This is a genomic window from Streptomyces sp. NBC_01257 (genome assembly GCF_035917255.1).
GTDB lineage: Bacteria > Actinomycetota > Actinomycetes > Streptomycetales > Streptomycetaceae > Streptomyces.
On sequence record NZ_CP108472.1, the window covers coordinates 4,390,941 to 4,447,357 of the forward strand.

Below are 56,417 nucleotides of genomic sequence, written 5' to 3' on the forward strand. Positions count from 1 at the left end.
GATCTCCTTGGACTGGTAGGCCTCGGACTTCTTGTCCATGGCCGTGTCGTGGGAGACGGTGTGGTTGCACAGCCGGTGTCCGCCCGCCACGACGGCCTTGACCAGGTTCGGGTACGCCTGGGCCTGCGTGCCCACCATGCAGAACGTCGCCTTGACGCCGCTGTCCTTGAGCAGTTGCAGCACCTGCGGCGTCCAGGTGGGGTCGGGTCCGTCGTCGATGGTGATGTTGACGCCGCGGGCCCCCGCGTCCGAGGCGTGCACGATGTCCTCCGCGACCTTGGACACCTGGCCGGCGGGCTGGGAGTGCGGCGCCTGCACACGGGCCTCGGACTGCCGCGCTCCGGCGGTGCCGGCCTGCGCGGTCCACATCGAGGTGGCCGCGGCCAGCGCCGTCACCCCGAGCGCCGCCGCGAGAAGCCGGCTGTGCCATGCCCTTCCCTTGTGCTTCGCCATGTCCGCCCGCCCCTTTGCTGCCTGCGCCGATGCCCTGCCTGCCCTGCCCCCATCAAGACATACGAACGCCCGCACAGGATGCTCCTGTTACCGATTGCAGACGAACCCGAAGGAGACCGGCGACAAACCCCGGGGCGACGCGGCGGCTGCGGCGGCCCGACGCCCTCGGAAGGGCTCCCGACCAGCGCTTCTCACGGCTGGAAGTAGTCCGCCATCATCAGACTGACCCACTCCGGCTGTGTGACGTCCACCGCCCGGAACTCCCGCATCGCCGGCTTCAGGTCGATCACCGGGGTGCCCGACACCGCGTCCAGGCCCACCACCGTCAGTTCACGGCCCTCGACGGATTCGACGGCGCAGCACGTCACCCCGATGCGGTTCGGCCTGCGGGGGCCGCGGCCGGCGAAGACGCCCACCGGCGGGAGGTCGGAGCGGCCGCGGTAGGGACGGGGTTCGCGGTAGTCGTCGCTCTCGGCGAACCGGTCGAAGACGAAGAGGACCTCCACGTGAGAGAAGCCCTCGAGCCCCTGGAGGCACGCCTCGCCGAAGCGTTCGTCGACCGTGATCGTGCTGCGGACGGCCCCCCAGTTGTCCGTGTGCTGGACGTCCGTCCGGTCGTTCCGGACCGTACCGATGGGTGTGATCTCGAAGTTCGGCATGGCAGGACTCTCTCAGTGCTCCGTGCCGGAGCGGAAGGCCGGTTCTCTGCGCGGGAGTTCGTGCACGACGGCACCGTACGGGCGGAGGGTCTGGTGCTTTTCCCGCACGCCCGGACCGGGAGTCGCGCAGAGTGGTCCGTATGACGACGACACCCGCGGAGCTGCTCCGCTCCTTCGCCCGCACCCGCGCCTCGCTCGACGGTGACGAGGTCACGTACTGGTGGTCCGGAGACGTGTACTCCTGGTCCCCCGACGAGCCCTACCGGCGCGTCTTCGGCTTCGAGGGGCTCAACGTCGCCCGCCTGGTCCAGGACGCCGAGGCCGGCCCGGACGCGTACCGACTGCTCACCCGGGAGGCCGCCTTCTACCTGGACCCCGTCAGCCGCGAGATCCTGGAGACCTGGCAGGACCTGCCGGTGGTGCACGTCTGGAACGACCCGGCGAACCAGAGGTGGCGCCCCTTCCCGGTCCCGACGACCGAGCTCGGCGGACAGGTCTGCTTCAGCCTGGAGATCCCGCTGTCCTACCCCTCGCCGCTGCCGGTGGCCGAGTACCCCGTCCACTCCTCCGGCGACACCTACAAGGCCCTGGAGCTCTTCCAGTTCTTCGCCGACCGCGCCGATCTGTCCGGACCGGCGCCCAGCGTCCCGGCCACCATGTCGTGGACCCGGATGTCCCCGTGGCTCCCCTGGATGGCCCGCGCCCAGGCTCCCGGCGGGCTCACCTTCCACTGCCGGGGCCGCAAGCTCGGCTCGTACGCCGAGGTCCCCGAGCGCACCCGTGCGTACATCGCCGCCCACCACCCGGAGTTCGCCCGGGCCCCGGAGAAGTGGAGCGAGCCGAACGAGACCAGCTGGACGTACTTCCGGAAGCTCAACCCGCCCGCGTGAAAACCCGGAACAGCCCCCGCCGCGGCTGCGGGCGGGGGCTGGTGGCGATCGGCGCTGGGGGTTACTTGGGGTCGTCGTTGAAGCGTGCGGTGGACCAGCGGTAGCCGAGGACGGTGAGGGCGAGGCACCAGGCGAGGGTGAGCCAGCCGTTGTTGCCGATCTCGGTGCCGAGGAGGAGGCCGCGGAGGGTTTCGATGGCGGGGGTGAAGGGCTGGTACTCGGCGATGGGGCGGAACCAGCCGGGCATGGTGTCGACGGGGATGAAGGCGCTGGAGAGGAGGGGGAGCAGGATCATGGGGAGGGCGTTGTTGCTGGCGGCTTCGGCGTTGGGGCTGATGAGGCCCATGCCGACGGCGATCCAGGTGAACGCGGTGGCGAAGAGGACCAGGAGTCCGAAGGCGGCGAACCATTCCAGGACGGTGGCGTCGGTGGAGCGGAAGCCGATGGCGACGCCGACGGCGCCGACCAGGACGACGCTGGCGATGCATTGCAGGACGCTGCCCAGGACGTGGCCGATGAGGACGGATCCGCGGTGGATGGCCATGGTGCGGAAGCGGGCGATGATCCCTTCGGTCATGTCGTTGGAGACGGAGACGGCGGTGCCGATGGTGGTGGAGCCGATCGTCATGAGGAGGAGGCCGGGGACGATGTAGGCGATGTACTGGGCGCGGTCGGCGCCGCCGCCGCCGATGCCGGCGCTCATGACGTCGCCGAAGATGTAGACGAAGAGCAGGAGCAGCATGATCGGGGTGAGCAGGAGGTTGAGGGTGAGGGAGGGGTAGCGGCGGGCGTGCAGGAGGTTGCGGCGCAGCATGGTGTGGGAGTCGCGGACGGCCAGGGGCAGGGTGCTCATCGGGTGGTCTCCTGGGTCTGGTGCGGCAGCGCGCCGGTGGGGGTGGTGAGGGCGAAGAACACGTCGTCGAGGTCGGGGGTGTGGACGGTGAGTTCGTCGGCCTCGACGCCGGTCGAGTCGAGCCAGTCGAGAATGGCGCGCAGTTCGCGCTGACTTCCGCCGCTGGGGAGTTGCAGGGTGAGGGCTTCGTCGTCCCGGGCGGCCTCGTGCAGGGCGGTGGCGGCCGACCGGTACGCGGACGGGTCGGTGAACCTCAGCCGTACGTGTCCGCCCGGGACGAGCCGCTTGAGCTCGGCCGGGCTTCCCTCGGCGGCGATCTTGCCGTTGTCGAGTACGGCGATGCGGTCGGCGAGTTCGTCGGCTTCGTCGAGGTACTGGGTGGTGAGCAGGACGGTGACGCCGGTGGTGACGAGGCTGCGGATGATGCCCCACATGGTGTGGCGGGAGCGTGGGTCCAGGCCGGTGGTGGGTTCGTCGAGGAAGATGATGCGGGGGCTGCCGACCAGGGTCATCGCGATGTCCAGGCGGCGTTTCATGCCGCCGGAGTAGGTGGAGGCGGGCTTCTTCGCGGCGTCCACCAGGTCGAAGCGTTCCAGGAGTTCGGCGGTGACGCGCCGGCCCTCGGCCCTGGTGAGGTGGTGCAGGTCCGCCATCAGGAGCATGTTCTCCTCGCCGGTGATCAGACCGTCCACGGCGGAGAACTGGCCGGTGACCCCGATCGCGGCACGCACGGCCTGCGGCTCGGTGGCCAGGTCGTGGCCCCCGACCCGGATCTCCCCGGACCCGGCGTCCGCCGACACCAGAGACGACAGGATCTTCACCGCCGTCGTCTTGCCGGCCCCGTTCGGACCCAGCAACGCGAACACCGAGCCCGCCGGGATGCGCAGATCGATGCCGTCGAGGACGACCTTGTCACCGTAGGACTTGCGCAGACCGACGGCGGAGACGGCGTCGGCGGACGGCTCCTGGCCGTGACCGTTTTTGGATGTGGGCATGACAGATGAAGGCATGGGGCCCTCCCGGTAGAAGGCTGGAAGACGAAGGGGACGGGGAGTGAAGGGGAGCGAGGCGCAGGGGGCGTCGGCCCTCAGGCGCGGACCGCGGCGCGGCGGATGTCGATGTTTCCGTGGCGCGTGCGGGCCCGCACCTCGACGGTGTCCTCGGACTTCTCCGGACTCTCCGACGCGGTCAGCGAGTTGTGCACGCTTCCGTAGCCTGAGCTGACGTCGAGCCAGGCGGCGGTGCCCTCCCGCACGCCCACGTGGATGGCCCCGTGCGAGGTCTCCAGCTCGACGCTGCCGCGGGCGATCTCCGTGACCCGCAGGGTGCCGTTGGCGGTCTTGGCCGCGACGGAGGCCCTGGCCCGGTCGATGATGATGTCGCCGTTGGCGCCGCTGACCCGCAGGTCACCGGCGACGTCGCCGACGCTGGTGGTGCCGTGCGAGTTCTTCAGCACGGCGAGGCCCGTGATCGTGCCGACCCGGATGCTGCCGGAGCTGGTGGCGATCTCGGCGGGGCCCTCGACGCGGTCCACGGTGATGGACCCGTGGGAGGCGGTCAGGTTCAGCGGGCCGGTGGTGTCGAAGCGGGCGTCGCCGGACGAGATCTTCACCCGGACCTCACCGAGCCGCCCGTCGCCGCGGACCTCGGCCCACGCACCGGTCGCCTCCACCTGGGAGCCCTCGGGCAGTTGGACGGTGATGTCGGCGGTGCCGGTGCGTCCGAAGAGGTTGGGCTTGGGCGTCTTGATGCGCAGCGTGCCGCCCGAGTACGTGACCTCGGTCTGCTCGGCGGCCCGCACGTCCTGGTCCCTCTTCGCGTCGCGGGGCGCGACCTCCACGACGGTGTCGGCGCGGTCCGCCGCGACGAACTGGATGGATCCGGCGTCCACATGGGCGCTGACCGAGATCGGCTGGGGAGTGTCGAAAGAAGGCATGGCTGTCCCGTCCTCTTGGGTCCTCTTGGATGTTCGTGGCGTCCCCGCTGGTGGGACGTGGTGCGGGCGAATCGGTGTCCGGTGCCGGGCGGGGGCTAGCGCACCCAGCCCGTGAAGCTCTGGCCGCTGGTCCTGGTCTTCTCGGGGGTACGGGGGGCCGCGGCGGCGCCTCCCGTGTCGAGGGCCGCCGACACGACGCGGACGAGCCACGCGTTGACCGACAGTCCCTCGTGGCCCGCCGCCTCCTCGGCGCGGGTCTTGAGCTGGGCCGGCAGGCGCAGGTTGACGCGGGCGGTGCCGCCCTCGTCCGTGTCGGTGAAGGCGGGGGCCGGTGCCGGTGCGGGCGCCGGCGATCCGAGCGGTTCGGTGCGGTCCTCGTGCTGCGGCAGTACGACCACGAAGTCGGGGTCCAGGCCGCGCAGTCGTACGTCGACCGAGCCGGGGGCGAGTTCGCGGGTGATCTCGTCCATGGCCGCGGAGAGCACATTGAGCAGGGTCAGCCGGGTGGCCGACTCCAGCGGCGCGGTCAGCCGCTCGGCGAGCTCGCGGGCTTCGTCACCCCCGGCCTCGGCGGCCACGGCCAGTTCCCTGCGGAGTGTTTCGACGTACGGCGTGAGGTCCATGACGCAATAGTGGCACCACGATGGCGCCATGCGCAAGCTATTGGGTCCAGAAAGTGGCGCCACATGGCACCACGCAGCACCATCGGAGCAGATAAGCCCAGCTCAGAGGCAGGTGCAGGCATGGCGCCAATGTGTCGCGCGTGAGGACACCGGCGGCGGCACCGGCGCTCCGATGTCCGAATGTGACAGGGAATCGTCATTGCGGCCATCCGGCGCGGCGGTGAGGATGGATCCATGAGCGATTCGCACCGGGTCGTCATCGCGGTCTTCCCCGATGTCGACCTCCTCGACGTCACCGGCCCGGCCGAGGTGTTCGCGCTGGCCAACCGGGAGACCGGGGGCCGGGCCGGCTACCGGGTCCGGCTCGCCGGGCCGGCCGCCGGAGCGGTGCGGACGTCCGCGGGCGTGCGGGTGCTGGCGGACCTGGCCTTCGACGAGGTCGGCAGGCAGGTGGACACCCTGCTGGTCCCCGGCGCGGTCGACATGACCGAGGCCGGCCCGGTGGCCCGGATCGATGCCGAGGTCGTCGCCTGGGTGAAGGAGACCGCACCGCGCGCCCGGCGCGTGGCGTCGGTGTGCGTCGGTGCGCACGTCCTGGCGGCCGCCGGGCTGCTGGACGGGCGGACGGCGACCACGCACTGGTCGACCGCCGCCCAGCTCGCCGCCGGTCATCCGGACGTCACGGTCGATCCCGATCCGATCTTCGTCCGCGCCGACCGGGGCAGGCTGTGGACCGGGGCCGGGATCAGCGCCTGTCTGGACCTGTCCCTGGCCCTGGTGGCCGAGGATCTGGGCGAGGACGTCGCGCTGGCGGTGGCCCGGCAGTTGGTGATGTACCTCAAGCGGCAGGGCGGCCAGAGCCAGTTCTCCGTACCGCTCAGCCGGCCCGCCTCGGCCCGCCGTGACATCGACGAGCTGCGGCTCTGGATCGCCGACCACCTCGACGCGGACCTGTCCGCGGAGGTCCTGGCGGCCCGGATGTGCGTGAGCGAGCGGCACTTCGCCCGCGTCTTCAAGCAGGAGACGGGGGCCAGTCCGGCCGCCTACGTCGAGGCCGCCCGGGTCGAGACGGCCCGGCGGCTGCTGGAGACCACGGACGTCCCGCTCACCCTGGTCGCCGCCACCGCCGGGCTCGGCTCGGCGGAGACCCTCCACCGGGCGTTCAAACGGCAGCTCGCCACCACCCCGGCGGCCTACCGAAGGCGCTTCCGCACCCAGCCCCGCTGATCCGGCCCGACCGGTCCGGGTCCCTGCCCGGCCCTGCCCATGTGACCTGCCCATCCACCCTGCCCATGTGGCCGGCCTATTCGGCCTGCCCGTCCACCACCGACAACGAGAGGCTCCCCATGAGCACGAACACCCCGTCCACGCCCCTGCGCGACGTCATCGGACTCGACGGCCGGCCGCCCCGGCTGAGCGAGTCCGCGCTGGTCCTGATCGACTTCCAGAACACCTACCGCGAGGGCGTCATGGCCCTGGAGGGCGCCGAGGAGGCGCTCGCCGCGGGCGCCCGGCTGCTGGCACGGGCCCGTGCCGCGGGCATCCCCGTCGTCCACGTCATCAACGACGGCGGCGAGGGCACCCCGTACGACATCCGCGCCGACATCGGCGCCCTCAGCAAGGAGGTCGCGCCGGTGGACGGGGAGCCGGTCGTGGTCAAGCAGTTCCCCGACGCGTTCCACGCCACCACCCTGGAGGAGAGCCTGCGCGGCCTGGGGGTCGAGTCCGGCACCGGCCGGAACCTCGTGCTCGCCGGCTTCATGACGCACATGTGCGTCACCTTCACCGCACAGGGCGCCTTCAACCGCGGCTACCGGCCGACCGTCGTCGCCGAGGCCACCGCCACCCGGTCGCTCGCCGCCCCGGACGGCACCGTGCTGCCCGCGGCCACGCTCCGGACCGCCGCGCTGACCACCGTCACCGACCTGTTCGGCCTCGTCGTCCCGACCGCCGACGCCCTTCCCGCCTGAGCGGGCCGGCTCCCGTGCCGCAGTGGCGGTACGGGAGCCGCGGCGCGTGCGGACACGCCTACGGCCGCTTGTTCCTCCACAGCCAGCCGGAGCCGGCCACCGTCAGCAGGAAGACCAGGACGATGACCGTCCAGCGCGCCACCGGCTCCGCCGGACTGCCGTGGTGCGGGACCGGCGAGAAGTACCAGATGACGTGCGCGGCCACCGGAACGAGGACCGTCATGGTCAGACCGGTCCACTTCTGGGCCACCGTCCAGTAGCGGGCCCGGCACACGATCACGACGGCGGCGACCATGGCCGCGAAGCCGGTCCAGGTGAGGACGATGCCGCCCCCGAGGTACGGCAGCACGTCGCCGGCCACCAGCAGCACCGGCGGCAGCCAGGCCGGGGAGCGGCGGCGGGCCGGCCTGCGGGGCTGCGCGGCCGGGGTGCCGCCGAGCTCCTGGGGGGCCGTCGCGGCGATGGCGCGCGGGTCGCCGACCTCCTGGAGGATCTCGCGCACACTGCCGGGCCGTTCGGCGAGCGCGACCTCGATGTGCTCGTCGAGGTCCGCGATCAGCTCCTGGCGGGCCGCGGGCGGCAGGGCCGACGTCTCGCTGCCCACTACCCGGCACCATCCGCGCCGCCACGGCGGACCGTGAGTTTTCGGCAACCACCGCGCAACGAAATGCGGCGGAAACATACGGGACCCCATGACGAAACGCGCGCCGGTCACGCTCGCAGTCGCCCCCACCGCACGCCGCCCCGAGGAGGGACTCCCCCCGTGACCCCCGTGACCGTGGCCGCGACAGGCCTCGACACAGGCGACACCGCCTGGCTGCTCGCCGCCACCGCACTCGTTCTGCTGATGACTCCAGGGCTCGCGCTCTTCTACGGCGGCATGGTCCGCTCGAAGAACGTACTCAACATGCTCATGATGAGCTTCGTGTCGATCGCCCTCGTCACCGTCGCCTGGCTGCTCGCCGGGTACTCGCTGGCCTTCGGCGACGACGCGTTCGGCGGGGTCATCGGGGACCTCCGGCACGTCGGCATGGCCGGCATCGGGCCGGACACCCTCACCGGCAGCGTGCCGACCCTGCTGTTCACCACCTTCCAGCTGACGTTCGCGATCATCACGGCGGCGCTGATCAGCGGGGCGATCGCGGACCGTACGAAGTTCGCCGCCTGGCTCGTCCTCGTACCGGTGTGGACGCTGCTCGTCTACGCCCCCGTGGCGCACTGGGTCTGGGGTCCCGGCGGCTGGATCAAGGACTCGCTGGGCGCGCTTGACTTCGCCGGCGGGCTCGTCGTGGAGATCGCGTCCGGGGCGTCCGGGCTGGCGCTCGCCCTCGTGGTCGGGCCGCGCATCGGGTTCCGGAAGGACGCGATGCGCCCGCACAACCTGCCCATGGTGATGCTCGGCGCCGGACTGCTCTGGTTCGGCTGGCTCGGCTTCAACGGCGGTTCCGCGCTCGGCGCCAACGGGCTGGCGGCGGCCTCCGTCCTCAACACCCTGGTCGCGGGCTGCACCGGGCTGCTCGGCTGGCTCTTCGTCGAGCAGAAGCGCGACGGCCACCCCACCACCTTCGGCGCGGCCTCGGGCGCGGTCGCCGGGCTGGTCGCGATCACCCCCGCGTGCGGCACGGTGGGCATCCTCGGCGGCGCCGCGGTCGGCCTCACCGCGGGCGTCGTCTGCTCGTACGCGGTCGCCTGGAAGTTCCGCTTCGGCTACGACGACTCGCTGGACGTCGTCGGCGTGCACTTCGTCGGCGGCATCGTCGGCACCCTGCTCATCGGCCTGTTCGCGACCGCCGCCATGACCGGTGGTGCGGAAGGGCTCCTCTACGGGGGCGGGTTCGGCCAGCTCGCCCGGCAGGCCGTCGCCGTACCCGCCGTGGCGGCGTACACGTTCCTCATGACGTACGCGATCGGCAAGGCGGTCGACCGCCTCATGGGCCTGCGGGCCTCCGAGGACGACGAGCTCACGGGCCTGGACCAGACAGTGCACGCGGAGAGCGCCTACGATCACGGCGCCCTGGGGCACGGCGCTCCGCAGGCCGTGACCCGGCCGACGACGCTCACCAAGGACAGGAAGCCCGCCTCATGAAGCTGATCACCGCGATCGTCAGACCGCACCGCCTCGACGAGGTGAAGACCGCGCTGCAGGAACTCGGCGTGCACGGGCTCACCGTCACCGAAGCCAGCGGATACGGGCGGCAGCACGGCCACACCGAGGTGTACCGGGGCGCCGAGTACCGCGTCGACCTGGTCCCCAAGGTCCGGATCGAGGTCGTCGTCGCGGACCCGGACACCGAGCCGGTCATCGACGCGATGGTGCGCGCCGCCCGGACCGACCGGATCGGCGACGGCAAGGTGTGGGTGCAGCCGGTGGAGACGGTGGTGCGGGTCCGCACGGGCGAGCGCGGACCCGACGCGCTCTAGCTCCTGACCGGCCGGCTGCCTGCCCGGCGCCTAACGCCCCTGCAGCAGGCCCGTGTTCATCGCGACCACCACCGCGCGGGTGCGGTCGCTGACGTCGAGCTTGGCGAAGATCCGCAGCAGATGGGTCTTCACCGTGGCCTCGCCGATGAACAGCCGGCGGCCGATCTCCACGTTCGACAGGCCGTCCGCGACCGCCCGCAGCACCTCGGACTCGCGGGCGGTCAGCGTGACGGCCACCGGCCGGCGCATCTTCGCCACCAGGCGCTGGGCCACCCGCGGGGCGAGGACGGTCTCGCCGCGGGACGCCGAGTGGATCGCCTCCACCAGCTGCTCGCGGGTGGCGTCCTTGAGGAGATAGCCGGTGGCGCCCGCCTCGACGCCGCGCTCGATGTCCGCGTCGGTGTCGTACGTCGTCAGGATCAGCACCCGGGTCGGGGCCTCGCCCGCGACGATCTCCAGGGTGGCGCCCACCCCGTCCAGCACCGGCATCCGCAGGTCCAGCAACGCCACGTCGGGCCGCAGCCGTTCGACGAGGCGGACCGCCTCGCGGCCGTCGCCCGCCTCGCCCACGATCTCGACGGTGGGTTCCGAGGACAGCAGCGCGACGAGTCCGGCCCGCATCACCGTGTGGTCGTCGGCCAGGATGATCCGGAGGGGGGATGGGGTGGCCGGCTCTGCTGTCATGTCACACCTGACCGTCGGGGGCGAGCGGGATGGTGGCGAGGATCCGGGTGCCGTCGCCGAGCGAGCTGGTGACGGTGAGGCCGCCGCCGAACTCCGCGAGCCGTTTGCGCATGCCGTCCAGGCCGAAGCCGTGGGAGTCCTCGACGGCGAACCCGCGGCCGTCGTCGGTGATCTCCAGCTCGACGGTGTCCGGCCCGTGCGCCAGGACCACGCCGACCGTGGTCGCCGCCGCGTGCTTGCGGATGTTGGCCAGGGACTCCTGGGTGCAGCGCAGCAGCGCGATCCGGGTCGGCTGGTCGCAGTCGATGTCCGCGAGTTCAGCCGAGACGTCGAGTCCGGTGTCCTCGGTGAAGCGGTCCAGGGTGCGGCGGAGCGTCGCGGCCACCGATCCGGGGGCCACCCCGCTGCTGGGGGCGGCCCCGACCAGGACCCGGGCCTCGGCGAGGTTCTCCCGGGCCGTCTGCTCGATGGACTGGAGCTGCTGGGCGCTGCGGTCGACGTCCACGGCCAGCTGCGACCTCGCCGCCTCGGCGAGCACGATGATGGAGGCGAACCCCTGGGCGAGGGTGTCGTGGATCTCCCGGGCGAGGCGTTCGCGTTCCTCCGCCGCGCCCTGGCGCTGGTAGACCTCGGCCAGTTCGACCTGCGTGCTCTTCAACTCGGCCCGCAGGACCGCACGTTCGTCGCGCTGGGCGAGTGCGCGCGGGGTGAGCAGCACCATCACGACGGCCACCGCCCAGACGGCGACCGAGGAGAGGGTGTTGGTGAGGAACACATCGGCTCCGCCGCCCTCCCGCAGACTGCCGCCGACCGTGATGGCCAGGGCGCCGAGCCCGGTGAAGAGGATCGCGCCCCGGGGGCTGTCCGCGAAGACGATGAACTGCGTGATCATCACGGTGTAGAACACCCCGAGGCCGTCGCCCAGGCCGGACAGGCCGCCCAGCACGGCGACGAGCACGGCCAGATAGCCGTAGGGCCTCAGCAGCCGGTTGCCGGGGCGCATGCGCACCAGCGCGTAACAGAGGGCGAGCACGGCCGTCAGCGCGACGATGGCGAGCTTCCGGTCCGGCGGGGTGCCGCCCGTCATCGTGATCAGGACGACGAGCGCGATCAGCGCCCAGGAGAAGACCTCCCACCCGTGGAGCACCCAGATCCAGACCGGATCGCCGCGCTGAGGCCGTTGAAGCATGCCCGTCAGCCTACGTGCGGGACGGACGGGCCGGCCGGGGCTGCGGAGCCGGCCGGGGCGGGCCGGACTCCGGTGTCCTTGCCGCGTGTCGGGCGCAGCGGCCGCCAGGCGCGCTCCCCGAGGAGGAGCAGCGCGGACGGCAGCACCATCATCCGGATCACCACGGCGTCCAGCAGGACCGCGACCGCCAGGCAGAAGCCCATCTGCTTCATCTCGGTGAGGTGCAGGAAGACGAAGGCCGCGAAGATCGTGACCATGACGAGTGCCGCGCTCGTCACCACCTTCGCCGAGCGGGCGATGCCGTCGAGGACCGCTTCGCGGGCCGTCATACCGTGCTCCATGGCCTCCTTGATCCGGCTGACGACGAAGACCTGGTAGTCCATCGACAGACCGAAGAGGAGGACGAAGAGGAAGAGCGGCACCCTGGACGCGATGGCGCCGAGGGAGTCGAAGTCGAGCAGTCCCTCCGCCCAGGTGCCCTGGAAGACCAGGACGAGCGCGCCCATGGCGGCGGCCGCGGAGAGCAGGTTCAGTACGACTCCGAGCAGGCCGACGACCACCGAGCGGAACGCCACCGCGGTCGTCACGAAGGTGAGCAGCAGCAGGAAGCCGATCACCAGCGGCAGCTTGTCCCGCTCGTGGTGCACGTAGTCCTGGCCGCGGGCCACGTCACCGCTGACCGCCGTGTCGACGGACGTCAGTTCACCGACGGTCGCGGGGATGTAGCGGTGGCGCAGGTGGTCCAGCGACGCGATCGCCTCGTCGGACGGCGCCGGGTGCGGAACCGCCAGTTCCAGCACGCTGGTCCGGCCGTCGGCCGAGGTCCGCACCACGGGCTGCCCGGTACGGGCGAAGAGCGGGTCCGCCTGGGCGCGCCGGCCCAGCTCGGTCAGCGCCTGCCTGACCTCGGGCGCCCGCCCGGGGGTGGCCCGGCTCACCACCTCGTGCTTGACCAGGAGTTCGGGGTACGCGGCGGTCAGCCGGTCGTAGACCCGCATCGCCGGGATGGAGCGGGAGAAGGTGTCCTTGCCCGGGTCGATGAGCTTGAGGCCCACCGCGGGCGCCGCCACGGCGAGCATGACCAGCACCGAGACGCACAGGGTGATCGCGGGGTGGCGCTGCGCGGGGCGCATGAGGGCGCCGAAGATCCGGCCGTTCTCGGGCTTCGCCGTCGTCGTACGGGCCGGCGCACCGCGCTTCGCCCGGCGGGCGGCCTTCTTCGCGGCGCGGCGTTCGTCGCGGTGGCCGAGCTTCACGAGCAGTGCGGGCAGCACGGTGAGGGAGCTGAGCACGGCCACCGCGACGACGAGGACGGTGCCGGTCGCCAGCGAGGAGAAGATGACGTCGGTGGCGAGGTAGAGGGTGGCGGTGCAGACGATCACCGCGAGGCCGGAGACCACGACGGCCCGTCCCGCCGTCGCCGCGGCGAGCTCCACCAGCGCCTCGGGGCTGAGCCGGCCGGCCGCCCGGGCCCGTTCCTCGCGCTCCCGCTTGAGGTAGAAGAGGGTGTAGTCGACGCCGACGGCGAGCCCCATGAGCAGGATCATGTTGGTCCCGACGCCCGGGTCGGGCATCAGGTGCGAAGCCAGCATGGCCAGGCCCATCGTCGCGGCGATCGAGGAGAGCGCCAGCAGCAGGGGCACGCCGGCCATGACCACCGAGCCGAACACGACCAGCAGGATGACGAGCGTCACGGGCAGGGAGAGCCGCTCGGACAGGGCGAGGTCCTCGCCGCGCTGGTCGTTGACGCCCTTGCTGATGGCGGGCGACCCGGTCTCCTCCACGACGAGGTCCGGGTGGGCGGCGGCGACCTGGGCGGTGCGGTCGAGGAGCGGGACCACGTTCTTCCTCCCGTCCAGTTCGGCGCCGTTCATGACCACGGTGACCCGCAGGGCGGTGCCGTCCTTCGAGCGGACCGGCGGTGCCACGTCGGCCACTTCGGGCAGCGCTTCCATCCGGGCGGTGAGGTCGCGGGCCGCGGCGGCGGCCCGCTCCGGGTCGAGGGGGCCGGATCCGGCGCGGATCAGGATGTGTTCGGTGGGCCGGCGCTGGAGGCCGCCGTCGGTGGCCATCGACTCGGCGTGCCCCGCCTCGCCGACCCAGAAGTCCTCGGTGGTGGCCGGGTTGCTGCCGGCGACGATGCCCGCGCCGAGGCACAGCAGCACGAAGACGAACCAGCCGACGATCGCGCGCCACGGGTGCCGGGCGCTCCAACGGGCCATACGTACGGGTCGAATTCTCATGCGTCCATGCTGGTTCGCGGGCCCGTCCGCCCGGCAGCCCCGCCCGGTGGAACCCCGTGTCCACCGGCCGGTGGACACGGCCCCTGGGGCAGGCCCCCGCACGGACGCACGGACGGGCCCGGCAACGGGCTCAGCCGCTGGCTGCGAGCCTGCCGTCGAGCCGTGCTTCGAGACGGGCCCTCGCCTCGGGCCACTCGTCGGCGAGCAGCGAGAAGTAGACCGTGTCGCGCCAGGTGCCGTCCGGGCGGCGGCGGTGACGGCGCAGCACGCCCTCGCGCCGGGCGCCGAGCCGGGCGATCGCCTCCTGGGAACGGACGTTGAGGTGGTCGGTCTTCAACTGCACGCGCCCCATGCCGAGTTCCTCGAAGGCGTGGGTGATCAGCAGCAGCTTGGTCTCGGTGTTGACCGCCGAGCGCCAGTGGGCGCGGCCGTACCAGGTCGAGCCGATCTCCAGACGTTCGTTGACCACGTCGATGTCCATGTACGTGGTCCAGCCGACCGCCCGGCCGCTCGCGCGGCCGACGACGGCGAAGGGGACGTACTCCCCGCGGCGCGCGGCGGCGAGCAGCGCCGTGAGCTTCTCGCCGAGCTCCTGCGGGGTGTGCGGCGTCGGTCCGCCCTGCCAGCGCCAGACCTCGTCGTCACCGCCGCCGGCCTCGAAGAGGCCGTCGAGATGGTCCGGGGACAGCGGCTCGATGCGGACGTGGCGGCCGGTCAGGGTCACGGGAAGCGGGGTCGTCGCAGGCATGCCGCATGCTAACCCACTTCGAACTAGACAGAAAAGTATTCTGCACTAGTGCAATGTTCATCGATGCGATGTTCAGCGAGGGGTCTCGGCGTCCTCCGTGCCCGTCTGCGCCCGGCGCAGGGCCGCCGCAGCGGCCCGGATCGCGGGCAGCTCCCCGTACAGCGCCTCGCCCGGACAGTTGGTCTGGTACGCGTCACGATGGCCCGAGATCACGTGCAGCACGGCCGCCCGGCCCTTCGGGTACCTGCTCGCGTCGTTCGTGGAGACCAGCCGCACCGTGCCGCGCGGATCGGCCCCGGGCCGCAGCTTCCACGCGGCCACCTTGGCGAGGGCCCGGACGAGCACCCGGGGCACCTCCGTCCCGCGGCCGTAGTTGCCCAGCACCGCTATGCCCACGCTGTCGGCGTTGAAGCCGGTGGTGTGCGCGCCCCGGACCGGGCGCGTGATGCCGCCCGCCCGGCCCTCGTAGATCGTTCCGCACCGGTCGACGAGGAAGTTGTAGCCGATGTCGTCCCAGCCGTTGCCCTTGATGTGGGCCTCCTCGACCGAGCGCAGCATGCTCGGCACGTCCGCGCAGTCGTAGTCGTTGGACTCGCCCGTGTGATGGATGAAGACCGCCCGCACCGCGCCCGTGTAGACCGCGCGCTCCCGCACGATGCTCTCGTCCGCGTGCCAGGCCGCCCGGGTGACGATCGCCGGCTGCGGCACCCCGGGCGCCCGCTCGTGCACCGGGGCGACGGGGGTGGGCAGGGCGAGGCGCACCGGGGCGTCCCGCAGCATCAGGAGAGTGAGCGGGAGGGCCGCGGCGGCCGGCCAGACTCGACGGGGCCACATGGGACCACCCTGCGGCCTCACGGCCCCGCGCGCAGATACGGTGGCCGATCGGGTGAAACCGCTGGTCCGGGCCGTGGCCCGGACGCGGCGCCCGCCGGATCATGCCCCGCCCGGGGCCCCCGGGCCCGAAACGGCCGTCAGCGCTTCTCGCGCCCCAGCAGGAGCTTCCACGGGGCGAGCGCGGACTCGATCTCCACCTTCAGCCCGAGCTTCGACTCGCCGGCGACCCGCTCCTCGAAGCGGATCGGGACCTCCGCGATCCGCAGCCCCCGCCGGACCGCGCGGTGGTTCATCTCCACCTGGAACGCGTAACCGTTGCTGCGCACCGAGGTCACGTCGATCTCCTTCAGCGCCGAGGCCCGCCACGCCTTGAATCCGGCGGTCGCGTCCTTCACCCGCAGCCGCAGGACCGCGTTCACATAGAAGTTCGCCCAGGCGGACAGCGCCTTGCGGTGCCACGGCCATTCCGTCGCGAGCGAACCGCCGGCCACGTAGCGGGACCCGACCACCACCGCGGCGTCCCCGGCGAGCAGCGTCTCGACCATGACCGGGACCCGCTCCACCGGATGGGAGAGATCGGCGTCCATCTGGATCACCACGTCCGCGCCCTCGGCGAGCGCGCGCGTCATACCGGCCACGTAGGCCCGCCCCAGCCCGTCCTTCTCCTCGCGGTGCAGCACCCCGACCAGGCCGCCGGTGTCCGCCGCGAGCGCGTCCGCGACCTGCCCGGTGCCGTCGGGAGAGTTGTCGTCCACCACGAGAACGTGCAGGCCGGGCAGGTCCAGCTCGCTCAGCCGGCCGACGAGGACCGGCAGGTTCGTCCGCTCGTCGTAGGTGGGCACGACCACCACGATCCTCGGGGGCGTCTTCTCCACGGCCATTCCTCGCGTCGGTCCTCCGGGCCCGCGTGAACGGCGGTCCACGCGGACGGCCGCGCGAGCCCCACACCCGGGATCGACGATCACGGGCACCCCGGAATCCGCACGGGGCCGTGCCGCGAGAGCCGGTCACCTCCCGCTTCTCACGCACCAAACGGGCCCGCGGAAAGGCGAGTTGAACCTCCCGACCGGTCAGCAGCCCCGGTGGCGCGGCATCCGGTACGCCGAGTCCAGCCGGTAGGTCCCGCCCGCCGGCACGGTCAGCTTCGTCCACTCGCCGTCCGGCCGCAGACAGCCGCCGCCGGCACCGCCGACGCCGCGCACCCGCAGCCAGGGCGAATGGGCGAGCCGGATGGTCACCGAGCCCGCCGCCGGTATCCGCACCACCAGCTCGGCATCGCTGCTGCGGACCACCTGGGCCGGGGCGGGCACCATCGGCGTCGCGTTCCGCACGCGGTAGATCGTCCAGCCGCCGTCCTGCCACACCTTCCGCAGCCACGGCAGCCCGGACCTGACGAGAGCCGCCTCCGCCTCGGCGGGACCGTCCGGCTGCCCGTGGTGCAGCACCACATAGCCCACCGCCCAACGGTCCAGCCAGGCCCGGTACTCGGCGGGCGACAGCGTCCCGTCGTAGAAGAGCCGCCCGCGTTCGACGTCCAGCTGGCGGTTCCAGCCGCGCGCCATGTTCACGTACGGGGAGAGCACCGTCGCCTCCCGGTGGTTGCGGGCGGGCACGACCTCCACCCGGCCGAGCTGGGCGCCCAGCCGGTGCAGTTCACCGACGACGCCTCCGGTACGGGACGCCCACGCCGGCACCTCGCCGGAGACCCGGAGGTCGTCCATGGTCTTGTCGACGAGCCAGCTGGCGGACAGGGCGAGGACGACGGTCAGCACGGCCGCGCGCTTCCACGCCTTCTCCCGGACGAGGACGAGGACCGCCGCGAGCAGCACCGGCACGGCGACGAGACCGAGCAGCCGCTCGACGTTCGTACCGATCGGGGACGCGATGAAATACGTGAGGACGACCCCGACGGCGTACACCACGGCGCCGTACCGCTGGACGCGCCACTGCCGCGCCGAGGGGGCGGCGGCCGCCAGGGCGGCGCAGACGAGGAGCGGCATCCACAGCCGGCCGCGCGCCATGGGCTGCTCGCCGTGGAAGGGGAACAACAGCGTGGTGACGCCCACGACGACGAAGAACGGCAGCACCAGCACGGCCCCCTTCCGCCACTGCCGGTCCAGGAGGTACGCCGCACCCGCCACCACGAGGAACAGCCCCGCCACCGGACTGGCCATCGTCGCCAGCGCCCCCGCCACCAGCGCGGTCCAGCGGCGGTGGGCGTACAGGAGCGCGACGAGCCCGACGGCGACCCCGAGGGCGAACGTCGTACGCCCCGACGCGACGTTGCACCACAGCGCGAGCGCCGCGAGGACCGCGGGCCAGACGGCGTGCGGCACGCCCTTGCGGACGAAGAGCAGGGCCATGAGCCAGGTGGCCGCGATCCCGGCCGCCACGGACACCGTCCGGACGCCGAGGAAGGCCATCAGGTACGAGGAGAAGACGCTGTAGTTGGCGGTGTGCATCCCGCCGTACCAGGAGAGGTTGTACGCGGCGCCCGGATGGCGCGCCGTGAAGCCCGACCAGGCCAGCTGCGCGGCGAGGTCACCGCCGCCGGTGGCCAGGACCGCCGCCCACACGGCATAGAGCGGGACCACGACGGCCACCGCCGTGAGCGGCACCCGCTGCCGCCGCCACCAGGACGCACGGGCCTCCGGTGCCCGCTGCCTCGGAATGCGCCCCCGTGCCGTGCCCTCTACAGCTCTCCGCAACTCCCCGCTGGCATACACCCGGCAACCCTAGAGCCTTTCGCTCCGACCGGGCCGGGCCGGGCGGGATCCCGTTACCCGCTCCCCGGGCCCGGGCGCTAGCCTGGACGGAGCGGGGACCGGTGACGGTCGCCGCACGGCGGTGGGGCCCGCCGTACCCGAACCGCGGCCGGAGCGCCGCCAACGGTCCCTACTTGCGCACGAGCGCGCGCCCGCGTCCTGCGGGCGCCCCGGCAGGTAGGAGACGTGTGTCCACGAAACCCCGCAACCCGCAGACCGCCGTCGTCGCGGTCGTCGCGCTGGGCGGCGCGACGGGAGCCTGTGCCCGCTACGGGGCATCGCTCCTGTGGCCCACCGCGACCGGCGGATTCCCCTGGACGACCCTGGTGGTGAACGTCGCCGGCTGCGCGGTCATCGGTGTGTTCATGGTGGTGATCAGCGAGGCGTGGTCCGCCCACCGGCTGGTGCGGCCGTTCTTCGGCACCGGCGTGCTCGGCGGGTTCACCACGTTCTCGACCTACGCCGTGGACATCGAGCGCCTCGTCGACGGCGGCCGGGCCCGCACCGGCCTGGCCTATCTGGGGCTGACACTGCTCGCGGCCCTCGCGGCGGTGTGGAGCGCGGTGTGGCTGACCCGCCGCGCACTGGCGTGGAGGCAGGCATGACAGCGCCGACGACCGGACCGGGCCCGCGGGAGCGCCGGTGAACTGGCTGCTGGTGATCATCGGCGCGTCGGTCGGCGCCCCGCTGCGGTATCTGACCGACCGCGCGGTGCAGGCCCGGCACGGCACCGCCTTCCCGTGGGGGACCTTCACGGTCAACGTCAGCGGCTGCCTGGTGCTGGGCCTGCTGACCGGCGCGGTGGCGGCAGGCGCCGCGTCCTCGCACGTCCAGCTGCTGCTCGGCACGGGCCTGTGCGGGGCGCTGACCACGTACTCGACCTTCAGTTACGAGACGCTGCGGCTGGCCGAGGACGGGGCCCGGTTCCACGCGGCGGCCAACGTGGTGGCGAGCGTCGTCGCGGGGCTCGGCGCGGTGTTCGTGGGCGTCGGGCTCGCCGAGGCGCTCTGGGCCTGAGGAGCCGCCCCGCCCCGGTCCCGCCGGGCGGGCACCGGGCCCGTACGCCGAAGGCCCGGCCTCCCCGAAGGGAGACCGGGCCTTGCCGTGCGGCTCTGCGCTGACGGGTCAGGCGTCCTGGCCGGGCGTCCCCAGTGCGGCCGATGCCGCCTCCAGGGGGCTCAGCTCCACGGGCGCGGCCGGGGCCGGGACGGAGCGGCAGGTGAAGCCGAGGCGCGAGAGCGCCCTGGTCACCTCACCGGCGGAGAAGTCGCGGCGGTCCTGCCGGGTGATCACTTCACCCACCTGCTTGACCGGGTACACACGGCGGCTGATGATCACCGATTCTCCGGTGACGGGTTCGGGCTTGATGCCCTTCATCGATTCCTCGACCTCGTGCTTGAACAGGTCGAAGGGGAAACGGGCGATGACGCAGCGCATTGTGTGCCTCCACGGGGTCGGGGAGCGGAACCGGGCGGGAACGCGGATGTCGGTCAGGCGGCGCGATTGCCGGAGGAGCGACGCTGAGCGCCGCCGCCCCTCGGCTGGGAGGAAGCGGAGGGCGCCGAGGACGACGACGCCGACGACGTGCGGCGGGCCTGCGCCGGACGGCTGCGCCGGCCGCGGGACGAGGAACCGCCCTTGGGACGCTCGGACGCCGGCGAGGTGATGGTGACGGGCACACCGGAGGGCGCCTGCGCGCCGGTGATCCGGCTCAGCTCGGCCTCGCCGGAGCGGACCTCGGCGATCTGCGGGGTGATCCCGGCGTCGGCCATCAGGCGCGTCATCTCGCGGCGCTGGTTGGGCAGCACCAGGGTGACGACACTGCCGGACTCGCCGGCCCGGGCGGTGCGGCCTCCGCGGTGCAGGTAGTCCTTGTGGTCGCTCGGCGGGTCGACGTTGACGACCAGGTCGAGGTTGTCGACGTGGATGCCGCGCGCCGCGACGTTGGTGGCGACCAGCACGGTGACGTGCCCGGTCTTGAACCGGGTCAGGGTGCGGGTGCGCTGCGGCTGGGACTTGCCGCCGTGCAGCGCCGCCGCCCTGACACCGCTGCTGAGCAGGTGGTCGGTGAGCTTGTCCACGGCGTGCTTCGTGTCGAGGAACATGATCACCCGGCCGTCGCGGGCGGCGATCTCCGTCGTGGTGGCGTACTTGTCGGCGCCGCGGACGTAGAGCACGTGGTGCTCCATCGTCGTCACCGCACCGGCGGCCGGGTCGACCGAGTGGACGACCGGGTCGTGCAGGTAGCGGCGGACCAGCAGGTCGACGTTGCGGTCCAGGGTGGCCGAGAACAGCATCCGCTGGCCCTCCGGCTGCACCTGGTCGAGCAGCTCGGTGACCTGCGGCATGAAGCCCATGTCGGCCATCTGGTCGGCCTCGTCCAGGACGGTGATCGAGACCCGGTCCAGGGCGCAGTCGCCGCGCTCGATCAGGTCCTTGAGCCGGCCGGGGGTGGCGACGACGACCTCGGAGCCGCCGCGCAGCGCCGCGGACTGCCGGCCGATCGACATGCCGCCGACGACCGTGGCCATCCGCAGCTTGAGCGAACGGGCGTAAGGGGTGAGGGCGTCGGTGACCTGCTGGGCCAGTTCCCGGGTGGGGACGAGGACCAGGGCCAGCGGGCGGCGGGCCTCGGCGCGCCGTCCCTCGATCCGGGACAGCAGGGCGAGCCCGAAGGCGAGCGTCTTGCCGGAGCCGGTGCGGCCGCGGCCGAGCACGTCACGGCCGGCGAGCGAGTTCGGCAGCGTGGCCGCCTGGATCGGGAAGGGCACGGTGACGCCCTGGGTGGCGAGCGCCGACAGCAGGGCCGCGGGCATCTCCAGATCGGCGAAGGCCTCGACGGCGGGCAGGCCCGGCGTGATGGTCTTCGGCAGGGCGAACTCGCCCTGCTTCGCGGCGGGACGGCGGCCGTAGCCGCCGGAGCGCTGCGCCGGGGCGCCGAAGCGTCCCTGTCCGCCGCCCTGACGGCCCGGGGCCTGCGAGCGGAAGCCGCCGCCTGCCCGCGAGCCACCGGTGGCGGAGCCGCCGCCGGTGCGGGAGGTGCGGGTGAATCGGTCGTTCGAGCGGGGTGTGCGGTCGCGGTTCATACGGAACCCTTCCTCGATATGGCGCGTATCGAGGAATTCATTGCGGCGACGAGCGGCACAAGAATCGCAAGAACGGGCCGTTGGCATACGTGAACGAAGCCCGGCAGCCGGTCTTGAGCCGATACGGGCCCGGCAGAACCGGGTCCGGCGCTTCGCAATGACGGAACACACCGGCCGGGAATGCGGGCCTGCAGGTCACGTCACGGGGCTCCGGCGGACCGGTGGTCCGGGAGCCATGGCGGATCGTCCGCCGCACGGTGGAAAGTCAGGGGTCCTGTGCGCTTCCCCGGCGGCTCGTGGCGGTGGTGCCGGCACGGCGTGCACGGGGGCGGACCCTGGAAAAGCAACGAGCTGGGGCCCGCACCCAAGGTGCGGGCCCCAGCTGTGGATGCACATCTCAGCGCTTGCGCGCCGGTGCCATCAGATTCACGCGGGGGTGATGTTCTCCGCCTGCGGGCCCTTCTGGCCCTGCGTGACGTCGAAGTTCACCTTCTGGCCCTCCTGCAGCTCACGGAAGCCGCTGGCGGCGATGTTCGAGTAGTGGGCGAAGACGTCAGCGCCGCCGCCGTCCTGCTCGATGAAGCCGAAGCCCTTTTCCGCGTTGAACCACTTGACGGTGCCAGTAGCCATGTTTTATCTCCTTCTGGGGCAGAGCCCGTGGGACTCGCACTGTGCGAGCCCCGCGTCGCCGCGATGATTACCCCATCCGGATAATGAACCGGAAAATACAAAAGCGCACCCACCGGCCCATTTAGCCGGGGAGAGCACTTGGAGTCTTTGGGAACCACAACTGCAACTGAGATCCACAGTAGCACAATGAATGCGAGCGGGCGCGGCAAGTAATTTCACTCCGCCCGCCGCGTCATAAACCTTCACCGCACATTGCATCAAATTCTGTCGCTGCGGCTATAGATATGCGCGGGCTGCGCCACGGCGCCGCCGGGCCGGCGGCGGCCCCGGACACTCCGCCGGTCGCCGCGGGCCCCGCTCCGGCGTCCCGCCGGGCGGCCGCCCCGGACGCTCAGGCGCCGGCCTGGCCGCCGGAGCCCGCGCGGGGCCGGCGCAGTTCCTCGTTCAGCCGGAGCGCCTCTTCGAGCTGGTCCTCCAGGATCACGATGCGGCAGGCCGCGTCGATCGGGGTTCCCCCGTCGACGAGTTCGCGGGCGCGGGCGGCGATGCGCAGCTGGTAGCGGGAGTAGCGGCGGTGGCCGCCCTCCGACCGCAGGGGTGTGATCAGCCGGGCCTCACCGATCGCGCGGAGGAAACCGGGCGTGGCGCCGATCATCTCCGCGGCGCGACCCATGGTGTAGGCGGGGAAGTCGTCGTCATCGAGACGGTCGGTGGAGTGCGGAGGGGTCTCGGGGGGCATGTGCACCTGCCGCGTATCGCTGACTTCGTTGACCGAAAGAGAAACTCTCATTGTGCGAGCCATCGGGTCTAGCATAGCCGCGACAGATTTCCCGGGCCGGACGGGGGAAATAATCTGGTCCGCACCGGCCCCCGGCACTCCTCCGGGCCCGCCCCTGACCTGGCCCGGCCCCTGCGCGGACCGACCGGTTCGGCCGCCGCGACGGCAGCCGGGAGGCAGCCCTGACGGCGGCGGCCAAGAACACTGACCGGCCGGTCAGTTGATGACTGCCTGACCAGGGGGCCATAATGCAGGCGTAGCCCTTCACGCATCCCCCGTCGTGAAGGGCTACACCCCTGTGCGCACCGGACCCCGGACACCGGGCGGCTTCGCGCAGCCGACTTCATGGGCAAGGGGCTCCCCTCGTGGTCCCCTGCCCATGTTTTTTCGAGTTAACAGTGACGTAGAGTGTTTGCGCAAGCCCGATCCGGACACCGGAGAAGGATGTTCCACTTCATCCCCTTACGGAACCCCGCCGGCGCTCCCGGACCGCGGCCGCCTCCGGCGCGTTGGTTACAGTACGAGCCCGTTGACCGAATCGATCACCGCGCGGAAACCGGACGGCGGCCCGGGCGGTGGACGTGAACGTGGGGGTCCGATGGACAGCGGCGAAGAGCGCGCGCCGGAGCTGCGGACGTTGCGGCAGAAGGTGGAGTACATGGTCGAGAAGACCTTCCCCGGCCGCAAGATCTCGGGCCGGGTCTTCGCCGACCTGGTCAAGGAGCGCGGCGGGTCCCTCTCCCACAGCTACTTCTCCAACATCCTCGCCGGCAAGGTGACCCAGCCGTCCGAGGAGATCCTCAAGGCGCTCGGCCTCGGCTTCGGGGTGGACTGGCGCTTCTTCAAGGAGGAGTCCGAGGTCGTCGACGACGTCGTCGCTGGACTGCAGTTCCTGGCGAAGCGGCGCACCGGTGAGATCAGCGGGCTGGCCGGGCGGGGACTGGACGAGGACGGACTGCCGCCGGAGCTGCTGCGGTTCGCGCTCGCCCTGCTCCAGGACGCGAAGGACCGGCAGCCGCCCGCCGACGGCGGACCACGGAGCTAGCGCCGTGTCCCTGCGCGCCCTGCGGAAGGAGTGCGAGGCCGGGCTGACCGGTCTCCCCCTCCCCTCCCCCTTCACCGTCGAGGGTCTGGTGGCGAACATGGAGGCGGCCCGCGGCCGCACCATCGTGCTGCACGAGATGCCCGACCGGCTGGCCGGCGCCGGCACCGCCTGCGGGCTGCGGCTGAAGGCCGGCGGCACCAGCTTCGTCCTCTTCCGCCGCCGCCCCACCGCGTACCAGACCCAGCACGTCATCCTCCACGAGCTCTGCCACGAGTGGTTCGACCACGGCACCTCGCTGGACGCGGAGCAACTGCGGCGGCTGCTGCCCGTCTTCGACACCTCGCTGATCGCCCGGGTGGTGGGCCCCGACGCGCTGCGGAACCCCGACGCGGTGCAGGCCCGCGCCCAGTACGACACCCATGACGAACGCATGGCCGAATTCGGCGCCTCCCTCATCCCCCGCATGGCCCGGGACGTGACGAGCGATGACATGGTGGGGCGGCTCGCGAACTCGCTGTCCCGCCCTGTCGCCCACCGCCGCCGCGGTCTGTTCCGCCGCTTCTAGGTCCGCGGGGACCGCGGTCCGCACGGCCGCACCGCTCCGTCCCGCTCGTGTCCGCCCCTTCCCCCGTTCCCCGCACCGCAAGGACTTCTGCCGTGACCCCGCTCGACGTCGCCGGTTATCTGATAGCCGGCCTGATGACAGCCGTCGCCCTGTGGCGCATGCCGGCCGCCCTGTGGGGCGACGAGGAGGACCGGCGCCGACGGGCGCTGTGGGGTTGTTACGCGGGATTCGCCGCCGCGCTGTGGACCAAGACGCGGGCCGTGCGCATCGGGCTCAACGACAGCCCGGTGACCGATCTTTCGGTGCTCATCAAGCACTACACCGCGACCGTCGCGATTCTGGCCATTCTCAGCTACATCGTCGCGATCTACGGCCAGTACGCCGACGCCGGGGCCGTCCCGCGCCACGTACGGTTCGCGCGGCTGATCCAGCAGGTCGCGGCGAAGGCGTCCGTCGCCACGCTCGTGCTGCTGACGGTGCTTTTCTTCACCGTCGTCGACCGGTCCACACCCTCGGACCGCTTCGTCGCCGACCACGCCGGGCAGTGGGGCGCGACGCTGTACATGAGCGTGTTCTACCTCTACCTCGGGGCCGCGTCCGCCGTCTGCGCCTACCAGTGGGCGCTCGCCACCGCTGCCGCCCGGCTGCGTCATCTGCGGGTGGGCCTGGGGATGATGACGTTCGCGATGTTCATCGGCGTCGGCTACACCGTCAGCCGGACGCTGTTCCTCTGGGTCAGCGTCGTCGACCGGCCGAGCGAGGCCTTCGCGCTGGACTTCGACGAGATCACCGAGGCCGCGCAGCTGGTGCTGTTCGCCTTCTTCGCGGTCGGCGCCTCCGTCCCCGCGCTGAGCAGCGTCCGCCGCCGGGCGAAGCTCTGGCGGGCCCAGGTGCGGCTGCACGCCCTCTGGTACGAGCTGATGGCTGCCTTCCCCGACCAGCCCTTCGAGCCCCCCGCGCCGCTGCTGCGCGAGCTGACCCGCTTCGACGCCCCCGCCGACCTGCGCATCGACCGCTGGTCCGCGGACATCGCCGACGCGGTGGAGAAGCTGCGCCACCACGTGCCAGACACCCTGCTGCCGGCCGCCGAGGCCGCCGCCGCGGCCGACGCCTCCGGCCCGGAGCAGGCCGGGCCGCTGGCCGACGCCTACTGGATCAAGGCGGCGCTCGCGGCCCACGGCGCCGGGGCGCCCGCGGGCGGGGCGGCCGCCGTCGGCAGCCCGCACGCGACCGACCAGGACGGCGAGGTCGCCCGGCTGGTCCGGGTGGCGGCGGCCTACCGCACGGTCACGCCGGAACGGGCCCGGCAGGTACTGGAATCCACCGCGGCGGCAGAGGAGCAGCAGGCATGAGCACCACCGACGACACCGTGACGGGCCCCGGCACCGAGAGGTCCGCCGCGCGCACCGTGACCGACGTCTTCCAGCCCCGCAACCTCCTGCTGGCCGGCATGCTCGGCATCGGGGTGGCGGCGGCGGGCGACTGGACCGGGCTGCTCTGGGGTTTCCTCGGCGCCCTGTGCGCCGGGCTCGTCCCGGCCGGGTACATCGAGTGGGAGCGGGGGCGCGGCACCTGGGGCGACCGCCATGTCGTCGACCGGACCAAGCGGGCACCGATCTTCCTCGTCATCCTCGGCTCCATCGGGACCGGTTCGGCCGTCATGGTGCTGGGCGGTGCTCCCGACGGCATCCTGATCGCGATGCTCGGCCTGTGGGTGATGACCGTGGTCCTGCTGGCGGTCAACACGGTCTGGAAGATCTCGGTGGACGCCTCCGTCGCCTCGGCCGTCGTCGCCCTGCTCGCCGCGGTGCACTCGCCGTGGTGGCTGTTCGGGTACGTCATGACGGCCGCCGTGTGCTGGTCACGGGTGGCGCTCGGCTATCACACGGTCGGCCAGGTGACCGCCGGGACCGCCCTGGGAGCGGTGACGGCGGGCGCGTTCCTGTTCGTGTGAGCGGGGCGGGGCGTCGTTGAACGGACCGCCCGGCGGGTCCATGGTGGATCCGTGCCGACATTCGAGATCACCACAGCAAGCTCGGACGACATCAGGATGATGGCGGACTGGGCCCATGCCGAGGGCTGGAACCCGGGGCTGACCGACGGTCAGGCGTTCTTCGCCGCCGACCCGTGCGGCTTCCTGGTCGGCCGGCTCGACGGGGCGCCCGCCTCCTGTGTCTCCGTGGTCCGCTACGGCTCCGGCTCCGGCTTCCTGGGTTTCTATCTGACCCGCCCGGAACTGCGCGGCCAGGGGTACGGGAGCCGGCTCTGGGCCACCGGGACGGCGCGGCTGGCCGGGCGGAACACCGGGCTGGACGGGGTCGTGGAGCAGCAGCCCAACTACCGGAAGTCCGGCTTCCGTCCGGCCTGGACGAACCTGCGGTACGAGGGGCTCGTCCCGGACGGCATCGACCTGCCTCCCGGCGTCACCCTGGTGGACGTCCGCACACTGCCCTTCGGCCAGGTCACCGCGTACGACCGGCGGTTCTTCCCGGAGGAGCGGGACGGCTTCCTGGCGGCCTGGACCACCACGCCGGGGCGCACCGCGCTGGCCGCGCTGTCCGAGGGCGAGGTGCGGGGGCTCGCCGTGCTGCGCGCCTGCCGGACGTCCTCACGCATCGGCCCGCTGTACGCGGCCACGCCGGAGATCGCCCGGGCGCTGGTGGGCGCGCTCGCGGCGACCGATCCGTCCACGCCCGTCGCCGTGGACGTGCCCGACGTCAACCCGGCGGCGGTACGGCTGGCCGAACAGCTCGGGCTCACCCCGTCGTTCGAGACGGCCCGGATGTACACCGGTACTCCGCCGGACGTCGATCACACCGGGCTGTTCGGCATCACCAGTCTCGAACTGGGCTGATCCGCGGGGGCCTGCCGCGCCTCACCGTGGAGCAGCTCCATGACCCGGTCGCGGAGCAGCTCGTACTCCTCGCGGAGCCGGACGATCCGCGGCGGGCGGACGACCGCCGTGCCGCCCGAGACGATCTCCCCGGGGCCGAACTGCTCGCGCGTCAGGTCGATCTCGGTCCCCGGGGCCGGTCTGTTCCACCAGTGGAAGTCCGTGCGCACGCCGTCGACATGGACCTCGCCGCGGATCAGCTCACCGCCCAGCAGGTCGTGCAGGACCAGGGCGGTGACGCCGCACTGGTCACGGGCGGGGTTCGCGGGTGTCCAGTGCGGGCGGTGCTCGGGTGTGGTGGTGTCGGCGCCCCAGCTGCTGCGGACGGCGGCCTCGATGTCGGCGAGGAGCAACGGCTTCATGTCCCCGATCGTCGCACCCGGCACTGACAACGCCGCCGGCCCGCGGCTCAGCCCGTCGCGCAGCCGCCGTCCGGTGCCGGTACCCGTGCCCGGGAGGCCATCACCGCGATGTCGTCCTCGGCGCCCGGGCCGAAGCGGTCGAGCACGGCGTCCAGGAGTTCCTCCAGATCGCCGCTGCCCGGCAGGGTCAGCTCCCTGAGCCGGCCGACGGACACGTCGATGTCCTCGCCGCGCCGCTCCACCAGTCCGTCGGTGTACATGAACAGCACGGTGCCCGGTCCGCACTCCACCCTCGTCGTCCGGTAGCCGCCGAAGCCGGTACCGAGCGGCGGGCCCGCGGCCACGTCGCCCAGCCAGGTGCCGGCCGGGCCGGGGTCGATGAACACCGGCGGCAGATGGCCGGCGCTGGACACCTGGCACACCCCGCCGGCCCGGTCGACGACGGCGATCAGGCAGGTCGCGGCCCGGTCGAGCCCGGACCGTTCGACCATCCGGTCGAGCTGCTCCAGGATGCGGTGCGGCGGGAGTTCCTCGTCGGCCAGCAGCCGCAGCAGCGAGCGGTAGTGGCTCATCGCGACGGCCGCCTCGACGCCGTGCCCCATCACATCGCCCATCGCCTTGAGGTGGCGTCCGTCGGGCAGCGGGATGACGTCGAACCAGTCGCCGCCGACGAGCACGCTCCGGTCGGCCGGCAGATAGCGGGTGGCGATCTCGATGTGCGGGTGCGGCGCACGCGGCTCGGAGAGCAGGGAGCGCTGGAGCTCCAGCGCGATGGTGTGCTCGTGGGTGAAGCGGCGCGCGTGGTCGAGGTCGACGGCGGCCCGCCCGGCGAGCTCCCGGGCGACGACCACGTCCTCGTCCGTGAAGACGGGGGAGTCCCCGGCCCTGACCAGGCCGAGGATGCCGATCGGACCGCTGCGGACCGTGACCGGCACGATGACCGCCGAGTGCATCCCGAGGGCCCGGTAGGCGGCGACCCGTTCGGGTGAGGGCGCGGAGCGGCCGAGCTGCTCGTCGCCGGTGAGGTTCTCCACCACGGGCTGGTTGGTGGCCAGGCAGCGCGGTACGGCCGAGTCCTCCTGGTAGTCGATGTAGTCGCCGGCGACTCCGAACCGCTCGACCTCCTCGCGCAGCCCCGGCACCGCCGTCAGGGCCGCCCGCCGCAGCCGGATCACGCCGGGCGGCGCGGGGCGCACCGGCGGGGCGACGTCCGGCGGGAAGACCTCGACGGTGGCGAGGTCGGCGAGGGCCGGGACGACGAGGTCGACGAGCTCGGCGCAGGTGGTGTCCATGTCGAGGGTGGTGCCGATCCGGGTGCTCGCGGTGTCCAGGAGGTTCAGGTGGCGCCGGGCCTGGGCCAGCTGGCGCTGTTCCTCGTCGGAGGCCATGACCTCCAGCACGATCCCGGCGAGGCCCACGACCCGGCCGCCCACCTCCAGCCGGTGGTAGGCGCCGTGCCAGTAGCGCCGGGCGGTGCCGGACTCGGCCGGGGTCCGGCCGCTGGAGGTGATCTCGCGGGCCCGGCCGTCGGCCAGCACCTCGCGCATCATGTCCTCGCGGGCGTCGACCTCGGGCAGCACCTCGGCGACCGTACGGCCCAGGTGCGCGGCGGCCGGGACGCCGTTGAGCCGTTCGAGGGCCGGGTTCACGTACAGGTAGCGCAGCCCGGTGTCGAGGACGCCCACTCCTGCCGTGGTGCCGTCGATCAGAGCCGCGAGCGCCGCGATGTCGAGCGGCAACGGACCGTCGGCGTGCACATCGGCCTGCAAGGCAACCTCCTGGGGCAGGGCGCGGGCCGCCCGACTGCCCGGCCCTTCATCGTCGGCCGACCGCACCCGGCGCGCATCCGCAGACCGCCCGCCGCCCCCGTTCAGTGCAACGGCATCGCGCCCCCGGTCTCCGGCCTCCCCCGGGGCACCAGCACCGCGGACACCGCCGCGCAGCCGCCCGCGCTGACCGCCAGCACCAGGAACGCGTCGGCGAAGCCGGTCACCGTGCCCGGGGCGCCGCCGATGCCCGCGGCGGCCACCGTGGACACGACCGCGACCCCGATCGACCCGCCCACCTCGTGGAAGGTGTTGACCACCCCGGACGCGAGGCCCGCCTCCCCGGGCGCGACCATGCCCAGCGCCGTCGTGGTGGCGGTGACGAAGACCGCGCCGAGACCGAAGGCGGCCACCGCGAGGCACGGCAGCAGCACCCCGTACACCCCGCTGTCCGCGTCGAGCCCGGCCAGCGGGGCACAGCCTGCGGTGGCGACCACCATCCCGCCGACGGCGGTGGCCCGGCTCCCCGCCGACGTGACGAGCCGCGAGCCCAGATGCGCGCCTGCGCCGACGGCCACCGCCACCGGCAGGAAGACGAGACCGGTGCGCAGCGCCCCGTAGCCCCGGCCGTGCTGGAGGTAGACCGAGCCGAGGAAGAAGAACGCGATGAGCAGCCCGGTGGCGATCAGCATCAGGAACGCCCCGGCCAGGACCGGCCTGCGGGTGAACATCCGCAGGTCCATCAGCGGCTCCCGCGCGACCCGTTCGACCGCCGCGAACCCCGCGTACAGGAGGACGGCGGCCAGCAGCGGGAGCAGGGTGCCGGGCGCGCCCCAGCCGCCGTCCCCGGCCTCGACCAGTCCGTAGATCAGCGCGCCGGTGCCCGCGGTGACGAGGACCGCCCCGGGCACGTCGAGCCGGGCCGGCGGCCGGGGTGTGCGGGCCGGCACGAAGGCGGGGAGGGCGGCGAGCAGGGCGATGCCGACGGGCACGTTGACGTAGAAGACCCAGCTCCAGCCCGGCCCGCCGGCCAGCGCGCCGCCCACCAACACCCCGATCGCCGATCCGGTGCCGCCGATCGCGGCCCACACCCCGAGCGCCCTGTTGCGCGCGGGGCCGTGGAACGAGGTGGTGACGAGCGACAGCGCCGCAGGTGACAGCAGCGCGGCGCCCACGCCCTGCGCGATCCGGCCGCCGATCAGCACCGAGGCGCTGCCGGCGAGCCCGGAGACCAGCGAGGCGGCGGTGAAGACGGCCAGCCCGGACAGGAGGGTGCGCCGGGCGCCGAGGGCGTCGGCGAGGCGTCCGCCGAGCAGCATCAGCCCGCCGAAGCAGAGGGTGTACGCGGTGACCACCCAGGTCAGCGCGGTGCGGTCGAGGTGCAGGTCGGCGGCCATACCGGGCAGCGCGACGTTCACCACGGTGACGTCGAGCACCAGCATGAACTGGGCGGCGCAGATGAGTGCGAGCAGCACTCCGGGGCTGCGGACGGCAGGGGGCGGGTGGTGGCCGTGGGCGGTGGTCCGCGGGGTCGCGGGGGGCTGCGAAGGGGCGTCAGGGTTCATGAACTGAACTGTACGGCTCAGTACACATGAACTCAACCGTTCAGTTCAGGTCGCTGTTAGCATCGGTCCATGGACACCAAGCCCCGCCCTGCCGGACCCCGCGCCGAGGCCAAGCGGCAGGCCATCGTGAAGGCGGCCCGCGAGGCTTTTCTGCGGGACGGTTTCGGGGTCGGCATGGACACCATCGCCGCCGGGGCGGGCGTCTCGAAGGTGACGGTCTACAACCACTTCGGCAGCAAGGAAGCGCTGTTCACCGCGGTCATCGCGGGCGCACTCGACGAGCCGCTCGGCGGCGATTCGGCCACGGCGCTCGCCGGCCTCGCCGACGCCCCCGACCTGCGGGCCGCGTTCGTCGACGCGGCCCGCACCTGGGTGGCGGCCGTCCGCGGCAACGCCGAGGTGATCGCCCTGCGCACCCTCGTGGCCGCGGAACTGCACCGCTTCCCGGAACTCGCGCACGGCTGGCAGGACCACGGCCCCGAGGGCCACCACCCCGCCGTCGCCGACGCCCTGCGCGCACTGGCGGACCGCGGCCGGCTCGTCATCGCCGACCTGGAGACGGCGATCATCCAGTTGTACGCGCTGCTGGTCTTCCCGCACCTGGTCTTCGGCTCGTACGGCACGACGGTCGACGACGACGCCACCGACCGGCTGATCACCCACGGCGTGGACATGTTCCTCGGCTACTACGCGCCGCCCGCGCCGCCCGCCGCGTAGGACCCGGGAGTGGTGCCGAACGCCTGCCGGAACGACTGGATGAAGGCGCTCGGCCCGCTGTAGCCGCACGCCACGGCGACCGCGGTGACCGATCCGCCCGAGGCCAGCAGCGTCAGCGCGTGGTGCAGCCGCAGCTGGGTGCGCCACTGCGGGAACGACATCCCGGTCTCCGCACGGAACAGCCGGCTCAGGGTGCGGGACGCCGACCCGACGGCGGCGCCCAGCTCGGTGAGGGTCCGCCCGTCCGCCGGGTCGTCCCGCAGGATCCGGGCGATGTCCCGCAGCCGCGCGTCGGCCGGTGACGGCAGACAGACGCCGAGCGGCTCGACCCGGCGCAGCTGGTCGAGCGCGACCCGCTCCAGGTTCCGCCGCTGCCGGGCGTCGCCGGTCAGCTCCGCGTCGTCCGTCAGACACGCCACGACCTCGCGCAGCAGCGGGGTGACGGCCAGCACGGTCGGCCGGTCGAGCCGCAGCGGGTTGTCCGCCGGGCCGAAGGAGAGCGCCCGCAGCTCCGTGGGGCCGTAGGCAAGGTGGGCGTGGACCACACCGGCCGGGATCCACACCGCCCGGTGCGGCGGCACGGCCCATACCCCAAGCGGCGTGGACACCTCCAGCACCCCGCGGGACGGGCAGACGAGCTGGTGCTCCAGGTGGTGGTGCCGCTCGATGCGCTCCTGGTGCGCGAGGGGCACCCGGGCCGGCCCGTGGAGCGTGCGGCAGGTTGGCGACATAAGTCGGCAGGATATCGATAGCCCGCTGACGGCCGCGGCCGGAATCCTCGAAGGGACCTCAGCAAGGAGCCCCGCACATGACCGGTCCCACGGCCCGCCCGGCCCAGCCCGCCGCCTCCTCACCACCGGCTTCGCCCGCCCCGGCACAGCCCGTGTCCGCCTGGCGCCGGATGCGGATGTGGGGCGCGGCGCACGCCGTCGACGATCTCTACCAGGGGCTCGTCCCCGCCTGTGTCCCCTACTTCGTGCTGGACCGCGGCTACAGCTACGTCGCCGCCTCGGGGCTCACGCTCGCGGCGGCGCTCGGGAGTTCGGTCCCGCAGCCGTTCATCGGCGTCGCCGTGGACCGCTACCGGCTGAGCCGGCTCGCCCCCGCCGGACTCGCGGTCGCCGGCATCGGCCTGGGCCTGTCCGGTCTGGTCCGGCCGTACGCCGCGGTCTGGCTGCTGATCCTGCTCTCCGGTCTCGGCGTGGCGATGTTCCACCCGGCGGCCGGCAAGGCCGCCCGCGAGGCGGCCGGGGACAGCGCGTCCGCGATGAGCATCTTCGCGGCGGGCGGCAGCGTGGGCTTCTTCCTCGCCCCGGTGCTCGCGACCCCGCTCCTCGTCGCGATGGGGGTGGGAGCGACGGCGCTCTTCATCCCGCCGGCCGTCCTGATGGCCTTCGTCCTGCTCAGGCACCGCCCGGCCGCTGCCGCCACGCACCGGGCGGCGCGGGCGGGGCGGGACCGGTGGGGGCCCTTCCTCGTCCTGACCGGCATCGAGGTGGTGCGGTCGGTGGCGTTCTTCGGCGCGATCACGTTCATCGAGCTGTTCTGGATCCGCCATCTGCACTCCGGCCGGGGCATCGCGGGCGTGGCGCTCGCCTGCTTCCTCGTCGGCGGGGTGGCCGGCACGCTCCTCGGCGGCCGGATCGCCGACCGCATCGGCATGGTCCGTACGGTCCAGCTGGGCGGTGTCCTCGCCGTACCGGCCCTGGTCGCGCTGCGGCTGACCCCGGGCACGGTCCTGCCGCTGCTCTTCGCGGTCCTGGCGGGCCTCGCGCTGAACATCCCGTTCGCCGTCCTGGTCAAGCTCGGCCAGGACTATCTGCCGGGCCGCCCGGGCACCGCGGCCGGTGTCACGCTCGGACTGGCCGTCAGCATCGGCGGACTGATCGCGCCCGCGCTCGGTGCGACGGCCCAGGCGTACGGCCCGCAGGGCGTGTTCACGATCCTGTGCGCGATCCCGGCCCTCGCGCTGCTGCTCGGTGTGTTCCTGACGGAACCCGACCGGGAACCGGCGGCCGCCGGCTGATCAGGACACCGGCAGCCGGTCCAGTTCCACGGTCCCCTCGTCGGCCGTGGCCCCCGGCGGCAGCCGCAGCGCCTCGGCGACGGGTCCGGGCAGCGGGCCCCGGTCCAGCAGCCCGGTGACCAGAGCGGTCGTCAGCCGGTGCCAGGCGGCCGCCCGCCGGAGCATCGGGTGGTCGCCGCCGTCCACGGTGACCAGACAGGTGCGGGCACCCTCCTTCCGGGCCCGTGCGGTGAGCGCGCGGGAGTCCGCCGGGTCCGTGACACGGTCCCGGCTGCCGTGCACGAGGACCACGTCCCGGCCGGCGAGCTGCCCGACCGGATCACCGGCCGGGCACCACGGGGCGAGGCCGACCACACCCCGTACCAGCGGATGTCCCGCAGCGGCCAGCGCGGCCCGGCCGCCCATCGAGTGCCCGAGCAGCACCACCGGGATCTCCCCCGCCTCACCCCGCAGTTCGTCCAGCGCGCGCACGGTGTCGTGCAGCGGATCGGCCCTGGCCCCGTTCCAGCCGCGGTGCCCGTACCGGACGGCCCGCACCAGGACGTCCCCGGGCAGCGCCCCCCGCAGACCGCGCGCGAACGGGCGCATCCGCACCCCGGGCAGGTTCAGCGGCCCGGGCGGCGGCGCCCCGAGACCGGTCTCCCGGCCGCCGTGCAGGACCAGTACCGCGGCGGCGGGCGGTCGTTCCTGGGGCATGCGTACCTCCGGGTAGGTGAGGGCGGAGCCGTACGAGCATGCTGTACGGAGCACGGACAGCACCAACACAGCGCCGGACCTCTAAGGACATGACATGGGATCGTCACCGCAACTCGGCCAGCAGGTAGCGGACTTCACCCTCGCGGGAGGCGCCCTGAACGGGGACGCGTTCGAGCGCCGCGACTACACGCTCTCCGCCGCGCGCGGCCGGGCCGTCGTCCTCGCCTTCTACCCGGGCGACAACACGGCCGTGTGCACCAAGCAGCTCTGCTCGTACTCCTCGGGCATGGAGACGTTCGAGGGGCTCGACGCGGAGGTCTGGGGGATCAGCCCGCAGGACGTGGACAGCCACGAGTCGTTCGCCCGCGCGCAGCAGCTGCGGATGCCGCTGCTCGCGGACCCGGGCCGGGAGACCGCCCGCGCGTTCGGCGTCGCCGCGCCGGGGATCGGGGTGCGCCGCTCGGTGTTCCTGATCGACGCCGACGGGGTGCTGCGCTGGAAGCACGTGGCGCTGCTCGGGGCCACGTTCCAGTCGCTGGACACGCTCGCGGGCCACCTCTCCGGCATCAAGAACGCGTAGAACACTGCCGGTTCCCGGCAGTGTTCCCAGAGCGGCAGGTATGGGATCATCCAGCCAGTTCGACGGAAATCTACGGGGGATTCCGCAGCCGGGAGGGGTGATCACGTGACCTTGTTTCTCGGTCTCGGAATTGCGGGAGTCGTCCTGCTCGCCGTGTCCCTGGTCTTCGACGGGATCCTCGAAGGACTCTTCGGGGGCGTGCTGGACGGTCTCTTCAACGGGCTGCTCTCCCTTCCGGTGATCGCCGGTTTCGTCTCCATGCTCGGTTTCGGCGGCGCCATCGTGCTCGGCACGACCGGTGCCGGCACGATCGCCGCCGCCGCGGCCGGTGCACTCGCCGGCCTGGTCGCGGCCTGGCTGACCTGGAAGTTCAGCCAGGCCCTGATGCGGGATCAGACCACCGCCACCCCGCGCGGCGAGGATCTCGTCGGCACCGCGGGTTCCGTGGTCACGGCGATCCCGGCCGGCGGGTACGGCGAGGTGCTGCTGCGGCTGGGGGGACAGCCCGTGAAGCTCTCGGCGAAGAGTCAGGTCCCCGTCGAACGGGGCACCGAGATCTGGGTCGAGGCCACGCTCTCGACCACCTCGGTCTCGGTCCGTCCCGTCGAACGCTGAGCCGGCACGCCGGCCGGCCCGCCACCGCTCGCCACAGAACTGCCGTCCCCGTCGGGAGGCAGAGGGGGACACGTCCATGAGTCCAGTCCTGATCGCCATCGCCGGAGTCGTCGTACTCCTCTTCCTGCTCGCCCTCGCCGTCATCACCCGCTACAAGGTCGCGGGTCCCAGCCAGGCGTTCATCATCACCGGCCGCCGCGGCAAGAAGTCCGTCGACCCGGTGACCGGGCGGGCCAGCATCGACAACAGCGGCCAGAAGGTCGTCGTCGGCGGCGGCGTCTTCGTCGTGCCGTTCGTCCAGCAGAAGTTCACCCTGGACCTCTCCAGCCGGCACATCCCGGTCGCCGTGCGCGGGGCCGTCACGCTGCGCGGGGTCAAGTCCCACCTCGAAGGCGTCGCCATCGTCAAGGTCGGCGGCAGCGAGGACGCCATCCGGGCCGCCGCCCAGCGCTTCCTTCAGCAGCAGAACGGCATCGTCGGCTTCACCCAGGAAGTGCTCTCCGGCGCGCTGCGCGCCATCGTCGGCCGGATGTCGGTCGAGGACATCATCCGGGACCGGGCCGCGTTCGCCGGCCAGGTGGCGGAGGAGGCCGAGGCCAGCCTGTCCGGCCAGGGCCTGATCCTGGACGCCTTCCAGATCCAGGACATCACCACCGAGGGCTCCTACCTGGAGGACCTCGGCCGCCCCGAGGCCGCCCGCGCCAAGCAGGAGGCGGACATCGCCGAGGCGATCGCCCGCCGCGCCTCGGAGCAGGCCCGGCTGAAGGCCGCCGAGGAGATCGCCATCGCCGAGCGGACGTTCTACCTCAAGCAGGCCGAGATCAAGGCCGAGACGGAGGCGGCCGCCGCGAAAGCGAACGCCGCGGGTCCGCTCGCCGAGGCCGCGCGCCAGCAGGAGGTCCTCCAGGAGCAGGAGAAGGTCGCCCAGCGCCAGGCCGCCCTGACCGACCGCGAGCTCGACACCAAGGTCCGCAAGCCCGCCGACGCCGCCCGCTACCAGGCGGAGCAGGAGGCCGAGGCCCGCCGGATCGCCCAGGTCAAGGAGGCCGAGGCGGACGCCGAGCGCTCCCGGCTGACCGGTCAGGGCGAGAAGCTGCACCGCTCCGCGCTCGCCGAAGCCGTGCGCATCGAGGGCGAGTCCGAGGCGGCCGCCATCGCCGCACGGGGTGCCGCCGAGGCCGAGGCCATGCAGAAGAAGGCCGACGCCTTCAAGCAGTACGGCGACGCGGCCGTCCTGCAGATGCTGGTCGAGGTGCTCCCGCAGGTCGTCGCCAAGGCGTCCGAGCCGCTGAGTGCCATCGACAAGCTGACCGTCATCTCGACGGACGGCGCGAGCCAGCTGTCGCGCACGGTCACGGACAACGTCGCGCAGGGCATGGAACTCCTCAGCTCCACCACCGGAGTCGACCTCGCCGCGCTGCTGCAGAACCTCAAGGGCGCGGGCCCGAAGCCGGAGGTCCCGGCCCAGTCCGACGCTCCCGCCCAGCAGAACGGCAAGATCGAGATCGGCGACTGACACCCCGCGTCGACCCCCGCGTGCCCGGCCGGCTGCGCACCGGCCGGGCACGCGTGCGTCTGCCTGGCAGCGCGGGGCGTCCGCCTCGGGCACGCGGACATCGTGGGTGCTCGCCTTCGGCCATGCGGGCGCCTGTCACACGAGCCGCAAGGCCGGTTGGTGCGGTACGGGAGCCTGTCCGGACGGAAGCGCCGGCGCCGAGCGGCACGACGCGCGGGGAGCAGCCAACCTATTCACCTGAGCAGGTTGGTGCTTCTGGTTCATCCCCGCACACGCGGGGAGCAGGTCACGGCCGTCCGCGTCACGGACATCGACCGGGGTTCATCCCCGCACGCGCGGGGAGCAGTTCTCCCGGACCGGCGACCTCAGCCCGACCGTGGGTTCATCCCCGCACGCGCGGGGAGCAGATGTGGTCCAGCGCCAAGCCGAGCAGCCGGTCCGGATTCATCCCCGCACGCGCGGGGAGCAGTTGTAGACGTCGCGGTCTCCGAGGCCGGCATGGGGTTCATCCCCGCACGCGCGGGGAGCAGGTGCTCGGCGCCGGCGCTCTCGTGGCGGCCCCGGGTTCATCCCCGCACGCGCGGGGAGCAGTCACCGCGTCGTCCTTCTGTTCCGCACAGCTGGGGTTCATCCCCGCACGCGCGGGGAGCAGTGGGTTGGTGAGCAGGGTCCGGAGCTGGTGCAGGGTTCATCCCCGCACGCGCGGGGAGCAGGCCGGTGCGGCGATTGCCGCGCTGGAGGAGGAGGGTTCATCCCCGCACGCGCGGGGAGCAGTCCTCGACCTCTTCGGGCTCGGGCGCCGGTGCCGCCTTCGGTTCATCCCCGCACGCGCGGGGAGCAGGTTCCAGCTCGATGAGTTCATCTGTCAGTTCGAGGTTCATCCCCGCACGCGCGGGGAGCAGGACAGGCTGATCGCGTCGGCTGATGCGATGGGGGGTTCATCCCCGCACGCGCGGGGAGCAGTTGTAGACGTCCCGGTCACCGAGGCCGGCATGGGGTTCATCCCCGCACGCGCGGGGAGCAGCTCTCCGCTCACGACGACACCGCGCATTACACGGGTTCATCCCCGCACGCGCGGGGAGCAGTGCTCCCTCTGTCACAAGATCGACGGCGAGGAGGGTTCATCCCCGCACGCGCGGGGAGCAGAGGATGTGTTCGGCGTAGTCGTCCGGGTTCCCGGGTTCATCCCCGCACGCGCGGGGAGCAGGCACAAAGGAATTCCGATCGGGCACACACACGGGGTTCATCCCCGCACGCGCGGGGAGCAGAGAAGTTGGCCACGAACAGTGCGCTGACGAACGGGTTCATCCCCGCACGCGCGGGGAGCAGGCAGCAACCCTCCGCCGCAGCGTCCGGTTCTCGGGTTCATCCCCGCACGCGCGGGGAGCAGTACCGCGGCCTCGATGCAGCCGTCGAAGCCGTGGGTTCATCCCCGCACGCGCGGGGAGCAGGGAGACTTTCGGCCCACGGCCGGAGGAACTGAGGGTTCATCCCCGCACGCGCGGGGAGCAGGGAGACTTTCGGCCCACGGCCGGAGGAACTGAGGGTTCATCCCCGCACGCGCGGGGAGCAGGACGGCACGTCGTCGATGTCGGACCCGGTGGCGGGTTCATCCCCGCACGCGCGGGGAGCAGTGCTCCAGCGTCAGGCGGTAGCCCAGCGCCGGGGGTTCATCCCCGCACGCGCGGGGAGCAGCGCTGCATCGGGCCGCGCGCCTCGTCGACCTTGGGTTCATCCCCGCACGCGCGGGGAGCAGTGTCCGGTGCGGTCCGTGCTGACGTACCAGGTGGGTTCATCCCCGCACGCGCGGGGAGCAGCTCTCGCTTCCACACCGCGTCGTTGATGTCCTGGGTTCATCCCCGCACGCGCGGGGAGCAGGGCCTGAAGCTCGTGTTCGACGCGTTCGACACGGGTTCATCCCCGCACGCGCGGGGAGCAGGACCACCGGGCCTTCACCGCCGTCGCCGCCGCGGGTTCATCCCCGCACGCGCGGGGAGCAGACTTTTTCGACATCGTCACCGCGTACACCGGAGGGTTCATCCCCGCACGCGCGGGGAGCAGCCCGTCGTGGCGACCGCGGCGGCCGGGGCGATGGGTTCATCCCCGCACGCGCGGGGAGCAGTCCGTGAACGTCGGGCAGGGCAGCTCGGTGCAGGGTTCATCCCCGCACGCGCGGGGAGCAGATCACCCAGGCAGAGGCCGCCGTCCTCCAGTCGGGTTCATCCCCGCACGCGCGGGGAGCAGAGGTTGATCGTCGGCGCGGACCGTTCCGCCTCGGGTTCATCCCCGCACGCGCGGGGAGCAGACCCCTCTCACGGTCACGCCGGAGGGCCGCGTGGGTTCATCCCCGCACGCGCGGGGAGCAGAGCGCGGCGTGCGTGTGGAGGCCCTGTGTGCCGGGTTCATCCCCGCACGCGCGGGGAGCAGCGGAGCGTACGGAGCGTGGTGGCTGGTCCGTCGGGTTCATCCCCGCACGCGCGGGGAGCAGTCGGCACCCTTGTCCAGGACACCGTGGCACCGGGGTTCATCCCCGCACGCGCGGGGAGCAGCAGCCATTGGCAGCGGTGAAAATGGCTTTGCCGGGTTCATCCCCGCACGCGCGGGGAGCAGCGCGGGTGTCCGCGGGTATCCGGGGCCTCACCGGGTTCATCCCCGCACGCGCGGGGAGCAGGGTCCACGGCGTTCACGAAAAGGCCGCTCGCCGGGTTCATCCCCGCACGCGCGGGGAGCAGCCGGCCCCGTCCAGCACGATGTCCGTGCCCAAGGGTTCATCCCCGCACGCGCGGGGAGCAGGTTCACACCCCGCAGGCATTCGTCAAGATCACGGGTTCATCCCCGCACGCGCGGGGAGCAGGCAAGCGAAAGCAGCGAGCGACAGCCGGAGAAGGGTTCATCCCCGCACGCGCGGGGAGCAGGACAGCGGCCGACGCCGACTCAATGACATCCAGGGTTCATCCCCGCACGCGCGGGGAGCAGGCGTGGATGGACCGGGTCGAGGACAAGGCCCCGGGTTCATCCCCGCACGCGCGGGGAGCAGGACCGTCCGGCCGATCTGAAGGACCACCGAGCGGGTTCATCCCCGCACGCGCGGGGAGCAGCAGTCGGGCCGGTAGACGAGTCCGCCCGGCCGGGGTTCATCCCCGCACGCGCGGGGAGCAGCCTGCGCTTCGGTGATCCACTCGTTTTCCATGGGGTTCATCCCCGCACGCGCGGGGAGCAGTCCGTCATCCGTGGGCAGAAGCCGCATCGCCGGGGTTCATCCCCGCACGCGCGGGGAGCAGCAGGGGCTGCGTTCGCCCGAGCCGCCGCCGTTGGGTTCATCCCCGCACGCGCGGGGAGCAGGCGACGGGCGGCGAGGTGAGGTCGTCGGTGCAGGGTTCATCCCCGCACGCGCGGGGAGCAGCTGATCAGCTATGACCAGGATTTCCGGGTCGCGGGTTCATCCCCGCACGCGCGGGGAGCAGCTGTCTCGTTCACTGGTCAACTTCCTTGTCTAGGGTTCATCCCCGCACGCGCGGGGAGCAGACTCCGTGACCTGCGGGTTCATCCGACCGACTGGCTGAACTCAAGCAGCTTCAGCAACTCAGACATTTAACCCCTCTCGGCATCTTCCGGGGGCCACCACCGCTCATTTGCGGGCGGCGGCAGCGGAGATGCCCGTCATGTGACCGGGTTCGAGGAATCTCCGCAGAAGCAGACGTCCCGCCGTTCTCAGCGTCCCCCGAACCGCCGCCGCTTCGCGGCCTTGCTCCAGCCCTTGGTGGGTGGGGACAGAGCGGGTGGTGGCCTGTCCTTCGGGCGGAAGATCAACGTGAGGCCTTCGTGGTCCACCGGATGCCACTTGTGGTCATGGGTCTCGAACGCGTACCCCTGCTCGCTGTTGTCGCTGTACGCGAGGAGGGCCCGTCCTTGGCCGGAGTACTGTCTGACCTCCTCCCACAGCGCCTGGCGCACGCGTGTGGAGGGGCCGCCGATGAAGACGCCCGGGGAAATCTCCAGGAGCCAGCGCGTGAGGAAACCACGGAGGGCCATAGGGCAGTTGGTGAGGACAATGACTGTCACCAGATGATGCCCTCATCGTAGTTACGCCCGGCACTGAGTTCCGTTCCTCCGTCCGACTGGAGCATCACCTGATCTCGCGCGTCCTCGTCGGCCGTATCGGCATCGGCTCCAGACCCGCTCCCGGCCCCGAGGAGTTGCTTGATGTCAGTGACCACGCGGTCCATCAGGCCCGTACGGTTCGCGGCGTCCCTCAAGGCGCGTCGGGTGCGGGGGCCGATGTCTTCAGGGCCCTCGGCCGCGGCATCGAAGGCGGCCGGGATGCCGATTTCTGTCTTGTAGAGGTCGGCTACGTCCAGCACGAAGGACAGCTCGTGGCCGGAGTGGACGAACCCGAGGCCCGGAGCGCACCCCAGAGCGGCCACGACGGCGTGGGCGATGCCGTACATGCACTGGGCCGCTGCGGTGATCGCCTGGTTGGGCGCGTCGCCGGATGCGAAGTCGCCCGGAGTGTAGTGACGGCCGCGCCAGGGAACGCCGGTGCGGGCAGCCTCCTTGCGGTAGCAGGCTTTGACGCGCGTGCCCTCGTGCCCGAGCAGCTCGTGACGGGTCAGACGGGCCGGATCCTCGTCCGGGAAGCGCAGCCGGTACATGTCGCGGGCGACCGCCAGACGCCTGCGTTGGTTCGCCCACGCCGTGGCTTGAGCCTGCACCAGGGCGGAGGAGCGAGTGAGGGCACGCCCACCCGCGTAGAAACGGACTCCGTGTTCACCGACCCAGACCACGCCCGCTCCGCATTCGCCCAGGACGCTCATGGCCTGATGGGTGATGCGGGTTCCGGGGCCGAGGAGAAGTGTTCCGATGGTCGCGGACGGAATGTGCCTCGTCCCCTCCGCATCCTCGGCGGTGATGGCGTGCGCATCACGGTGCACGACGCACCGTTCCAGATAGACGAAGGACAGCCGGTCCCCCACGCGGCTCAGTTCACGCGGCGATGAGAGCTTGCGGGCGCCCAGTGATGGAGAGGTCATGGTCTGCCCTCACACCACCGGAGCAAGGGTCATCAGGCCGCAGCCGTAAGCCTTCGCCTTGCCCAGTCCGGACGCCAGCCTCAGGCGGAAGACCTCCGGGTCAGTCACCCGTAGCCGGCCCTGGTACGTCACGGCGGCAATCCGAACGGCGTTCCTGCCCGCCGTCGCGGGAATGTCCTTACCGGCAGGTGAACTTCCCTGGGCCGTCGACGAGTTCTTCTTGCTGAAGGACAGGCCCCGGGCCCCGCCCACCACCAGCTCGTACTCGTCCCCCCGCTCCAGGCGACGGGCCTCCGGCGCCTTCTCCACGATGGCGAAGCCGCTGCGGTCCTGCTGCTTGAGCAACCACTCGATCTGGTAGCGGGGCGTCCGGTGCGCGGTGCGCTTCGTCGGCTCGCCCTCCTTGCGGCGGATACTGTGGACCGGGTTGGCCGTGAGCCGGAACTCCCAGACACTGTCGGTGGCCAGTCCGGTCAGGAAGGTGGCGTAGTCGTACGTCGACCAGCCCTGGGCCTCCGCCGTCGGCCAGCCCGCCTGCTCCACCAGATGTGTCAGATCCGGCCTGGCCGGGCTGGTGACGTAAAGCAGCACCTCGGCCGCCGAGTTGTAGTCGATCCGCCAGAGCACCCGGGGCCCCCCGTCGGGTGCGGGGGGTGCGTCGGGGAAGGAGGACATCACCGCCGCGTGCAGCATCTGTGGTGATGTCAGCAGTCGCCGGGCACCGGTCCTCGCCGCATTGAAGCGAAAGCGCGTGAGGTACATGTCAGGCACCGTCCCTGTCCAGCAGAGTGAGGTGTCCGGCCGGATCGTGCGAGGCGAGGGCCGCCCGCTCGTTCCTCCGGTCGGCACGCGGGTTGGGAACCGTCACCGTTCGCGCGACCACCCCGCGCAGCCCGTACTGCCGGTGACGTGGATCGAAGCTGATCGGCTGGTCCCGTACCGCGTCGCCCGGCCCCTCCGCACCGTCGTCATCCGACCCGGTTTCCAGGAGCATGGTGAGGTCGACGGACTCGTCCTGGCGCCGTCGCCGGCAGTACCAGTCGGATGCCTGCCATGCGTGGGCGGCCAGCGTCGCGCCGAGCTCGGCTCCGGGATGCAGACCGAGATCGATGTTGCGGCTCGGCGGGCATGATCTCCGGCCGAGAAAAGGGAGGAAGACGGGGTTGCGTACGGCTGCGAGCAGTCGTACGAGCAGGTCCTCGTCGCCCTCCAGGCCGGCGACGAACACGGCGTCCGCAAGGTAGAAGCGTTCGGACACCGGCATGGACTTGCCCGTGTCGTCGTGGTGCGCGGTCTGGAAGTCCCGGATACGGGTGCCCGGCTGGTCGATGCGTACGCCGAAGCGCAACGCGGCCAGGTCGGAGAGGTCACCTTCTCTGGGGCGTCCGAGCGCCGCGGCCACGAGGCCGACCACTCCGCTCTTCGTGGGAGCCGAATCCGTGGTGCGGCGCGAGAAGCGGGCCGAAGAGCCCCAGGCCTGGAGCGGACCGGCGAGCCGGAGGGTCAGGACGCTCATTCAGACGCCACCCAGCCGGTCGCCGACAGCCGCACCCACCGACTCGACGAGCTGGGCCAGGGTGACCTCGGTACCCAGGCCCGCCAGTGCGTCCGTGGCTGATCCGACCCGCACGACCCACGTATTCGTGTCCTTCTCGGCTCCGTACGCCGCCTCGACACGGGGTACGTACGAGGCGAGTGCCGTGCATGCCTCCTCGACGTGGCCGCCCGTGCCCTTGGCGACCACGGGCGCCTCGAAGGCCCCGGCGAAGCTGATCGGGCGGGACGTCCGCAGCTTCACCACTACGGCATCGGGGAGAGTGTGGTTGCCGAAGGTGTTGATCTTGCCGGTGGGGAGGGAGGTGATGAAGCCCTCCAGGAACGTTTCGACGGCCCTCCGTACCGGCTCGGTCGCGGGGCCACCGTCGCTCGAACCCGCACCGAGGTTGTCGTACAGCCGGTCCACATCAACCGCGGCGTAGCGGTAGAGGGTGCTCGAGTTGAAGTCGACGGTGCCGATCATTCCGGCACCGGACTCGTCGGAGGCATTTCTGTCATCCACAGCGGTGAAGTAGTCGGACTCCGTCTCCACCGCATGCACCCCGATCGCGTGAGCGACCTGGGCGGCCGCGTCCACGTTGATGTCGGCGGTGTCCGCGACCATGCGCCCGAAGAGCGCGATGTCGACGGAATGGCTGCTGTTGGCGAGAGCCCTGGCCCTGGCCTTCCTCTCCTTGTTCTTGAAGAACTCCTTTGCCTGATCTCCCGACCGCAGCCCTTCGACCGCGAGGCCCGCAAGGGCGTCGATCTGACGGGCGCTCAAAAACAGAAGATAGGACGACTCCGGCGCCGGCTCCGGACCTTCCTCCCCGTCCTTGGCCGCTCCCTTGGCCGCGTTCGACTTGCGCTTGGGTGCTTCGACCTTGGTGCCGGTCGCCACGACGACTGTCTCCGCGGCGAAGGCGAGTACCTTCTCCCTCTGGTCGCTCAACGTCTCGTCCTGGGCGATGATCCGGTCGGCCAGCGTCTCGGCCACCTTCCGGGTGCGCACACCCAACTCGCCGGGGTCGAGGAGGTCCCTGAACGCCGTCCGCGTCGCCCGCTTCCACGCCTGGCTGGAGACACGGGAACGCCGGACTCCCCCGTACACCGCGGATTTCGGCGCTCCGGTGTCATCTCGGTTCAGGTTGCTGGGCGGAACGGTCTGGAGGATGTGCACGTCAAGAATGGTGCGGCTCACGAAGGGTCCTTGTCGGTCGTGCGGATGATCCGGCGGTGGAGCACCCGGCAGGCAGGGGCGATGATGCAGGGTTTCTGGAGCGCGTTACGGGGCGTCCTCCCCGGGCTTGACCGGCCCGTGCGAGTGGAAGCTCCGACCCCATGCGCGATGCACCTCGGCCCGGCCTCCCGGCCGCTGCCAGACGTACAGGTGGGAGGCGAGCTTCCCGTAGTCCAGAGCGATGTCGTCGCGCCGCAGCAGCACTACGAGTTCGCGCAGCCGTGTGGCCAGCGCGTCGATGGATGTCGCAGTGCCGGCACGTACGAACCGCTTGCGGATGGGCTCGTCGATCGTGGCGTCCGGCATCAGCCGCCGGACGGCCTTGCCGAGTCCTGGACCGTCCTTGACGTGCATGTCCGCCGCGTGGTGGCCCTGTTGATGCAGTGCCCACAGGGTGACGGCCATGTGAACCGCGATCTCGGCGCGCTCCGCGTCCTTCTCACGCCACCCCCGTACGTACAGTGCTTCGGCCCCGATGAGGCCCCAGAGATCAGGGATCTCACCGGCCGGCTTCCCTGCACCCCGCCTGATGCGTGCCACGGTGGCGACAGCCTCCGAGCGGTCCTCCCGGTATCCCCACTGCAGGCGTGAGACATGGGAATGCACCGTCTCGTGGATCAGGTCTGCGGCGGACAGGGGTTCCGTCTGTACGGGGGCGTTGGTCGACGCACCGTTCCCCCGTTGGTCTACGCTCACGCGGTCTCCTCCACCAAATCCTCTTCGCCGACTGGACCTTGTGATGTGCTGCCACGCGGCGCGGGGATCGGAAGGGCCATGGGAAGTGCCTTGGCCAACCGGATCCGGAACCATGTGTCGGCGCTCGTGTCGTCGAACCACTGAGGGCCCTTGCCCAGGTCCAGCACCCGGCCCTCCCACGCGGCGGTGGTCACGGAATTCAGCAGATCGTCGCCCAGATCCCTGATGATCCGGCCCGCCCTCCTCTGCCATGCCTCACGCTCGCGCGCCGGGTCGTCGCTCTCCCCGAGCCGCCTCAGCCAGAGCCTGTAGGGGCCGTCCAGCTCGCCGTATCCCCGGTTCCGTGCGGCATCCCGGTGCGCGTCGTGGTCGGAACCGGATGCTCGGGCCAGGTCGGCCGCGAGGTCACCCAGCGCTCTCACCGCGAGGTCCGCGTCCCCCACCGCGTCGATGGCCGCATCGGCGTACCGCTTGTCCTGGGCGTGCAGAAGAACGACGGACATGGTGACGCCGTCGTCGGTCAACTCGTCGATCACCGACTGCTGCGTTCCATAGCGCGCCCCGACGATGCGCGTCCTGAAGAGAAAGCCTCTCGGCAGGACCTGCTCGTAGACCAGTTGCGCCATCCAGGAGAGGAGTCCCGGCCGGAGAATCGCCGCCGGCTCCCCGCTCTGGGCGCCGCCCTTCCCCGGTACGTTCTGGAGAAGGCCGGCCAGCCCGCGCCAGGCACCGCGTGCGGGGTCGTGTTCGCGGGGCATGTAGACCTGCGCCAGTCCGTGCTTCTTCTCCTGCGCCTCGCTGCGCCGCCACCCCGTCATGGGCTCCAGCAGCTGCTTGTTCCTCGGCACGATGGGGTCCCCGTAGCCGAGCACGACGCCGTACACACCGGTGTCGTCGTGGTGGAGACGCACCCTCCGCGTCTGCCAGGTGTAGAGATCCCGGGGGCCCGTGGGGCGGGAGGCCAGGTTCAGCCGCGACTCCGCGCCCGGTCCGCAGGGTTCGTGGCGCCAGGCCGGAGTGTCGTCCTCCCGGAATCTCAAGGTGGCGTGGTCCGCGGCGACGAGGTTGAGGAGCAACGATTCACGCAGGTTCGTCCCCTCCGCCATCACCCCGCCCAGATTGCCCGCCCAGCCGACTCCCTGCGGGTAGACCTTTCCGCCCTTGACCCGGTCGTCGCCCGCCATGCCGGACTTGATGCCCGACGTGTCGAAGGCGTGGGTGTGGACCAGCCATCGGGCGGCCTCGGCGAATCCGAGGCGCTCCGCCTCGGGCATGCGCATGCTGAAGAAGGGGTCGCCGTTGGGGACGTCGGCCACGATGCGGTTCAGGGAGAAGACTTCGTCCTTCTCCGTGTGCAGCCCGGCGACCTGGAAGAAGGGGTGATGCGGATGGAGCAGATCGAAGCGTGCACGATGCCGTTCCAGGTAGGCAGGTACGGCCTCGAAGGCATCCTCGCTCTCCCAGAGCTCCGCCCAGTCCTCGACGTCGTCCGGTCCGTCCACGGCATCGTGCAGAATCGCCAACAACAGTCTGAACAGGGCGAATTCCTGCGTCGGCACATCACCCACCAGCCTCCGCAGACTGCTTGCCTGGGCGAACACGTCCAGCAAGGACAGCTCGGCGGTCGTGCCGTCGACCCGCTGGACCGGCAGCCACGGGCGTGACACCAGATCGAACGACGGCACGTGCTCCACCAGCCTTACGTCGTGGGCGCCGGGGCGCCCCACCCTGAGTCCGTCAGTGCGGCTGTACTCGATTTCATAGCCTGCCAGTTGGGTCTGACAGTGCTCGTCGAGCTCGAGAATCAGCTCCCCGGCCAGCCATGGACACTCCTTCTCCTGCCAGGCCCGGACCAGCAACTCCTCCAGCTCGTCGATGGCCCGGTCGAGGACCCATGGCTTCGAGAAGTGGAACGGCAGCCGCATCGAGCTCTCCGCGAGGGCTCTTGCCGCCCTCGGCGGCGGAACCGCATCTGTGGGCAGCGCCAGCCCACCGCGGCCCCGGTCCAGCCAGGGAACCGTGGTCAGCGAACCGTCCTGCTGCCGCTGGACGACGAGCACCTCAACGCTTTCCTCACTGTCCCTGACCTGCGCACGTCCGGCCCGGGAGTCGTCGGCGTCGCCCACACCCGCGTCGATCCAGCCGATCACCGGCCGCCCCGGCTTGCGGACCCGGTCCAGCCGGTAGACCTCCGCCTCCCTCTGCTGCTCCGCACGGCGGGTCCGGTGCTCCAGATCGGCGGCGGTAATCGCCTCCGCCCAGCTCGCCGGGCCGATCGGCTGTTCTCCGTACGCCGTCTGGACGAGGTGGAGGATGTCCTGCGGAAGGCTCAGCGTGCTGCCCGGCGCGTGCAGGTACGGGCGGAGGACGGCGAGGGACCGCAACAGGGTGTGCCGTCCGTACACCCGCTCCGAACCCCGGACCGTTTCGGGTGGTGTGCCGTTCCAGTCAACACCCGTGACCAGGCACCGGGCCCGACGCAGGGCCGGCGGCCGTTGGCTCTGGCCGGGTCCCCGCTGGTGCCGGTGCAGGCGCCCCATCCGCTGGAGCATGAGGTCCACGGGGCAGAGGTCGGTGACCAGGAGATCGAAGTCGACGTCAAGGGACTGCTCCGCGACTTGGCTCGCCACGACGATGTGCGGTCTCGGCCCACGCGGACGATCGCCGTTCGGTCCGAAGAGCCTCAGGAGCCTGGCGTCCAGCGCGGCGCGGTCCAGGTCCATGAAGCGGGAGTGCGCGACGGTGACGTCCGCCACGCCTCCGAAGCGTGAGCGCAGCCGTTCCGCCGTCTCCAGCACTCGGTCGACGGTGTTCCGTACGACGAGTGCGCAGCCGCCGCCGGACAGCGCGTCGGCCAAGGTGTCGCCGAGCACGGACACATCATCGTCGAGCGGTTCGAGCTGGACGTCCGTACTCCGGTCAGCTGCCGCCGGCGGGCACTCGGTCAGTGGCGCACTGCCCGGCGCGACGGCCGTCAGCAGTGGATATCCCTGCGCGGTGGTGGCGTTGTCGGTGGTTTCCTCCGGAGAGGTGTCACCCGTGTATGCCTGGATCAGAGTCCGACGCGTGGCGGCGGGCAGTGTCGCGGAGAGCACGACGACCGGCACCCTGTAGCTGCCCAGCCAGGACAGCACCCGCTCCAGGTAGACGTTCATGTAGGCGTCGGATGCGTGCGCTTCGTCAATCACGACGACCTTGCCCGCCAGTGCGAGATGGCGCAGCGCCAGGTGGCGGCTCTTGAGTCCGGCGAACAGGAGTTGGTCGATCGTCCCGACCGCGAACGACGAGAGCATTCCCTTCTTGCGGCCTCGCAGCCACTGGTGGGCTATCAGCTCGGCCGAACCCGGCCCGGCATCCCTCGATGCCCGCCGGGCACCGTCCGGCCCGTCCACGTCCACGGCCCGGACGCCACCTCCTCCACCCGCACGCACCAGGCCCATGTACTCGTCGTTCAGCGCGGCTTTGGCGTGCGCGAGGAAGACCGAGTGACGCTCGCCTCCCGGCAGGTGATCCAGCCACTTCAGGAGGCGCGGGAACATGGCGTTGCCCGTCGCCCGGGTCGGCAGGGCGACGAAGCACCCACCGGCCCCGCTGCGGGCCGCAAATATCTCCACCGCGGCGAGGGCCGCCTCGGTCTTGCCCTCTCCCATAGGTGCCTCGATCACCATCAGTCCTGGCTCGGGAAGGGCACGCGCGAGCCGTACGGCGGCTTCCTGCACCGGCCGGATCACGGCCCCGGCCGGCAGGTTGAACCGCGAGGCGTACAACTCGGCCGGTGTGCCTTCCGGCTCCGCGGGCTCCCACGGGCCGGGCAGGTCAAGTCCGCACCAGGCGGCGGCAATCCGCTCGTCCGGAGTACGAGGCACTTCCTCGGGGAAGTACGGGAAGAGGTCGGGATTGCTCGCGATCCAGTCGGAAACGATGACGAGGGCCGTCAGCAGCACCTGCACGGTCTGCGGCAGCTTCACCGAGCGCCAGGCGTCGAGTCGTTCGCCCACGTCGTAGGCATCCGCGCAGGCATCGAGCAACTCGTCCTGCACACTGCGCCAGAGTGCCTCACTCGGCCCCGGAGTGCGCAGCAAATCGGGGTGCCTGTCGAGATCGTGAATCTGCGCGTATCCAGGAGGCACTCCGTGGTGCCCACCGGCCACCACCGCGAACTGCCCGGCCGCTCGCACCGTCCACCCGTGCCGCTCCACGAGCCATTCCTGAATCAGAAACTGCCCGGCCAGCCCGTGCGGCGCCATGCGCCGGTCGTCCCCCCACTGCCTCTGGTGCGGCATTTCCAGCCCGGCCCCGCGCATGCCGTCGGCGAGCCCGTCGACCTGGCAGGCGAAGGCGGGCGTCGCCTTACCGATGTCGTGCGTGGCAGCGAGCCAGACGACGAGGCGGCGGGCGTCGTCCAGGTGCGGGACGGTGTCAACAATCTGCTGCCGGATCAGGCGGGGAACCCACTCGTCCCAGAGGAGGCCGGCGACAGCAGCGCTGTCGGACATGTGCTGCCAGAGAGGCAACCAGCCTTCGGTGGGGCGATCGTGCTTGGCCCACACGGTACGAGTGGGCGCGGTCAACGCCGAGCTGAGGAGGGGGCGTATCCGGCTTGCGTGGGACATGCGGACATTGAATACAGCTTGGCGTTCGAATGTGCGTCGTCTTCTGAATCCACGTCTGGGAGGACGTGTTTGCGGTAAGGAGCGTGGCTACCATCGGGGCTTGGGAAGACGGCAGCATCCGCCCCGAAGAGGATAAAAGAGAGAGGAGGGCTGGTTGCCCGATTCGGCAACTTGGGACTGTCCTCTTCGCGACATACTCTGGACCTCCGTCGGGCTCGTCGAACTTGGCGAGTTGCGCCGCGGACGTAGGTCGGCTAGGCCCCCAGTTCCCCACAAATGTGGGGATGTCCCCTGCATGAACTCTCGTTGGTCGTCACCCAACGCTTGCTCCCCGCGTACGCGGGGATGAACCCCCCATCGGGCTGGACCACACCGACCATCCGTGCCCGGTTCCCCCGCGCGTGCGGGGGAACCGGGCACGGATGGTCGGCTACTGCGAACTCGCTAGCTCAGTCCACAGTAGCTTCAACTGCATAAACTCACTTTGAGCACTCATGACCTTGTAACCAGGTTTACGGAAGACCGCTCAAGCATGGCGCACGCGTGTCATGCTCCTCACGTAGCCGCTCCAGGCTGCGAGTTGGGCCGCGACCCACGCCACTCCACGGCAGGATCCGCGTCCAGCCGCCCGCACGCCAAGCCACTCTGCAGAACGGAATGAGTCATGACCGCCGCACATGGATCTGTAGTCGCACAAACCGAGTTAGACCAGCCGTTCACCCAACAGCTCTTACTGACAGTCATTGGAGCTGGTGCCGGTTCCATGTCCCCAGTTGAACCAGGGATTCGCGTGGTGGTAGTCATCGTCGTGCTGATCATTTTCGGTCGCTCGCTACGAGGCAACCGCACGTCAAACTGACTGAACCACCGGGGTGCGCGAATGCCACCTGTCGGCTCCGGAGGGTTGCCTCGGCTCAAGGAGGGCGCGCCGATCCGGGTGACGCGGTGGAGCATTTAACCGCACGGGCCAAGGTCGGCCCCTGGCCCGTCGGCGCTACGCGGTGAGAAGAGCATCTGAGGCGCGACCGGTGCGCCGGGAAAAAGTAGAGCAGACGTGAGCAGTGTGGGCTGAATGGGACCTGCAGGCAGACCTGCCGGGTCGGGTACAGCCTCCAGCCCCGCCGGGAGACCCGGATGCGTTCGTGTGCCGACGCGACGGGACACCGTGGTGCCCGCCCGGAGTACGTCTCCAGCCGCGTGTGCGCTGCTCGACCGTCGCTGCCCGTGATCCAGAATGCCCCCGCTTCCGGCTTCGGCCGGCGGCGGGGCCCCTTCGTCGTGTCCGGGGTCAGCCCCGTCGTGCCGCTCCATCCGGCCACACCACATCTACCGGCATTCCAGCAGCTCGGGCCTCCTCCACCGTGTCCGCTGTACCCCCGCCCTTCCCCGAAGGAGGAAGGCCATCCCAGACGGCGACGAGCCGATCGGCATGCTGCAAGAGCTCGGCGTTGGCCGCCTCGTATGCGCTGCGGCCGGCAGTCTCATGCGGCAGCGTAAACACCTCGACGGCGGTCTCGACCAGGTGATCGAAGACTGCCGCGTACTCTGGCTCGACCTTTCGGGCGCGGTAGTCCTGAGAGGGGATCACGACCACCAAACGTCCGCCCACGGCAGTAACCTCTTCGGCGAAGATGCTGTCCGATCCGGCTGCAATGCAGGAGACCCCAGTCAGGTCCTCGCTGTAGCGGGCCAGCAGACTACGAAGAGCCTCGCGCACGAGCGGCACGCTCTCGTCTGTCAGGTCCATGTGCCCGGTCACGGCCAATGTCGTCATGTGCCCGTCCCTCAGCTCGACAGCAGGTCGCGGATGCTATCGCGCGCCTCCGCACCGGACGCGAGGCACTGTGCCCCACGGTGTAGGGGTACAACTGCCCGAGCTGCGCGCGGACACGCCCCGACTGCGTCCCTCGTGCGGCCTGAACCGCGAGGGTTGTTTCGGCAGCAGCCGACCGGATATCGCCGGCCAGGAACTGGCATTCCGCCAGGCCGATACGGTCAAGCGCGTGGGAGCGCCCGGCCTCCTGGCCGCGGTATGCCAGGGCGGTCCGGATCTCGGCGACTGCCTGGGCGGCGTGCCGGCGCGGGTCGGTGCGGGCGAGGTCGAGAAGCCGCCCCCCGGTGACCCCCGCGAGCTCAGCCTCGTCGAAGTACGCAATCCAGTAAGGCTCTTCGTCGCTGCCTGCTGCTGCCATTGCCTCGGCTGCTCGGGCACCAGGCCGTCGTCATCGTGCCCGCGACCCTGGGTTCATCCCCGCACGCGCGGGGAGCAGTGCACGAGCGGGCGCCCGGGGTGCCGCAGCCGGCGGTTCATCCCCGCACGCGCGGGGAGCAGCCCGGTTGATGGTCGCCACTGTCCAGGAGGCCGGGTTCATCCCCGCACGCGCGGGGAGCAGGGTTGGCGCAGGCGCGGGCCTGCCGAGGACGCGGGTTCATCCCCGCACGCGCGGGGAGCAGTGTGCCGGAATGCACGGCCAATTCCGATAACCGGGTTCATCCCCGCACGCGCGGGGAGCAGCGCAGCGCCTCCCAGGCGCGGGCGCGGATCTCGGGTTCATCCCCGCACGCGCGGGGAGCAGGCCAGCGCTTCCAACCTCTTGGCCTCGTGCTCGGGTTCATCCCCGCACGCGCGGGGAGCAGTAGCCGAGGCGGTCGCCCATGGTGGGCAGGCCGGGTTCATCCCCGCACGCGCGGGGAGCAGTGCCGGAGCATCGCAGCCCCGGTAATCATCCCGGGTTCATCCCCGCACGCGCGGGGAGCAGCAGTCCATCGGTTCATCGTGGAAGACGGTTTGGGGTTCATCCCCGCACGCGCGGGGAGCAGTCCGGAACGGTGAGGCGGCGGGACGGCGGATCGGGTTCATCCCCGCACGCGCGGGGAGCAGCTGTACTCAGACACGACCGGTGGCACGATGACGGGTTCATCCCCGCACGCGCGGGGAGCAGGTGCCAACGGTGAGGACGACCGTGTGCGTGGTGGGTTCATCCCCGCACGCGCGGGGAGCAGGCAGTGTGGTCGGCGTTGAAGACCGGTGCGTTGGGTTCATCCCCGCACGCGCGGGGAGCAGCCGACTCGTCACCGCCGTGCATTGCGTCACGCGGGTTCATCCCCGCACGCGCGGGGAGCAGGGGACAAGTCCAAAGGCCGCTTCATCGGTGCCGGGTTCATCCCCGCACGCGCGGGGAGCAGGACACGCCGAGGATCAGCCCGTGCCGGGCGGCGGGTTCATCCCCGCACGCGCGGGGAGCAGCCTCGAACTGGAGCGCCCCGGTGATGGCGGTGGGGTTCATCCCCGCACGCGCGGGGAGCAGGCCATGGGTCAACTCCCCTTCTCTGCATGGTGGGGTTCATCCCCGCACGCGCGGGGAGCAGGCGGTCGGGTCGTGGTGGCCGAGGCGGATGAGGGGTTCATCCCCGCACGCGCGGGGAGCAGCTGTTGCGGCACCTGTTCCGCCCCCGCGCCCTGGGTTCATCCCCGCACGCGCGGGGAGCAGCCATGTCCTTCTCCTGCGCTGGTAGCTGTGGCGGGTTCATCCCCGCACGCGCGGGGAGCAGCCTTTCCACGGTCGGCCAGGGCGGTTCCGGGAGGGTTCATCCCCGCACGCGCGGGGAGCAGGCAGGACAGCTTCACGTCCTACGAGAACGAGCGGGTTCATCCCCGCACGCGCGGGGAGCAGTAGGTGGTCTCGTGGCCCTTGCCGCGCGGGTCGGGTTCATCCCCGCACGCGCGGGGAGCAGGGCCTTGCCCCATACCCTGACAGTGACGAGCTGGGTTCATCCCCGCACGCGCGGGGAGCAGACCCGGAACTTCTGCGCCCGCCCCCCGGTGACGGGTTCATCCCCGCACGCGCGGGGAGCAGGTCGTCGTGTCGTCGTCGTTCTCGATGCGGACGGGTTCATCCCCGCACGCGCGGGGAGCAGGACCGGATATCGGAGGCGTTCGGCGTCGCGTTGGGTTCATCCCCGCACGCGCGGGGAGCAGATCCCGATCGCAACGGGGCTCGCCGCGCTCGCGGGTTCATCCCCGCACGCGCGGGGAGCAGTCCGCGCTCGCCGATCCAGCGCGTGTATTTCCGGGTTCATCCCCGCACGCGCGGGGAGCAGTCCGGCATCGACGGGGGCCGGCCAACGATCCTGGGTTCATCCCCGCACGCGCGGGGAGCAGCGGCCGAGGCAGTGCGCATCCCACTCGTACGCGGGTTCATCCCCGCACGCGCGGGGAGCAGCGGGTGCTGCTCATCGAGCGCCGCTGGGAACCGGGTTCATCCCCGCACGCGCGGGGAGCAGGGGGAGTCGGCCCGATTGGTGTTGGAAAGGTCGGGTTCATCCCCGCACGCGCGGGGAGCAGATGCAGTCGGTAGCGAGTAGCCACGGTTCTCCGGGTTCATCCCCGCACGCGCGGGGAGCAGGCCATGGCGAGTAGGCGCTCGCCCTCGCGGAAGGGTTCATCCCCGCACGCGCGGGGAGCAGCACCATCCGGCCTGAGTCACCCCGCCGGACGTGGGTTCATCCCCGCACGCGCGGGGAGCAGGACATGGCACGCTTCCCGGCCCAGATGGCGACGGGTTCATCCCCGCACGCGCGGGGAGCAGGACATCGAGGTGACGCGGTACGGCCGCGACGAGGGTTCATCCCCGCACGCGCGGGGAGCAGGACATGGCCCGTCTCCCAGCCCACATGGCCACGGGTTCATCCCCGCACGCGCGGGGAGCAGAAGCGAGGTTCGATCCGGACCTAGATAACCCGGGGTTCATCCCCGCACGCGCGGGGAGCAGCTGGTCGAGTGGATGCCCGGCAGCGTGGCCCCGGGTTCATCCCCGCACGCGCGGGGAGCAGCAACATCGTCAACCGGCAGCAGGGCGTGACCAGGGTTCATCCCCGCACGCGCGGGGAGCAGACCGGCACGAACTCCGCCCGGTCGATCGGCTCGGGTTCATCCCCGCACGCGCGGGGAGCAGGTGCAGCTAGCATGTGGCCGGTTGTGCATGAGGGGTTCATCCCCGCACGCGCGGGGAGCAGTCCGTACAAAGTCGGCGGCCGGGCCCCGGGTGGGGTTCATCCCCGCACGCGCGGGGAGCAGCTGAAATCGATTCGCGCTTTCGCGGTGGTGGGGGGTTCATCCCCGCACGCGCGGGGAGCAGCAATCGATCTCACGGCCGTTGAAAATGACCGTGGGTTCATCCCCGCACGCGCGGGGAGCAGACTGCTTGACCTCGGGTTCTCTGGACGCATCCTGCCATTCCGCAGCAGCTTCGCGAAGTCCGGCATATGCAAGCAAATCGACCATCACCGCTCCGCACCCGCACTGTTCACCGCAAAGGCGCACCGAAAGTGCCGCCCGCTTACCGGCGGAACGCTGACCCGAAGGGTCCGCCGAAGGTCCGGTTAGGGTAATGCGGGACTAAAGAGATCACCAAGTTCGTTTTGTGAGCGCCGCGCTCCTCGGGAGGAAGCCATGGGAACCCACCGCACCACGCTGCCCGGAGTCGGCGTGCAGTACGACTACACGACCGAGTCGGGGCAGCACATCTCCGTCGTCGTCCACCACGACGGGCGCCGGTTCATCGGCTTCTACGACCAGGACGATCCCGATTCCTGCCGGCTCTCCGTACCCCTGACCCCACAGGAGGCCACCGGGCTCGCCCACCTCATCGACGCGGCGCCGATCGACGCCGTGCGGACCGAGGGCATCGACCTCGTCACCGAGCACATCCCGCTCGGGACGCGTTCCCCGTACGGCGGCCGGCTGCTCGGGGACACCCGGGCCCGGACCCGGACCGGGGCCTCCATCGTGGCGGTGCTGCGGACCCACAGCGCGCATCCGTCACCCGGGCCGGACTTCCGGCTCGCCATCGGGGACACGCTCGTCGCCGTCGGTACGAGGGAGGGCGTCGACACGCTCTCCGAGATCATTGCGGAGGGCTGACCGTGCATGACACGACCGCACTGCTGGTGGAGCTCGGCTCCGTCATCCTGGGACTGGGCATCATCGGCCGGTTCGCCGGCCGGATAGGCCTCTCCCCGATCCCCCTCTACCTGCTGGCCGGACTCGCCTTCGGCGAGGGCGGGCTGCTGCCCCTCGGGGCGAGCGAGGAGTTCACCGCCGTGGGCGCCGAGATCGGCGTCATCCTGCTGCTGCTCCTGCTGGGGCTCGAGTACAGCGCGTCCGAACTCGTCACCAGTCTCAAGACCCAGTA

The 56,417-nt window shown here is 71.6% G+C and carries 50 protein-coding genes and 2 CRISPR repeat arrays (2 of these 52 cut by a window edge); of the genes, 19 read left to right on the forward strand and 31 right to left on the reverse strand.

Annotated features, from left to right (window positions below):
* Positions 1–453: the 5' portion of a polysaccharide deacetylase family protein gene (locus tag OG408_RS18845; RefSeq protein ID WP_266780251.1), read on the reverse strand. The gene continues 327 nt to the left of window position 1, outside the view; the window shows 453 of its 780 coding nt (coding positions 1–453); it begins with the start codon at positions 451–453; its stop codon lies beyond the left edge, outside the window.
* Positions 454–644: 191 nt separating this feature from the next.
* Entirely contained in the window at positions 645–1,112 is a 468-nt protein-coding gene (locus OG408_RS18850) for an SAM-dependent methyltransferase (protein WP_266780252.1), read from the reverse strand.
* A gap of 140 nt (positions 1,113–1,252) precedes the next feature.
* On the opposite strand from OG408_RS18850, the gene OG408_RS18855 reads away from it, so the two are divergent.
* Complete coding sequence (locus OG408_RS18855; RefSeq protein ID WP_266780253.1) at positions 1,253–2,002, forward strand: DUF1838 family protein; 750 nt, start codon at positions 1,253–1,255, stop codon at positions 2,000–2,002.
* Positions 2,003–2,063: 61 nt separating this feature from the next.
* Here the strand turns inward: OG408_RS18855 and OG408_RS18860 are convergent, their stop codons facing one another.
* The 4 genes from OG408_RS18860 to OG408_RS18875 all read right to left on the reverse strand — a co-directional run bounded on the left by OG408_RS18860 (position 2,064) and on the right by OG408_RS18875 (position 5,414).
* Positions 2,064–2,855: an ABC transporter permease gene (locus tag OG408_RS18860; protein ID WP_266780254.1), complete on the reverse strand. Its 792-nt coding sequence runs from the start codon at positions 2,853–2,855 to the stop codon at positions 2,064–2,066.
* Entirely contained in the window at positions 2,852–3,850 is a 999-nt protein-coding gene (locus OG408_RS18865; RefSeq protein ID WP_326670919.1) for an ATP-binding cassette domain-containing protein, read from the reverse strand. The genes OG408_RS18860 and OG408_RS18865 overlap by 4 nt, the downstream gene beginning before the upstream one ends.
* 92 nt (positions 3,851–3,942) lie before the next feature.
* The gene (locus OG408_RS18870; protein ID WP_266780256.1) at positions 3,943–4,791 is read right to left on the reverse strand and encodes a DUF4097 family beta strand repeat-containing protein; all 849 of its coding nucleotides are present in this window, start codon (positions 4,789–4,791) and stop codon (positions 3,943–3,945) included.
* A gap of 95 nt (positions 4,792–4,886) precedes the next feature.
* The gene (locus OG408_RS18875) at positions 4,887–5,414 is read right to left on the reverse strand and encodes a hypothetical protein (protein WP_266780257.1); all 528 of its coding nucleotides are present in this window, start codon (positions 5,412–5,414) and stop codon (positions 4,887–4,889) included.
* A gap of 234 nt (positions 5,415–5,648) precedes the next feature.
* Here OG408_RS18875 and OG408_RS18880 point away from each other — a divergent pair, with 234 nt between their 5' ends.
* Both OG408_RS18880 and OG408_RS18885 read left to right on the forward strand, forming a co-directional pair.
* Positions 5,649–6,641, forward strand: a complete 993-nt coding sequence (locus OG408_RS18880; protein ID WP_326670923.1) for a GlxA family transcriptional regulator — start codon at positions 5,649–5,651, stop codon at positions 6,639–6,641.
* Between the two features lie 119 nt (positions 6,642–6,760).
* Positions 6,761–7,384 carry an isochorismatase family protein gene (locus OG408_RS18885; RefSeq protein ID WP_266780259.1) on the forward strand — a complete coding sequence of 208 codons (624 nt, stop codon included), beginning with the start codon at positions 6,761–6,763 and terminating at the stop codon, positions 7,382–7,384.
* A gap of 58 nt (positions 7,385–7,442) precedes the next feature.
* On the opposite strand, the gene OG408_RS18890 is transcribed toward OG408_RS18885, so the two are convergent.
* Positions 7,443–7,988, reverse strand: coding sequence for an HAAS signaling domain-containing protein (locus OG408_RS18890; protein ID WP_326670926.1), 546 nt, complete (start codon positions 7,986–7,988; stop codon positions 7,443–7,445).
* A 159-nt stretch (positions 7,989–8,147) separates the two neighbouring features.
* Here OG408_RS18890 and OG408_RS18895 point away from each other — a divergent pair, with 159 nt between their 5' ends.
* Positions 8,148–9,470: an ammonium transporter gene (locus tag OG408_RS18895; RefSeq protein ID WP_326670928.1), complete on the forward strand. Its 1,323-nt coding sequence runs from the start codon at positions 8,148–8,150 to the stop codon at positions 9,468–9,470.
* On the forward strand, positions 9,467–9,805 hold the full coding sequence (locus OG408_RS18900; protein WP_266780262.1) for a P-II family nitrogen regulator: 339 nt from the start codon (positions 9,467–9,469) through the stop codon (positions 9,803–9,805). Before OG408_RS18895 ends, OG408_RS18900 begins: the two co-directional genes overlap by 4 nt.
* A 30-nt stretch (positions 9,806–9,835) precedes the next feature.
* Here OG408_RS18900 and OG408_RS18905 read toward each other — a convergent pair whose 3' ends face one another.
* The 7 genes from OG408_RS18905 to OG408_RS18935 all read right to left on the reverse strand — a co-directional run bounded on the left by OG408_RS18905 (position 9,836) and on the right by OG408_RS18935 (position 18,121).
* Entirely contained in the window at positions 9,836–10,489 is a 654-nt protein-coding gene (locus OG408_RS18905) for a response regulator (protein WP_266780263.1), read from the reverse strand.
* Between the two features lies 1 nt (position 10,490).
* A complete protein-coding gene (locus OG408_RS18910; RefSeq protein ID WP_326670931.1) occupies positions 10,491–11,678 on the reverse strand; it encodes a sensor histidine kinase in 1,188 nt (395 codons plus the stop codon).
* 5 nt (positions 11,679–11,683) lie between these two features.
* Positions 11,684–13,921, reverse strand: coding sequence for an MMPL family transporter (locus tag OG408_RS18915; RefSeq protein ID WP_326670932.1), 2,238 nt, complete (start codon positions 13,919–13,921; stop codon positions 11,684–11,686).
* A 130-nt stretch (positions 13,922–14,051) separates the two neighbouring features.
* Positions 14,052–14,669: a GNAT family N-acetyltransferase gene (locus OG408_RS18920; protein WP_326670933.1), complete on the reverse strand. Its 618-nt coding sequence runs from the start codon at positions 14,667–14,669 to the stop codon at positions 14,052–14,054.
* 72 nt (positions 14,670–14,741) lie between these two features.
* Positions 14,742–15,503, reverse strand: coding sequence for a peptidoglycan recognition protein family protein (locus tag OG408_RS18925; protein WP_266780267.1), 762 nt, complete (start codon positions 15,501–15,503; stop codon positions 14,742–14,744).
* Positions 15,504–15,640: 137 nt separating this feature from the next.
* Complete coding sequence (locus OG408_RS18930; protein ID WP_326670935.1) at positions 15,641–16,384, reverse strand: polyprenol monophosphomannose synthase; 744 nt, start codon at positions 16,382–16,384, stop codon at positions 15,641–15,643.
* A 189-nt stretch (positions 16,385–16,573) separates the two neighbouring features.
* Positions 16,574–18,121: a hypothetical protein gene (locus OG408_RS18935; RefSeq protein WP_326670937.1), complete on the reverse strand. Its 1,548-nt coding sequence runs from the start codon at positions 18,119–18,121 to the stop codon at positions 16,574–16,576.
* A gap of 335 nt (positions 18,122–18,456) precedes the next feature.
* Between OG408_RS18935 and crcB (OG408_RS18940) the strand changes: the two genes are divergently transcribed.
* Positions 18,457–18,873, forward strand: a complete 417-nt coding sequence (gene crcB / locus OG408_RS18940) for a fluoride efflux transporter CrcB (RefSeq protein ID WP_326670939.1) — start codon at positions 18,457–18,459, stop codon at positions 18,871–18,873.
* 37 nt (positions 18,874–18,910) lie between these two features.
* Positions 18,911–19,285: a fluoride efflux transporter CrcB gene (crcB, locus tag OG408_RS18945; RefSeq protein WP_266780271.1), complete on the forward strand. Its 375-nt coding sequence runs from the start codon at positions 18,911–18,913 to the stop codon at positions 19,283–19,285.
* Between the two features lie 108 nt (positions 19,286–19,393).
* Here the strand turns inward: crcB (OG408_RS18945) and OG408_RS18950 are convergent, their stop codons facing one another.
* From OG408_RS18950 to OG408_RS18965, 4 genes are all read right to left on the reverse strand, one after another.
* Positions 19,394–19,705: an SCO5918 family protein gene (locus tag OG408_RS18950; RefSeq protein ID WP_266780272.1), complete on the reverse strand. Its 312-nt coding sequence runs from the start codon at positions 19,703–19,705 to the stop codon at positions 19,394–19,396.
* 53 nt (positions 19,706–19,758) lie between these two features.
* Positions 19,759–21,354 carry a DEAD/DEAH box helicase gene (locus tag OG408_RS18955; RefSeq protein ID WP_266780273.1) on the reverse strand — a complete coding sequence of 532 codons (1,596 nt, stop codon included), beginning with the start codon at positions 21,352–21,354 and terminating at the stop codon, positions 19,759–19,761.
* A gap of 426 nt (positions 21,355–21,780) precedes the next feature.
* Positions 21,781–21,984: a cold-shock protein gene (locus tag OG408_RS18960; RefSeq protein ID WP_015609674.1), complete on the reverse strand. Its 204-nt coding sequence runs from the start codon at positions 21,982–21,984 to the stop codon at positions 21,781–21,783.
* A 391-nt stretch (positions 21,985–22,375) separates the two neighbouring features.
* Positions 22,376–22,723 carry a MerR family transcriptional regulator gene (locus OG408_RS18965; RefSeq protein ID WP_326670942.1) on the reverse strand — a complete coding sequence of 116 codons (348 nt, stop codon included), beginning with the start codon at positions 22,721–22,723 and terminating at the stop codon, positions 22,376–22,378.
* A gap of 637 nt (positions 22,724–23,360) precedes the next feature.
* Between OG408_RS18965 and OG408_RS18970 the strand changes: the two genes are divergently transcribed.
* From OG408_RS18970 to OG408_RS18990, 5 genes are all read left to right on the forward strand, one after another.
* Entirely contained in the window at positions 23,361–23,807 is a 447-nt protein-coding gene (locus OG408_RS18970; RefSeq protein ID WP_266780275.1) for a hypothetical protein, read from the forward strand.
* A 4-nt stretch (positions 23,808–23,811) separates the two neighbouring features.
* Positions 23,812–24,372: a toxin gene (locus tag OG408_RS18975; RefSeq protein ID WP_266780276.1), complete on the forward strand. Its 561-nt coding sequence runs from the start codon at positions 23,812–23,814 to the stop codon at positions 24,370–24,372.
* 92 nt (positions 24,373–24,464) lie between these two features.
* Positions 24,465–25,724, forward strand: coding sequence for an MAB_1171c family putative transporter (locus tag OG408_RS18980; protein WP_266780277.1), 1,260 nt, complete (start codon positions 24,465–24,467; stop codon positions 25,722–25,724).
* Positions 25,721–26,326, forward strand: a complete 606-nt coding sequence (locus OG408_RS18985) for a hypothetical protein (protein ID WP_266780278.1) — start codon at positions 25,721–25,723, stop codon at positions 26,324–26,326. The genes OG408_RS18980 and OG408_RS18985 overlap by 4 nt, the downstream gene beginning before the upstream one ends.
* Positions 26,327–26,377: 51 nt before the next feature.
* Positions 26,378–27,226, forward strand: coding sequence for a GNAT family N-acetyltransferase (locus OG408_RS18990; RefSeq protein ID WP_266780279.1), 849 nt, complete (start codon positions 26,378–26,380; stop codon positions 27,224–27,226).
* Here the strand turns inward: OG408_RS18990 and OG408_RS18995 are convergent.
* From OG408_RS18995 to OG408_RS19005, 3 genes are all read right to left on the reverse strand, one after another.
* Positions 27,184–27,627 (reverse strand): YunG family protein, encoded by a 444-nt coding sequence (locus OG408_RS18995; RefSeq protein ID WP_266780280.1) that lies wholly within the window; start codon positions 27,625–27,627, stop codon positions 27,184–27,186. The two genes, OG408_RS18990 and OG408_RS18995, sit on opposite strands and share 43 nt — an antisense overlap.
* A 47-nt stretch (positions 27,628–27,674) precedes the next feature.
* Positions 27,675–29,396, reverse strand: coding sequence for a SpoIIE family protein phosphatase (locus OG408_RS19000; RefSeq protein ID WP_266780281.1), 1,722 nt, complete (start codon positions 29,394–29,396; stop codon positions 27,675–27,677).
* A gap of 101 nt (positions 29,397–29,497) precedes the next feature.
* Positions 29,498–30,958 carry an MFS transporter gene (locus OG408_RS19005; RefSeq protein ID WP_326670947.1) on the reverse strand — a complete coding sequence of 487 codons (1,461 nt, stop codon included), beginning with the start codon at positions 30,956–30,958 and terminating at the stop codon, positions 29,498–29,500.
* Between the two features lie 69 nt (positions 30,959–31,027).
* Between OG408_RS19005 and OG408_RS19010 the strand changes: the two genes are divergently transcribed.
* Positions 31,028–31,675, forward strand: a complete 648-nt coding sequence (locus OG408_RS19010) for a TetR/AcrR family transcriptional regulator (RefSeq protein WP_326670949.1) — start codon at positions 31,028–31,030, stop codon at positions 31,673–31,675.
* Here the strand turns inward: OG408_RS19010 and OG408_RS19015 are convergent.
* Positions 31,645–32,406 carry an AraC family transcriptional regulator gene (locus tag OG408_RS19015; RefSeq protein ID WP_285571641.1) on the reverse strand — a complete coding sequence of 254 codons (762 nt, stop codon included), beginning with the start codon at positions 32,404–32,406 and terminating at the stop codon, positions 31,645–31,647. The genes OG408_RS19010 and OG408_RS19015 overlap by 31 nt on opposite strands.
* Positions 32,407–32,483: 77 nt before the next feature.
* On the opposite strand from OG408_RS19015, the gene OG408_RS19020 reads away from it, so the two are divergent.
* The gene (locus OG408_RS19020) at positions 32,484–33,701 is read left to right on the forward strand and encodes an MFS transporter (RefSeq protein WP_326670951.1); all 1,218 of its coding nucleotides are present in this window, start codon (positions 32,484–32,486) and stop codon (positions 33,699–33,701) included.
* On the opposite strand, the gene OG408_RS19025 is transcribed toward OG408_RS19020, so the two are convergent.
* Positions 33,702–34,397 (reverse strand): serine aminopeptidase domain-containing protein, encoded by a 696-nt coding sequence (locus OG408_RS19025; protein WP_266786265.1) that lies wholly within the window; start codon positions 34,395–34,397, stop codon positions 33,702–33,704. It abuts the gene before it with no gap.
* A gap of 94 nt (positions 34,398–34,491) precedes the next feature.
* Here OG408_RS19025 and OG408_RS19030 point away from each other — a divergent pair, with 94 nt between their 5' ends.
* The 3 genes from OG408_RS19030 (at position 34,492) to OG408_RS19040 (ending at position 37,108) form a co-directional block, all read left to right on the forward strand.
* The gene (locus OG408_RS19030) at positions 34,492–34,977 is read left to right on the forward strand and encodes a peroxiredoxin (protein ID WP_266780286.1); all 486 of its coding nucleotides are present in this window, start codon (positions 34,492–34,494) and stop codon (positions 34,975–34,977) included.
* Between the two features lie 105 nt (positions 34,978–35,082).
* Complete coding sequence (locus tag OG408_RS19035; RefSeq protein ID WP_266780287.1) at positions 35,083–35,592, forward strand: hypothetical protein; 510 nt, start codon at positions 35,083–35,085, stop codon at positions 35,590–35,592.
* Positions 35,593–35,668: 76 nt separating this feature from the next.
* A complete protein-coding gene (locus tag OG408_RS19040) occupies positions 35,669–37,108 on the forward strand; it encodes a flotillin family protein (RefSeq protein WP_326670954.1) in 1,440 nt (479 codons plus the stop codon).
* A gap of 256 nt (positions 37,109–37,364) precedes the next feature.
* A CRISPR array of direct repeats spans positions 37,365–40,633; the repeat unit is 29 nt; unit sequence GGGTTCATCCCCGCACGCGCGGGGAGCAG.
* 186 nt (positions 40,634–40,819) lie between these two features.
* Here OG408_RS19040 and cas2e read toward each other — a convergent pair.
* The 8 genes from cas2e to OG408_RS19080 form a co-directional block, all read right to left on the reverse strand.
* On the reverse strand, positions 40,820–41,170 hold the full coding sequence (gene cas2e, locus OG408_RS19045) for a type I-E CRISPR-associated endoribonuclease Cas2e (RefSeq protein ID WP_326670955.1): 351 nt from the start codon (positions 41,168–41,170) through the stop codon (positions 40,820–40,822).
* The gene (gene cas1e, locus OG408_RS19050) at positions 41,167–42,138 is read right to left on the reverse strand and encodes a type I-E CRISPR-associated endonuclease Cas1e (protein ID WP_326670957.1); all 972 of its coding nucleotides are present in this window, start codon (positions 42,136–42,138) and stop codon (positions 41,167–41,169) included. Before cas1e ends, cas2e begins: the two co-directional genes overlap by 4 nt.
* A 9-nt stretch (positions 42,139–42,147) precedes the next feature.
* On the reverse strand, positions 42,148–42,900 hold the full coding sequence (gene cas6e, locus OG408_RS19055; RefSeq protein ID WP_326670959.1) for a type I-E CRISPR-associated protein Cas6/Cse3/CasE: 753 nt from the start codon (positions 42,898–42,900) through the stop codon (positions 42,148–42,150).
* Between the two features lies 1 nt (position 42,901).
* Positions 42,902–43,654: a type I-E CRISPR-associated protein Cas5/CasD gene (cas5e, locus tag OG408_RS19060; protein ID WP_326670961.1), complete on the reverse strand. Its 753-nt coding sequence runs from the start codon at positions 43,652–43,654 to the stop codon at positions 42,902–42,904.
* Complete coding sequence (gene cas7e / locus OG408_RS19065) at positions 43,655–44,875, reverse strand: type I-E CRISPR-associated protein Cas7/Cse4/CasC (protein ID WP_326670963.1); 1,221 nt, start codon at positions 44,873–44,875, stop codon at positions 43,655–43,657.
* 84 nt (positions 44,876–44,959) lie between these two features.
* Positions 44,960–45,610, reverse strand: a complete 651-nt coding sequence (gene casB / locus OG408_RS19070) for a type I-E CRISPR-associated protein Cse2/CasB (RefSeq protein WP_326670965.1) — start codon at positions 45,608–45,610, stop codon at positions 44,960–44,962.
* Positions 45,607–50,223, reverse strand: a complete 4,617-nt coding sequence (gene casA / locus OG408_RS19075; protein WP_326670967.1) for a type I-E CRISPR-associated protein Cse1/CasA — start codon at positions 50,221–50,223, stop codon at positions 45,607–45,609. Before casA ends, casB begins: the two co-directional genes overlap by 4 nt.
* Positions 50,224–51,511: 1,288 nt before the next feature.
* Positions 51,512–51,997, reverse strand: coding sequence for a hypothetical protein (locus OG408_RS19080; protein WP_326670969.1), 486 nt, complete (start codon positions 51,995–51,997; stop codon positions 51,512–51,514).
* A gap of 467 nt (positions 51,998–52,464) precedes the next feature.
* Positions 52,465–55,422: a CRISPR direct-repeat array (repeat unit 29 nt; unit sequence GGGTTCATCCCCGCACGCGCGGGGAGCAG).
* Positions 55,423–55,675: 253 nt separating this feature from the next.
* On the opposite strand from OG408_RS19080, the gene OG408_RS19085 reads away from it, so the two are divergent.
* Both OG408_RS19085 and OG408_RS19090 read left to right on the forward strand, forming a co-directional pair.
* Positions 55,676–56,146, forward strand: coding sequence for a cation:proton antiporter regulatory subunit (locus tag OG408_RS19085; protein ID WP_266780289.1), 471 nt, complete (start codon positions 55,676–55,678; stop codon positions 56,144–56,146).
* 2 nt (positions 56,147–56,148) lie between these two features.
* Positions 56,149–56,417: the 5' end (the start) of a cation:proton antiporter gene (locus OG408_RS19090; RefSeq protein ID WP_266780290.1), read on the forward strand. Its footprint extends 1,000 nt past the window's final position; the window shows 269 of its 1,269 coding nt (coding positions 1–269); the start codon lies at positions 56,149–56,151; its stop codon lies beyond the right edge, outside the window.

What these genes read in the sequence shown, in the direction of transcription:
- cas1e (WP_326670957.1), bottom strand. Translation starts at nt 42,138, where the DNA reads ATGACCTCTCCATCACTGGGCGCCCGCAAGCTCTCATCGCCGCGTGAA.
- cas5e (WP_326670961.1), bottom strand. Translation starts at nt 43,654, where the DNA reads ATGAGCGTCCTGACCCTCCGGCTCGCCGGTCCGCTCCAGGCCTGGGGC.
- OG408_RS18910 (WP_326670931.1), bottom strand. Translation starts at nt 11,678, where the DNA reads ATGCTTCAACGGCCTCAGCGCGGCGATCCGGTCTGGATCTGGGTGCTC.
- OG408_RS19085 (WP_266780289.1), top strand. Translation starts at nt 55,676, where the DNA reads ATGGGAACCCACCGCACCACGCTGCCCGGAGTCGGCGTGCAGTACGAC.
- OG408_RS19080 (WP_326670969.1), bottom strand. Translation starts at nt 51,997, where the DNA reads ATGACGACATTGGCCGTGACCGGGCACATGGACCTGACAGACGAGAGC.
- OG408_RS18850 (WP_266780252.1), bottom strand. Translation starts at nt 1,112, where the DNA reads ATGCCGAACTTCGAGATCACACCCATCGGTACGGTCCGGAACGACCGG.
- OG408_RS18925 (WP_266780267.1), bottom strand. Translation starts at nt 15,503, where the DNA reads ATGTGGCCCCGTCGAGTCTGGCCGGCCGCCGCGGCCCTCCCGCTCACT.
- OG408_RS18880 (WP_326670923.1), top strand. Translation starts at nt 5,649, where the DNA reads ATGAGCGATTCGCACCGGGTCGTCATCGCGGTCTTCCCCGATGTCGAC.
- OG408_RS18965 (WP_326670942.1), bottom strand. Translation starts at nt 22,723, where the DNA reads ATGCCCCCCGAGACCCCTCCGCACTCCACCGACCGTCTCGATGACGAC.
- OG408_RS18930 (WP_326670935.1), bottom strand. Translation starts at nt 16,384, where the DNA reads ATGGCCGTGGAGAAGACGCCCCCGAGGATCGTGGTGGTCGTGCCCACC.
- OG408_RS18985 (WP_266780278.1), top strand. Translation starts at nt 25,721, where the DNA reads ATGAGCACCACCGACGACACCGTGACGGGCCCCGGCACCGAGAGGTCC.
- OG408_RS18870 (WP_266780256.1), bottom strand. Translation starts at nt 4,791, where the DNA reads ATGCCTTCTTTCGACACTCCCCAGCCGATCTCGGTCAGCGCCCATGTG.
- OG408_RS19030 (WP_266780286.1), top strand. Translation starts at nt 34,492, where the DNA reads ATGGGATCGTCACCGCAACTCGGCCAGCAGGTAGCGGACTTCACCCTC.
- OG408_RS18900 (WP_266780262.1), top strand. Translation starts at nt 9,467, where the DNA reads ATGAAGCTGATCACCGCGATCGTCAGACCGCACCGCCTCGACGAGGTG.
- OG408_RS18960 (WP_015609674.1), bottom strand. Translation starts at nt 21,984, where the DNA reads ATGGCTACTGGCACCGTCAAGTGGTTCAACGCGGAAAAGGGCTTCGGC.
- OG408_RS18955 (WP_266780273.1), bottom strand. Translation starts at nt 21,354, where the DNA reads ATGAACCGCGACCGCACACCCCGCTCGAACGACCGATTCACCCGCACC.
- OG408_RS18865 (WP_326670919.1), bottom strand. Translation starts at nt 3,850, where the DNA reads ATGCCCACATCCAAAAACGGTCACGGCCAGGAGCCGTCCGCCGACGCC.
- OG408_RS19040 (WP_326670954.1), top strand. Translation starts at nt 35,669, where the DNA reads ATGAGTCCAGTCCTGATCGCCATCGCCGGAGTCGTCGTACTCCTCTTC.
- casA (WP_326670967.1), bottom strand. Translation starts at nt 50,223, where the DNA reads ATGTCCCACGCAAGCCGGATACGCCCCCTCCTCAGCTCGGCGTTGACC.
- OG408_RS19020 (WP_326670951.1), top strand. Translation starts at nt 32,484, where the DNA reads ATGACCGGTCCCACGGCCCGCCCGGCCCAGCCCGCCGCCTCCTCACCA.
- OG408_RS18860 (WP_266780254.1), bottom strand. Translation starts at nt 2,855, where the DNA reads ATGAGCACCCTGCCCCTGGCCGTCCGCGACTCCCACACCATGCTGCGC.
- OG408_RS18855 (WP_266780253.1), top strand. Translation starts at nt 1,253, where the DNA reads ATGACGACGACACCCGCGGAGCTGCTCCGCTCCTTCGCCCGCACCCGC.
- OG408_RS18950 (WP_266780272.1), bottom strand. Translation starts at nt 19,705, where the DNA reads ATGCGCTGCGTCATCGCCCGTTTCCCCTTCGACCTGTTCAAGCACGAG.
- OG408_RS18885 (WP_266780259.1), top strand. Translation starts at nt 6,761, where the DNA reads ATGAGCACGAACACCCCGTCCACGCCCCTGCGCGACGTCATCGGACTC.
- OG408_RS18915 (WP_326670932.1), bottom strand. Translation starts at nt 13,921, where the DNA reads ATGAGAATTCGACCCGTACGTATGGCCCGTTGGAGCGCCCGGCACCCG.
- OG408_RS18970 (WP_266780275.1), top strand. Translation starts at nt 23,361, where the DNA reads ATGGACAGCGGCGAAGAGCGCGCGCCGGAGCTGCGGACGTTGCGGCAG.
- OG408_RS19005 (WP_326670947.1), bottom strand. Translation starts at nt 30,958, where the DNA reads ATGAACCCTGACGCCCCTTCGCAGCCCCCCGCGACCCCGCGGACCACC.
- OG408_RS18995 (WP_266780280.1), bottom strand. Translation starts at nt 27,627, where the DNA reads ATGAAGCCGTTGCTCCTCGCCGACATCGAGGCCGCCGTCCGCAGCAGC.
- OG408_RS19015 (WP_285571641.1), bottom strand. Translation starts at nt 32,406, where the DNA reads ATGTCGCCAACCTGCCGCACGCTCCACGGGCCGGCCCGGGTGCCCCTC.
- OG408_RS18905 (WP_266780263.1), bottom strand. Translation starts at nt 10,489, where the DNA reads ATGACAGCAGAGCCGGCCACCCCATCCCCCCTCCGGATCATCCTGGCC.
- OG408_RS19010 (WP_326670949.1), top strand. Translation starts at nt 31,028, where the DNA reads ATGGACACCAAGCCCCGCCCTGCCGGACCCCGCGCCGAGGCCAAGCGG.
- OG408_RS18920 (WP_326670933.1), bottom strand. Translation starts at nt 14,669, where the DNA reads ATGCCTGCGACGACCCCGCTTCCCGTGACCCTGACCGGCCGCCACGTC.
- OG408_RS18875 (WP_266780257.1), bottom strand. Translation starts at nt 5,414, where the DNA reads ATGGACCTCACGCCGTACGTCGAAACACTCCGCAGGGAACTGGCCGTG.
- cas6e (WP_326670959.1), bottom strand. Translation starts at nt 42,900, where the DNA reads ATGTACCTCACGCGCTTTCGCTTCAATGCGGCGAGGACCGGTGCCCGG.
- OG408_RS19025 (WP_266786265.1), bottom strand. Translation starts at nt 34,397, where the DNA reads ATGCCCCAGGAACGACCGCCCGCCGCCGCGGTACTGGTCCTGCACGGC.